The sequence below is a fragment of the Pseudomonas sp. SDO52101_S400 genome (assembly GCF_054071635.1).
Genome location: NZ_JBSVWF010000034.1, coordinates 1 through 57,671, shown reverse-complemented (window position 1 = coordinate 57,671; position 57,671 = coordinate 1). Strand labels below are relative to the sequence as shown.

Below are 57,671 nucleotides of genomic sequence, written 5' to 3'. Positions count from 1 at the left end.
ACACCAAGACGATCAAGCAATGCGGCAACCATGGGTCACTCCTCAAGCAAAAAACTGAATGTGTGCGGGCGCGTTTTCACGACCGGGCAGACCTTTAGTTGTAGCGTCAGGAAGGCTGTGCAACAAACGACCTTTACGCGAGATATCATTCCGTTTATTCATGCTGCGCAGAAAGACAAGAAAAGGAACGCCCATGCTGAACAAACGCCACTTGCCGTCGATCACCGCGCTGCAGTGCTTCGAGGCCGTGACCCGGCACCTGAGTTTCACCCGGGCCGCCGAGGAACTGAACCTGACCCAGAGCGCCGTCAGCAAGCAGGTGGCGCAGCTCGAAGAATTGCTGCAGCACTTGCTGTTCCGTCGGGTACGCCGCCGTTTGCAGATGACCCCGGCCGGCGATCTGTACCTGGTGGAAGTCAGAAAAATCCTGACCCAGGTCGAGATGTCGACCCATTACCTGCGTTCCTACGGCGGCGAGACCGAAGTCCTGCGCGTCTCCACGCCCTCGACCTTCGGTGCCCGCTGGCTGGTGCCGCGCCTCAAGGGCTGGCGTCTGCGCCATCCGTCGATTCATCTGGACCTGTGCAACGAACAGGAAGCCGATGACTTGCTGCAAGGGCGCAGCGACCTGGCGTTCTATTTCGGCCAGGGTTCACGCCCCGGCACCGAATGCCTGAAGTTGTTTGGCGAGGAACTGGTGCCGGTCTGCGCACCGAGCAGTCTGCCGGACACTCCGTTGACTGATCCAACGCAACTCACCGATCTGGTGCTGCTGCAGAATGCTTCGCGCCCGCAAGCGTGGCACGACTGGTTCGACAGCCAGGGCTACCAGACCGAGCACAGCTACCACGGCCCGCGTTTCGAAACCTTTTATATGTGCATTCGCGCCGCCCAAGTCGGCTGCGGCGTCGCGCTGTTGCCGAGGTTTCTGGTGGAAGAGGAATTGGCCGACGGCAAACTGGTCATTCCCTGGCAGCATGCAATGCCCAGCACCGATGCGTATTACCTGGCCTACCCGGAGCACGCGGCGGAAGTGCCCAAGGTGCGGGATTTCGTGAAGTGGATGCTGGAGCAGATCGACAGTCCTGATGCGGTCTGAGGCTCAGCGCCGGGATAAAAATCGCTGGCAATCCACACCCCGGATATGCGCCACTAGCGCCATTGATTGATACCGCGCCAACGCGCGGTCCGCCTGGAGACCCCGTTATGAGCGAGAGTGTGTTTGCCGATCGCATCGTGCAGAACCTGCTCGACACCGACTTCTACAAACTGACGATGATGCAGGCGGTGCTGCACAACTACCCCAACGTCGAAGTCGAATGGGAGTTTCGTTGCCGTAACAGTGAAGATCTGCGCCCGTATCTGGCGGAGATCCGCTTCCAGGTCGAGCGTCTGGCCGAGTTGAGCCTGAGCGCCGATCAGTTGAGCTTTCTTGAGCGCATCTCGTTCCTCAAGCCGGATTTCCTGCGATTCCTCGGCCTGTTCCGATTCAACCTGCGCTACTTGCACACCGGCATCGAGAACGGCGAGCTGTTCATCCGCCTGCGCGGGCCATGGTTGCATGTGATTCTGTTTGAAGTGCCGCTGCTGGCGATCGTCAGCGAAGTGCGCAACCGCTATCGCTACCGCGAAACCGTCCTGGAACAGGCCCGCGAACAGCTTTACCGCAAGTTCGACTGGCTGACCGCCAACGCCTCGGCCGAAGAACTGTCGCATTTGCAGGTTGCCGACTTCGGCACACGTCGACGGTTTTCCTACCGTGTGCAGGAAGAAGTGGTGAACGTGCTCAAGCATGATTTCCCCGGGCGCTTCGTCGGCACCAGCAACGTGCACCTTTCCCGGGAACTGGACATGAAACCGCTGGGCACCATGGCCCACGAGTGGATCATGGCCCACCAGCAACTCGGCCCACGGCTGATCGACAGCCAGATCGCCGCCCTCGATTGCTGGGTTCGCGAATACCGCGGCTTGCTGGGGATCGCCCTGACCGACTGCATCACCACCGACGCCTTCCTCGGCGATTTCGATCTGTTCTTCGCCAAGCTGTTCGATGGCCTGCGTCACGACTCCGGGGATCCGGTGCAGTGGGGCGAAAAATGCATCGCCCACTATCACAGGCTCGGCATCGACCCGATGAGCAAGACCCTGGTGTTCTCCGACAGCCTGACGCTGCCCAAGTCGCTTGAGATCTTCCGGGCGCTGCGCGGCCGGATCAATGTCAGCTTCGGTATCGGTACCAACCTGACCTGTGACATTCCGGGTGTCGAACCGATGAGCATCGTGCTTAAAATGACCGCCTGCAACGGCCAACCGGTGGCGAAGATCTCCGACGAGCCGGGCAAGACCCACTGCAAAGACCCGAATTTCGTCGCCTACTTGCGACACGTTTTCCAGGTTCCTGCCGTTTCCAGCCTTTCTAGCAAGGAGTGAATTCATGCAAGCCGTACAGCGTGAAATTGCTGAACAGCTCAACGTTCAGCCGCCGTTCGCCGATTACCAGGCCCTCGAAGCGGAAGTCGCCCGACGCATCACCTTCATCCAGGATTGCCTGACCAATTCCGGGCTCAAGACCCTGGTGCTGGGCATCAGCGGCGGCGTGGACTCGCTGACCGCCGGCCTGTTGGCCCAGCGCGCCATGCGTGAACTGCGCGAGCGCACCGGCGACAACGCCTACAAGTTCATCGCCGTGCGCCTGCCGTACGACGTGCAGTTTGATGAACACGACGCTCAGGCCTCGGTGGACTTCATCGCCCCGGACGAGCGCCACACCGTCAACATCGGCCCGGCGGTGAAATCCCTGGCCAGCGAAGTCGCAGCCTTCGAAGGCAAGCACGCGGTGTCGGTGGATTTCGTGCTCGGCAACACCAAGGCGCGGATGCGCATGGTCGCCCAGTACACCATCGCCGGTGCCGCACACGGGCTGGTGATCGGCACCGACCACGCGGCGGAAGCGGTGATGGGTTTCTTCACCAAATTCGGTGACGGCGCCTGCGACCTGGCGCCGCTCAGCGGACTGGTGAAAAACCAGGTCCGGGCCATCGCCCGCAGCTTCGGCGCACCGGAATCGCTGGTGGAAAAAGTGCCGACGGCGGACCTGGAAGACCTGTCGCCGGGCAAACCGGACGAGGCGTCCCACGGCGTCACCTACGCCGAGATCGACGCGTTCCTGCACGGCGAGCCGGTGCGTCAGGAAGCGTTCGACATCATCGTCAACACGTACAACAAGACCCATCACAAGCGGGTCATGCCGTTTGCGCCGTGATCAGTGAGTGAATGAAAAAGCCCGCTTAGGAGTGATCATCAGCGGGCTTTTCTTTGAGCAGAACTCAATGGCAGATTTAACGGGGCTTTGCTGGAACAACCCTGAACACGTGCGGGGACGAGATTCGACCACCAGCCGTTATCGCTCTGATGGTATGGACCTTTTCAGCCAGCCTCGAAATCTTTGCCGTGTAGATTCCATTCGGGTCGGCCTTGAATGGAACCAGTTCGCTATCGTAGTCGACTATCTTTCCTTCTTCCCCTCTGTTTGCCGTACCGACAACCGTTACCGAACTATCGGTCGTCTGCTCCTGATTACCGATCAACTTCCCGCTTTCTCCAAGGAGAAACTGGATGCTGAGCAGTACGGAGTTCTCAATTGCAACGATCCAGGGGCTGGATACAACACCATCGCTTCCTACCACTGTGAAGTGATGCTCCGCTACCGAAAGTCCGTTCAGCACAGCACTCCAGTGCGCATTTGCATCGATGTTCAGTGTGTCTACAAGAATTCCGTTATCCATAAGACTGACTGTTGTATTTGGCTCTCCCTGGCCTGCAAAGCTCAAATCGGCAAACGTAGTGCGTCCACCATTTTCGATGACGTCTCCGTTGGGATCGTTTATCCACAAAATCGCGGCTTGCAGGGGCCCGGCCATGTGAACGGTAAATGGATCAGACACTAGTCCATCGGTGGTTACCACGGTGTAGACATGCGGCCCGTTTGCCTGATTTTTAATGATCGAGCTGAAGTGGCCACGACTATCAACATTTACGGGAGGGTGTGCGGGTCTACCGTGATCCAAAAGCTGTGCCTGTTGATCAGGAGCAGCACTACCAACAAAAGACAAATCTGGATTTCTGCAGACACCGCCATCTTCAACGAGATTGCCGTCGCCATCGGTAACAGTTTCGATGACGGTTCCGCTTTTCGCAGCACTTCTCTGCAGCCCCTGAACCAATGTGCGTTGCTCGGGCAGTTTCTCTTGATCGGTCATACGAAAACTCCTTTTTCGGAAGGTAAGCGCACAGTCATCTGAACGCCTCCCCATCTGAGGCTTCTTCGAAATTCGCGTCTACTGTCAGAAATTACAGGTTCGGGGGCATTTCAGACCGACGGTTATCATCAGAAAAACGAGATAGCTGAGACATCCTTGATCAGCAGACAAAAAAACGCCGCTGCAATCACTTGCAGCGGCGTTTTTCGTGTTGCGTGTGAGCCGTGTTACTTCAGGGTCACTGTGCCTTTCATCATCGAGATGTGGCCCGGGAACGAGCAGAAGAAACCGTAATCAGTGCCGGCCGCCAGTTTCGATACGTCGATGGTCAGCGAGTCTTTCTCGCCGGCGCCGATGATCTTGGTGTGGGCGATGACGCGCTCGTCGCCGTCTTTCAGGTAGTTCTTGTCGATGCCGGCGGCCAGGCCGTCGGTGGCGATCGGCTGCATGTCAGCGGTCTTGCTGACCACAAGATTATGGCCCATGACGTTCTTCGGCAGGCTGCCGGAGTGGGTCAGTTCGACGGTGAAAGTCTTGCAGCTCTTGTCGATCACGATTTCCTTGGTGTTGAAGGACATCTGGTCGGTGGAGTCAATGGTGGTTTTGCACTCGGCAGCCATCAATTGGCTGCTGGCCAGCGCCAGCAGGGATACCGCAACAACTTTGGAAAACATGGTGAATCTCCAAGGCAGGGTTAACAAAAACACGAGTGGTGGAAAGACTGCCTGAAATCTTCGCAAGTTCCTATGACTTGAGTCAAAAATTGTATACAACTTTCAGGCTATGACACTCATCGAAACAATCTAACAGCCAGACGTTTGGCCGGGCCGTATCTTCAGGGCTCAACTCTCATCTGGAGCATCCATCATGTCCTTCAACAGTCTGTTGTGCAGCCTGCTCGCCGCCTACGCCTGTGGCGCCAGCGGCACCTATGAAACCCCGAAACGCGAAGTCTAGCCCTTGGATCAAGGCGTGCCAGCCATTACCCTGTGACCGATTGACCCAGGAGGAAGGCATGTCTCTCACATCCGTTTGTGTATTTTGCGGTGCCAACGCCGGCACCACCCCGGCGTACACCGAAGCCGCCATCGCCCTCGGCACAGCCATTGCCGAGCGCAAGCTGAAGCTGGTCTACGGCGGTGGCGCCGTGGGTTTGATGGGGATTGTCGCGGACGCCGCGCTGGCCGCCGGCGGCGAAGTGATCGGCATCATTCCGCAGAGCCTGATGGACAAGGAAATCGGTCACAAAAGCCTGACCCGTCTGGAAGTGGTCGACGGCATGCACGCGCGCAAGGCGCGGATGGCCGAACTCAGCGATGCGTTCATCGCCCTGCCCGGTGGCCTCGGCACCCTGGAAGAGCTGTTCGAAGTCTGGACCTGGGGCCAGCTCGGCTACCACGGCAAGCCGCTGGGCCTGCTCGAGGTGAACGGTTTCTACAGCAAACTCACTGCATTTCTCGATCACATCGTCGGCGAAGGCTTCGTTCGCGCACCGCACCGTGACATGCTGCAAGTGAGCGAATCGCCGCAAACGCTGCTCAATGCCCTCGATCAGTGGCAGCCTACCGTCACGCCAAAGTGGGTCGACCAAAAACCCGGTTAACCCCCGGGCACCGATACAGGGCAGAATACGCGCCGCTCAACCTCACCTTCGACCCAAGAGGATCGCCCATGGCCAAACCCAATTACTCCTTCGCCAAGCGTCAACGTGACCTGGCCAAGGAACAGAAGAAAGAGGAAAAGCTTCAGCGCAAGAAACAGATGGCTGAAGAAGCGGCACTGAACCCCGACGGTGAAGTGGCGACTGAAGACGATGCAATTGATGTTGATGTACCGAAAGATCAGGCGCCCGACGCCTGAGCAACACCGCAGGACCACTGAACACAACCCCTGTGGGAGCGAGCCTGCTCGCGATTACAATGGGTCAGTCGCATCCATTCAGATGTGACACCCTAATCGCCAGCAGGCTGGCTCCCACATTGCTTTTATTCCTCCAGTGGCATCACCGTGACCCGAACCTCGGGATCATGGCTCCCCCCTCCCAGAATCACCCCGCGCAACGGCGACACATCGGAAAAATCCCGGCCCCAGGCCAGGGTGATGTGCTCCAGTGCCGGTTGTACATTGTTGGTCGGATCGAAATCCACCCAGCCCAACACCGGGCAAAACACCGAAACCCAGGCATGGGACGCATCGGCGCCGATCAATCGCGGTTGCCCCGGTGGCGGTCGTGTCAGCAGATAGCCGCTGATGTAGCGCGCCGCCAATCCTCGGGAACGCACACAGGCCAGCATCAGGTGGGCGAAGTCCTGACAGACCCCGCGCCGCCGCTCCAGCACTTCGACCAATGGCGTCGCAACCTGAGTGGCTTCGGCATCGAAGGTGAATTCGTCGAAGATCTTTTCCATCAACGCCTGAACGCCCAGCAGCAGCGGTCGCCCGGGTGGAAAACAGCTTTCGGAGAACTCGACGAAGCTGCGCTTTAAATGAACATAAGGTGACTGAAACCGGTAACGGCAAGCCTCCAGCAGCTCAGCGGACAACGGCTGGCTGCTGTAGGTCAGCGCATTGCGGGTCTGCTCCCAGGCCGGGGACAGATTGAAATCCAGCGCCGGCCGCGCCAGCACCTCGACCGTCAGCCGTGCGTTGACCTGCAATTCATCGTGAGGCCGCTCGAACGCCAGGCGCGTCAGTGGATTGCCGAACACGTCCTGTTCGTCACGACGTGCGGTCGGCTCCGGACTGATCAGCAATTGCTGCTCGATGCAGCGCTGCCAGGCGCATTCACGAGGCCACAGGTGCGCCAGCTGCTGCGCCAGCGAGACCGGGCTGTCGTAGTGATAACAAGTGTCGTGAAGGATCTGGTAGTAAGCATTCATCAGACGGACACCGTGCGCTGGCTGACATCATCGACATGGGCGAAATGCCGCAGGGCCAGACGATCGGACACCTGGCCGCTGGCGTCAGCGATGTCTTGCAGCAGATCCGCCAGACCGTCGAGGGCCGCGCGTACGCTGGATTCGCCGAACAAGGGATTTTCCAGACACCCCAAATCGAAGCGTGCCAGACGCTCCACCAGTTGCGGCAATCCAGCCTCCCGGGGCGCATCGAAATCGTCGCTCAAACGCTTGAGCGTGCGCGTCACCAGTTTCAACTGGAACAGCACCGCATGGGGGTTCTGCTCGTCCAGTAACAACAGGTCGAGCACCGGAATCAACTGCGCCACCGCCAGATAGCGCGAGCGATAGGTGATGCTGCTGTTGCCCAGCTCCAGCAACCATTCAAGCCCGGCCTGATCGAACGCCCCGGCGCCGCGCAGGAAACCCGCGAGGCTGCTGCTGAGAAATTGCAGGCGCTCGATGCGCCGGCCAATCATCAGGAAACGCCAGCCTTCGTCGCGGGTCATGTCGTCGAGGGCAAACCCGGACAGCGCCGCCAGCGACATCACCAGCCGGTTGAGAAAATCCAGCAACTCGCCGAAGTCTGGCTCGTCGGTATCCAGTTCCGTCGCCTCGCGCTGCAACTCCACCAACGCCTGCCAGTTCTCCCGCGAGAGCTTGCCGCGCACCTGCGAGGCCGCCCACTGCAAGCGTTGCAGGTTGGAGCGCAGGCTGAACGACCAGTCCTCGCCGAGCAACGCTGCGAGCAGGCGCTCCGGCAGCTCGCCTTCGTCCGGCAGCAGCATCAGCCGTTCACCGAGCTCCACGGCAGCCTGCAAGGCTTGCGGATCATCACCGTCGACATAACGCGCCAGCATGATCCGCAACAGCCGTGCGCTGTCGTCGCAACGTTCACAGTAACGGCCGAACCAGAACAGGTTTTCCACCACCCGCGATGGCAGGTACGGATCGCGCCGCACCAGATCGTGCACGCCGATGTTGCGCTGGGCCTTCCACTGTTCACCGCTTGGCGGCCGCTCGCCCAGCACCCAGGTGTCCTTGCTTGCGCCACCGCGCTGCATCGACACCACTTCGGCATCGGCTTCGGCTGCAACCCGGGTCAGGCCGCCGGGCAGCACCCGATAACCGTCGCGACTGGCCACCGCATACATGCGCATACCGATGGCCCGTGGTTGCAACTGGCCGTCCTCCGGTTGCCAGATCGGCGCGTGGGACAATTGCGCGAGTTCTTGCGCCACATAGGCATAAGGTCGTGCCTGCATGCGCTCGGCGAGACTCTGGCGCTGTTTTTCGCTCAGATCTCGCCCGAAAACGGGAGCGAAGCTTTGGGACGGGAAGGCCGGTTTGATCAGCAACTCCGGCAGTTTTTCCAACGCCTGGGCCAGCACCGGTGCCTCCCCGCACCACCAGGTAGCGATGGAGGGCAGGATCAGTTCTTCGCCAAACAGGTACTGATTGATCTTCGGCAAAAAGCCCAACAGCCCCGGCGACTCCAGCACGCCGCTGCCCAGCGCGTTGGCCACCAGCACCCGCCCCTGACGCACCGCCTCAAGCAGTCCTGGAACGCCCAGCGCCGAATCCGTGCGCAGTTCCAGCGGATCGCAGAAGTCATCGTCGAGCCGACGCATGATCGCGTGAACCCGGCGCAAGCCACTGAGGGTTTTCAGGTAGACCGTGGCATCGCGCACCGTCAGGTCGCCGCCCTCCACCAGCGGATAGCCGAGCTGGCGGGCGAGATAGAGATGCTCGAAATAGCTTTCGTTGAAACGTCCCGGGGTCAGCAACACCACCAGTGGCGCGTCATCGTCGCTGGGTGCCTGACGGGCCAGGGTTTCCTGCAAGGTGCGGAAGAATCCGGCCAGGTGCTGCACCTTCAGGTCCCGGTACAACTCGGGAAAGGCCCGGGACACGATAGTGCGGTTTTCCAGCGCATACCCGGCACCGGACGGCGCCTGGGTTCGATCCGCCGTGACCCACCAGCGCCCGTCCGGCGTGCGCGCCAGATCCACGGCATACAGATGCAGAAAGGCCCCGTCCGGCGGCGCGATGCCCTGACAGGGCCAGAGGAAGTTGTTGTGGCCGAACACCAGCTCCGCCGGCAGCAAACCTTCGCGGATCAACTGCTGCGGGCCGTACAGGTCCGCCAGCACCGCATTGAGCAGGCGCGCACGCTGGGCGATTCCGGCCGACAGTTGTTGCCACTCGTCAGCGGCGATCACATGGGGCAGCAGGTCCAGTTCCCACGGACGATCGGCGCCCTTGGGGTCGGCATAGACGTTGTAGGTGACGCCGTTTTCCTGAATCTGCCGAGTCAGCAATGCCTGACGCTGCACCAGTTGCGCCGGGGTGCTGCGCTGCAATTGGTCGAACAGCCGCTGCCAGTGCGGACGCACCGCCCCACCGGCGTCGAGCAGTTCGTGGTAAGTGCCCGCCGTCAGCGGGTAGCGGTCAAGCAGGTCAGGCATGGAAAGCTCGGCAGCCAGCAAGGAACGGTCAGACTAACGCAGGCACATGACGCCCGGATATACGAAAAATCCGGGGGTCGTGTACGAATCAAAAGCGTCGTAAATCGAGTGTCATCGGGAACTCGTCGGAGATAGTCAGATTCGGTATCGGAAGTTTCCCCGGCGTGTGTCCGAGGCGAAAGAAACGCGCCATGCGCCGGCTCTCCGCTTCGTTGGCATTGACCGGCAGCGTCTCGTAATTGCGCCCGCCCGGATGCGCGACGTGGTACTGACAGCCGCCCAGCGAGCGCTGCATCCAGGTGTCGAGCAGGTCGAATACCAGCGGCGCATGCACCGGGATCGTCGGTTGCAGGCAGTTGGCCGGTTGCCACGCGCGAAAACGCACACCGGCGACAAACTCGCCGACCCGTCCGGTCGGTTGCAGCGGCACCGGGATACCGTTGCACGTCAGCAGGTAACGCTGCGGCGGCAAGCCAGTGAGCTTGACCTGCAAACGCTCCAGCGATGAATCGACGTAACGCACCGTACCGCCCGCCGCGCCCTCCTCGCCCAATACATGCCAGGGTTCAAGGGCCTGACGCAATTCCAGCTCGATGCCGTTGACGGCGTAATCGCCGACCTTGGGAAAACGAAACTCCAGATGCGCCGCAAACCATTCGGCGCGCAGCGGATAACCGGCATTGTCGAGTTCGACGATGACGTCGGCAAAGTCCTGCTCGATGAAGTGCGGTAGCAGAAAACGGTCATGCAACTCGGTGCCCCAGCGCGCCAGTTTCGGCGGTGCATAAGGCTCGCGCCAGAACCGCGCCACCAGCGCCCGCAGCAACAGCTGTTGGGCCAGGCTCATGCGTGCATGAGGTGGCATTTCGAACGCACGCAGCTCCAGCAGACCGAGACGCCCGGTGGCGCCATCCGGTGAATACAGCTTGTCGATGCAGAACTCAGCGCGGTGAGTATTGCCGGTGACGTCGATCAGCAGATTGCGCAGCAAGCGATCCACCAGCCATGGCGCGCACGCTTCTCCCGGCGCCGGAATCTGCGCGAAAGCGATTTCCAGCTCATACAGCGCATCGTTGCGCGCCTCATCGACTCGCGGCGCCTGAGAAGTCGGGCCGATGAACAGGCCGGAAAACAGGTAGGACAGCGACGGATGGTTGTGCCAGTAGCTGATCAGGCTGCGCAGCAGATCCGGGCGGCGCAGGAACGGCGAGTCGGCCGGCGTCGCCCCACCGAGCACAAAGTGGTTACCGCCGCCCGTGCCGGTGTGGCGTCCGTCGATCATGAATTTCTCGGTGGACAGTCTGGTCTGGCGCGCCTCCTCGTAAAGGAATTCCGTGCGTTCGACCAACTCGTCCCACGTCGCGGAGGGCTGGACGTTGACCTCGATCACGCCGGGATCCGGGGTGATTCGGAAGTTGCTCAGGCGCGGATCACTCGGCGGCTCATAACCTTCCAGCAGCACCGGACAGTGCAACTCCTCGGCAGTGGCTTCAATCGCGGCCACCAACTCCAGATAATCCTCGACCCGCTCCAGCGGCGGCATGAACAGATACAACCGTCCTTCCCGTGCCTCGGCGCAGAACGCGGTGCGGGTCAGCCAGTCGGCGGACTCGTCGATCTTCGGCACCCGTTCGTCCGCCGTGGCCGGCGCATCGTGTCGATTGAGTTGCGCGGTGTCGGGCAGTTCGGGGAAATCCTGATTCGGGTCGTTCGGATGAATGAACGGATACTCCGCCGCCTTCACCCAGGGCTGCGACCCCAATGGCAGGCGATAGCCGAGCGGCGAATCTCCCGGCACCAACCGGCAATGCTCGTCGCGCAGATACCAGCGCCCGCTCTGCCATTGATCGCCTTTGGCAGAACGCGCCAGCGGCAGCACCTGGCCGATGACCTTGTCCAGCCCCTGACTGAACACCTTGCGCAGCCGCGCACGTTCCAGCGGTTCTTCCAGACGCGAGTCTTCGGCGCTGACGTTGCCCGGCAATGCGCCCTCGCGCCAGAGGTAATAGAAATTGTCTTCGTAGGCCGGGAACACAAAGCGTGCCGGCAGTTTCAGGCGCTCGGCGACACTCGCCAGAAAACGGCCGGCCAGTTCACCCGTGGCGCCGTAGTCCTGCTGCTCGTCGGCGATCAGTGCGTCGTTGTGCCAGATCGGCACACCGTCGCGGCGCCAATAGCAGTTCAGCGACCAGCGCGGCAACTGTTCTCCCGGATACCACTTGCCTTGACCGAAATGCACCAGGCCTTTCGGTGCGTAGTGCCTGCGCATGCGCTGGAACAATTCGGCGGAGAGCCGGCGCTTGTCCGGGCCGAGCGCAGCGGTGTTCCATTCGGCGCCGTCGGGGTCATCGATGGACACGAAGGTTGGCTCACCGCCCATGGTCAAGCGCACATCGCCTTCCAGCAGGTCGGCATCGATCTGCCGGCCCAGCGCCTGGATCGCCAGCCATTGCTCATCGGTGTAGGGCTTGGTGACCCGAGGCGCTTCCCAGATCCGTTCCACCGACATTTCGTGGCTGAACTCGCATTCGCAAGGCTCCACCAGACCACTGATCGGCGCCGCCGAGGACGGATCGGGACTGCAGGCCAACGGAATATGCCCTTCCCCGGCAAACAGCCCCGATGTCGCATCGAGGCCGATCCAGCCGGCGCCGGGCAAGTACACCTCGCACCACGCATGCAGATCGGTGAAGTCCACTTCGGTGCCGGACGGGCCGTCGAGGCTTTTCACGTCGGCGGTCAGTTGAATCAGGTAACCGGAGACGAAACGCGCCGCCAACCCCAGGTTGCGCAGCAGTTGCACCAACAGCCATGCGGAATCGCGGCAGGAGCCGGAGGCGTGCTCCAGGGTGTGCTCCGGAGTCTGCACGCCCGGCTCCATGCGGATCAGGTAATTAATGTCCTCGCTCAGACGCTGGTTGAGCGCCACGAGGAAGTCCACCGCTGGCAGCGGCGTGCGATCAATGGCGTCCAGGTAGGCCTTGAATTTCGGCGTCAGCGGCAGGGTTTCGAGGTACGGCGCCAGCTCCTTGCGCTCATCGGCGGCGTAGGCGAAGGGGATTTTCTCGGCGTAGGGTTCAAGGAAAAAGTCGAACGGGTTGAACACTGCCATTTCGGCCAGCAGGTCGACCTCGATCCGCAGTTCGGCGGTTTTCTCGGGGAATACCAGCCGGGCGAGGTAATTGCCCTGAGGGTCCTGCTGCCAGTTGATGAAGTGCTGCTCGGGCGAGACTTTCAGCGCATACGAAAGAATCCGCGTGCGGCTGTGGGCAGCCGGGCGCAGACGCACGATCTGCGGGCCGAGTTCGACAGCGCGGTCGTAGCGGTAATGCGTGACGTGATGCAATGCGACATGAATCGACACGGCGTGCCTCCTGCGAGCCTAAGCGTATTCGAAAGCGCGCAAGACTTATGCCATGCAGAGGCTTGGGCGCTTTCCCGGAATGCTCAAGGCAGTACAGCACCAAAATCGGGCGATGCGGTGAAATGGTTTGGCACAGTTGCACGCAAATGTTGCGAAGAGCCCCTCACCCTAACCCTCCCGAAACGTCGGACCGCCCGTAGGGAGAGGGAACTGACCGAGGTGGATGTTGGAAGTACGCCGACTTGAAAGTCTTCAGTCGAACTCCGGTCTGGAAAAGTTCCCCGATCTGCTCCCTTCCCCCTCGCCCCCCTTGGGGGCGGTCCGACGTTTCGGGAGGGTTGGGGTGAGGGGGATGGATCTAGCAGACAACAAAAAATCCAGCCGCAGAAATGCAAAACGCCAACCCGAAGGTTGGCGTTCTGTTCAGTTCAAATGCGTTTTAGCGTGGGACGACCGGTTTGCGAGTCGGCTTCGGCCCCTTGCCTTTCGCCGCGTCCTTGCGCTCCTTGGCGGCCTGCTGGTTGCGGGCGAACGCCGCAGCCTTGGCCTGCTCACGTTTGTCCCAAGGATTGCCGCCGTCGCTGGCGCGGGGTGGCAGACCGGTGTGCTGGGTGAGGATCTTGGTGGTCTTCTCTTTCGCGACCTTGTGGCTGCCGGCTGGCGTCGAGTTCTTGCGACGGGCACTCTGGTAGCTGTCGGTGGCCGGCTGGTGCAGCGGGATCAGTTGATTCTTGCCCGGCCCGATCAGGTCGGCGCGGCCCATGCGGGTCAGCGCTTCACGCAGCATCGGCCAGCCCTTCGGGTCGTGATAACGCAGGAACGCCTTGTGCAGACGACGCTGCTCTTCGCTCTTGACGATGGTCACGCCGTCGCTCTTGTAGGTGACCTTGCGCAGCGGGTTCTTGCCCGAGTGGTACATCGCGGTGGCGGTGGCCATCGGCGAAGGATAGAAGGCCTGTACCTGGTCGGCACGGAAGCCGTTGCCCTTGAGCCACAGGGCGAGGTTCATCATGTCTTCGTCGGTGGTGCCCGGGTGTGCGGCGATGAAGTACGGAATCAGGTACTGCTCTTTCCCGGCTTCCTTGGTGTACTTCTCGAACATGCGCTTGAAGCGATCGTAGGTGCCGATTCCCGGCTTCATCATCTGGTTGAGCGGACCTTCCTCGGTGTGTTCCGGGGCGATCTTCAGGTAACCGCCGACGTGGTGGGTCACCAGCTCTTTGACGTACTCCGGCGACTCGACCGCCAGGTCGTAACGCAGGCCGGAGGCGATCAGGATCTTCTTCACACCCGGCAACGCACGAGCGCTGCGATACAACTGAATCAGCGACGAGTGGTCGGTGTTCAGGTTCGGACAGATGCCCGGGAACACGCAGGACGGCTTGCGGCACGCGGATTCGATTTCCGGGCTCTTGCAGGCGATGCGATACATGTTCGCGGTCGGGCCGCCGAGGTCGGAGATAACGCCGGTGAAACCCGGTACCTTGTCGCGGATCTCTTCGATTTCGCGAATGATCGACTCTTCGGAACGGTTCTGGATGATCCGGCCTTCGTGCTCGGTGATCGAGCAGAAGGTGCAGCCGCCGAAGCAGCCACGCATGATGTTCACCGAGAAACGGATCATGTCGTAGGCCGGGATCTTTTCCTTGCCGTACGCAGGGTGCGGAACACGTGCGTAAGGCATGCCGAACACGTAGTCCATTTCTTCAGTGGTCATCGGAATCGGCGGCGGGTTGAACCAGACGTCGATCTCGCCGTGCTTTTGCACCAGCGCGCGGGCGTTGCCCGGGTTGGTTTCCAGGTGCAGCACGCGGTTGGCGTGGGCGTACAGGACCGGGTCGTTACGCACCTTTTCCATCGACGGCAGGCGGATCACGGTCTTGTCGCGGGTCATCTTCGGGCTGGCCAGGATCTGTACGACCTTGGCTTCTTCCGGGTCTTCAACCGGCCCCTTTTCCTGCTCGATGGCGCAGGCCTGAGTGTCCTGGGTGTTGACGTACGGGTTGATGATCTTGTCGATCTTGCCCGGACGGTCGATGCGCGTGGAATCGACTTCGTACCAGCCCGCCGGCGTATCACGACGAATGAACGCGGTGCCGCGCACATCGGTGATGTCTTCGATCTTGTGACCGTAGGACAGACGCTGGGCGACTTCGACGATCGCGCGCTCGGCGTTGCCGTACAGCAGGATGTCGGCGCTGGCGTCGATCAGGATCGAGTTGCGCACACGATCCTGCCAGTAGTCGTAGTGGGCGATGCGGCGCAGGGAGGCTTCGATGCCGCCGAGCACGATCGGCACGTGCTTGTAGGCTTCCTTGCAGCGCTGGCTGTAGACCAGGCTCGCGCGATCCGGACGTTTGCCCGCCATGCCACCCGGGGTGTAGGCGTCGTCGGAACGGATTTTCTTGTCCGCGGTGTAGCGGTTGATCATCGAGTCCATGTTGCCGGCCGCGACGCCGAAAAACAGGTTCGGCTCGCCGAGCTTCATGAAGTCGTCTTTGGACTGCCAGTTCGGCTGCGCGATGATCCCGACGCGGAAGCCTTGCGACTCCAGCAGCCGGCCGATGATCGCCATGCCGAACGACGGGTGATCGACGTAGGCATCTCCCGTCACAATGATGATGTCGCAGGAATCCCAGCCAAGCTGATCCATCTCCTCCCTGCTCATGGGCAGGAACGGCGCTGGCCCGAAACATTCGGCCCAATATTTTGGATAGTCAAATAACGGCTTGGCTGCTTGCATGTCGATAACCGGTGTTGGCTTTCATTGAATTTCGCGGGCGCGGAATATAGCACAAATTTTGACCAATTCCGACGGCCGTGGTCGGTTTCTCCAATAGCCGCCCATCTGCTCTATTCCCGCTCCAGACGATGAGCGCCTCACCGGTTCACAGCACAAAACCGGCAACTACGCCAAACGCCGCTTCAAGCATTCAAGGATGAATACATATGCCCGTCAAACCACCCTCGAGGGGAAGCACCATCGCCGAAGTACATACCCCGCCCTCGCGCCCGGTCAACGACCACCCACCCCGGATCGACCCGCCTCAAGTGCCCTCCTTCAACCAATATCCCTCTCCCCGGCAGGGCCCCGGAAGGTTACCGGCCGCAGCAGACCTCGATGACATAACACCCGCGCCACCGCTGACCATCAGTGAAATCCCGGACTCCGCACTCCCTGCACACCCTCTCTCACCATCGATGACGAATTACCACATCACCTTCGGCGGAGCCTTGCCGAATGTCGACGCTCAGGGATTCATGCACTTGAAGGGGCGACTGCTCGTCAATACCGAGGATGGCCATGTCCTGCATGTCGGTCTGGATTCCGTAAGCGGACTGTACCGCGCCAGGTTGCCCGGCGAATTGCAACCCTCGGGACCGTTTCTACTGCAGGACCCTGAGACTTTGCGCTGGTTTTCGCTCGATGACGCTGACTCGATGGGTTTCCCGTTGCCACATCACCGCCTGGAAAGCTTCCGCACATCGCTGGATTTCTCCGCTGCAACGCCGGACCACGACGGGCTGCACAGTTTTGAAGGCCGGCGATACGCAGTCATTGAAGGTTACGCCTATCAGATCATGCGCGACGTTGACGCCTCATCTCCCGCACAGCACGTGTGGCGCATCGTCAATTCGAAGGACCCGGTTGCCCGCGACAGCGAGAACATCTATCAGGGAAGCCGCGCGGGTGAGTCGGTGAGCATCACTCGAAACGCTCAGGACCGGTGGGTTTCACCGGTCTTCGGACTGCAAGGCGGCATGCGCCGCACAGCATCGTCCCAAGACAAGGTGGCTTACCTGTTGCAACGGTACGAGCCCATCAAACAGGCCTTCGGGGCGCTGGAAACCTCCCAGATGCGCTTCGAACAACTCTGGAACTCCGCACAACATCTGCCAGAGGGCAGTCATGCCGAAAAAGCAGCGCTGATCGGACTTGAAGTGCACATCATTAGACACACCAGAATGCAGGCCGACTACGTCCAGTCACTCATCGACAACAAGGACTGGCTGATTTTGCTGAAGGCGGGCGGCGTTTATAAGTCCGAACTGCATACTCAGCAGCTGAACCGGATCGACTATCTGAACAAGCTGATCGCCATCATGGACCGACGGGTATACCCCACCCTGAAAACGATGACGGTCGAAGCATTGACGAGCAACCTCGCCCACCTGAACAAAAAGCTCAGGATCCTCGAAGACCGACAAGCGGTGATGGATCAGATCCAGAAAGCGTCCCGCAGTGCTGGGTCCGAAATCGAAGAGCTCAATCACGGCGTACCGGGTGTTGATCAGGTCAACTACAGCAAATACAACATCTGCCTGCGCCTGCTTTCCGATAACCCGCAAGAACCCCCGCTCTTCGGTATCCGCAGCTACATGGCCATCCACTTTTTCGTGGAAAACCTGCACAACGTCTCCGACCATTCTCAACCGGTTGCCCTGCGACTGGCGCTCGATGAAATCAGGCTTGAAAAAAGCCGGTTCGAGGAATTATCGATAGCGCCAGACGCTGCAAAGGCACCTCACCTGCGGGAAGCCTTGTCTTTGCTTGGCACATTCGAATCAAGGCTCGACACTCGGCTGAACGACATTTACGCCAGAATCGAGAACAACACCGAATGGCCCGCTCTCGATCAGGACATCGACCTGGATTTCTTGCCGCAGCAACCTGTCCCGGCAGCCAGTCCCTCCGCACCGCGAAAAATCTTCCGGACCCGACAGCACGGCACTTACCGAGTGCTGGTGGGAATCAAGGAAGTCGATGCGGACGGTAGCGTCACCGTTCAGGTTCCGGATCCGTTCAAACCGAATGATCCTCCTCAACGCTACGAAAAGAGACAGGGCGAATGGCGCCCCATGCGTCCCGCCCTGTCGGCAGAATCGAAACCACAGCTGTTCGGTCAAGCCACTCGACTGCTGGCCAACGTCGAGGGACAACTGGCCGAAGGTCGAGCAATGGAAAGCCGAAAGTCCAATCCGACCAGTATCCGGGAGTCACTTGACGAAGCTGCCGACGACCTCCACGGGTTGGCCAGGCGCCTGGAGACCATCGAAGGGATTACCGATGATACGCAGGCCGCAAGCCTCATCAACCGGTTGAAAGCCGCTGGCGACTCGCTCAGTGAGGCGGGACGAAACACCATGGTACGCATGTACAAGAACAAGGAAGTACTGGATGTCCTGCGACTTGACTACCTGCTCGATCATTCAGAACTCAACGTCTTCAAGACCGTTGACCGCAAGCAACTCGGCAAGGGCAAGGACAGATCATTTCTCGATGTCTATTCGATCAATGACCGTTCCGGCGATACCCCATTGTGGGAAGCCCATTTCCATTACGACCGCCAGGATCGCCAGCCACTGGATTACACGGTGAAGGGAGCCCACCTGAAAACCCTCGTCCAGGCCAGGATGGGCAGCGAGCATCAGCAACGCCAGGAGCAGGCAGGTCTTGCGCATCAAGCCATATGGCGAGAGCTCATCAGCCCGAAAGTGGCGCAGAAGCTCTTTGACTACGCATAGCGAGCGCTCAGGTCAGTCAGCCCTTACTCGTCATCGTCGAAGTTGTAGCTGCCCGGTGCAAGGTTTTCGAAGCGGGTGTATTTGCCGATGAAGGCCAGGCGGATGAAGCCGATCGGGCCGTTCCGCTGTTTGCCGATGATGATTTCGGCGATGCCCTTGTGTTCGGTTTCCGGGTGATACACCTCGTCCCGGTATACGAACATGATCACGTCGGCGTCCTGCTCGATCGCTCCGGATTCCCGCAAGTCGGAGTTCACCGGGCGCTTGTTGGGACGTTGTTCCAGGGAACGGTTGAGCTGGGACAGGGCAACCACCGGGCAGTTGAATTCCTTGGCCAGAGCTTTCAGGGATCGGGAGATCTCGGAAATCTCGTTGGTCCGGTTGTCACCACTGGAGCCAGGGATCTGCATCAACTGCAAGTAGTCGATCATGATCAGACCGATGTCGCCGTGCTCACGCACCAGTCGACGGGTCCGGGCACGCATTTCCGACGGGCTGATGCCGGCGGTGTCGTCGATGAACAGCTTGCGGTCGTTGAGCAGGTTGACCGCCGAAGTCAGGCGCGGCCAGTCGTCGTCTTCCAGTTGACCGGAACGCACCTTGGTCTGGTCGATACGGCCCAGGGACGAAAGCATACGCATGATCAGCGATTCGCCTGGCATCTCGAGGGAGTACACCAGAACCGCTTTGTCGCTGCGCAGAACGGCGTTTTCCACCAGGTTCATCGCGAAGGTGGTCTTACCCATCGAAGGACGACCGGCGACGATGATCAGGTCGGACGGTTGCAGGCCGCTGGTCTTCTCGTCGAGGTCGGTGTAGCCGGTGGACAGGCCGGTGATCGCGTCGGCGGTGTTGAACAGCGTGTCGATGCGGTCGATGGCCTTGGTCAGCAGATCGTTGACGCCTACCGGGCCGCCGGTTTTTGGCCGGGCCTCGGCGATCGCGAAGATCTGCCGCTCGGCTTCGTCGAGAATCTCTTCGGCCGTGCGGCCTTCAGGATTGAAAGCGGCGTCGGCGATCTCGTTGCTGATGCCGATCAATTGGCGCAACGTCGCACGTTGGCGGACGATTTGCGCATAGGCCTTGATGTTGGCGACGGACGGTGTGTTTTTCGCCAGTTCGACCAGATATCCAAGACCACCGACTTGCGAAGTCTGACCTTCCTTGTCCAGTTGCTCGGCCAGGGTCACGACGTCAATCGGCGAGTTCTGATCGGCGAGCTTGGCAATCGCACGGAAGATCAGACGGTGGTCATGCCGGTAGAAATCGCCGTCGGAGACTTGATCAAGCACGCGTTCCCAGGCGTTGTTGTCCAGCATCAGACCACCGAGAACGGCCTGTTCGGCCTCGATGGAATGCGGCGGCACCTTCAGGGATGCGGTTTGCAGATCGTATTGCTCGGGAGCGGAGATTTCGTTCATGGCCACTTTTTTATTCAGGAAAAGCAGGGATTACAGAAAGACAAAGGGCACGACCTGTAAACAGGATCGTGCCCGATGTTAACCGTCTGACGGACAAGCCGCCAGCCGATCAGGTGTTGCTTAAGCTGCTACCACGACAACGCGTACGGTGGCTTCAACTTCGGCGTGCAGGTGCACAGCCACGTCGAACTCACCCACGTTGCGGATGGTGCCGTTCGGCAGACGAACTTCGCTTTTCGCCACTTCAACGCCGGAGGCGGTCAGTGCGTCAGCGATGTCGTGAGTACCGATCGAACCGAACAGCTTGCCTTCGTCGCCAGCGGTGGCAGTGATGGTCACTTCCAGCTCGGCCAGTTGGGCAGCGCGGCTTTCAGCCGATGCTTTACGGTCTGCAGCAGCTTTTTCCAGCTCGGCACGACGCTCTTCGAACGCAGCAATGTTTGCTGGGGTCGCGGCGGTAGCCTTGCCGTAAGGCAGCAGGTAGTTACGACCGTAACCGGCCTTAACGTTCACTTTGTCACCCAGGTTGCCCAGGTTGGTGACTTTTTCCAGAAGGATCAGTTGCATGTGAAAATCCTCTTAACTTTTAACCTTCACCGTTCGCGCTATCGGTGTCTTTCGACACGTGACGACCGCGAAAATCAATCAGGCTGTCGACGATGGCCAAGACCACCAGTAACGGACCGAGCAAGTGCATGAAAGGCACGAGCGTGACGTATATCCCCACCAGCCAGAAACCGGCCAACCGCTTCTGCGCGACCAACCCGTGAACCAAGGCCAGACCAGCGAAGAACAGCGGCACGCTGCACAACGGCAACAGGACCAAGGCATGCAGACCGAAGAACGGTGCCACACACATGACGGCCAGAAGCGACAGCGCAACGCTTTTCGGCAGTCGGATGGCGCGAAACTCGCGACCGAAACCGCCGGGGTTATACAACAACGCCTGCCAGTAGCGCCCAAGAATCAGGCACAGCACGCTAAAAACCTGCAACGACACCGCTGTCGAAATGATCGACAGTGGGACCGCCAACGCAGTGAGAATTGCCTTCTGGTCTGCCGAGAACTTCTCGTAGACCTCACCCATCGCCAGCGGCAAGACTTGTTCAAACGTCTGCGCCAGAGTCTCGGTGAAGGAACTGAATACAGTCCCCAGGCTCACGGCAATCAACAATCCCACGGCCACGCTGACCAGCAGCGCGCGATTCCAGGTGTGGCCGGCGCGTAAAACCAGCGCCAGACTGCAGGATCCGAGCAACACAATCAGTGCCGTCGGATCTTTCAGGTAGTGCCAGCTCACTAACGCTGACAACACTCCCACACCCAGGACGCTCAAGGCGTCCGAACCGCGCCGCAGGAGCACAAGGCAACCTGCAGCAGCACTCAACCAGAACAACAGCGGCAATGCCGCAGATCCGGCCACGACCAGCGTGGCCTGCATACGCCCCCGCATGATGAATTCAGCTAAGGCACGCATGCATTCGATCCCTTACTTACTTGTCGACTACCTGGTCTCAGCGGCCGTGGCTGTCGGTGTAGGCCAGCAGGGCCAGGAAGCGGGCGCGCTTGATAGCGGTGGCCAGCTGACGCTGATAACGAGCTTTGGTACCGGTGATGCGGCTTGGAACGATTTTGCCGGTCTCGGATACGTAGGCTTTCAGAGTGTTGAGATCTTTGTAATCGATCTCCTTCACGTCTTCAGCGGTGAAGCGGCAGAATTTACGACGACGGAAGAAACGTGCCATTTGATAGGCTCCTTAAAAGGTCCGTGGATTACTCGTCAGCGTTATCGCTGTTGTCGCTGTCGCTATCGCTGTCATCGCCATCGGCGCTGCCATCGTGCTCAGGACGTTCGCGACGCTCACGGCGCTCACTGCGGTTTTCTTCAGCCTTGAGCATCTCGGACTGGCCGGTAACGGCTTCGTCGCGACGGATGACCAGGTTACGGATCACAGCATCGTTGTAGCGGAAGTTGTCTTCCAGCTCGGCCAGGGCCTTGCCGGTGCACTCAACGTTCAGCATCACGTAGTGAGCCTTGTGAACATTGTTGATTGCGTAGGCCAGTTGACGACGGCCCCAGTCTTCCAGACGGTGGATTTTGCCGCCGTCTTCTTCGATCAGCTTGGTGTAACGCTCAACCATGCCGCCGACTTGCTCGCTCTGGTCAGGGTGGACCAGAAAGATGATTTCGTAATGACGCATGAATGCTCCTTACGGGTTGTAGCCTGCCGCTCAAAAACGGTCAGACAAGGAGTGAATGACACTTATGGACTTGCCGGCGCGGGGCACATGCGTGCCTGCCGTCACAGCAAGGGGCGCAATTGTAGAGAAGGGACAGAAGAGGTGCAAGGCAATTGGTGATTATTTGAACAGTCACACTTTCTGCCACACCAGAAAACACTGTGGGAGCGAGCCTGCTCGCGATGGCGGCTTAACATCCAACAACGATGCTGAATGTAACTCCGCTTCGCGAGCAGGCTCGCTCCCACATTGGACGGCGTGAGGCTTAAGGCTTTTTAGCCGCAGCCTTGGCCTTGGCCCCGCGCTGGCGCTGGGCCTCGAACAGGCACACACCGGTCGCGACCGACACGTTGAGACTGCTGACGCTACCGGCCATCGGCAGGTTCACCAGGTAGTCGCAATGTTCGCGGGTCAGACGACGCATGCCTTTGCCTTCGGCACCCATGATCAGGATGGTCGGGCCGGTCAGGTCCTGGTCGTAGATGCTGACCTCGGCCTCACCCGCCGTGCCGACAACCCACAGACCACGCTGCTGGAGCTTTTCCAGGGTACGCGCAAGGTTGGTCACGGCCACCAGCGGAATCACTTCCGCCGCACCGCAAGCCACTTTACGTACGACAGGCGTCAGGGTGGCCGATTTGTCTTTCGGCACGATGACCGCCAGCGCACCGGCAGCATCCGCAGAACGCAGGCAGGCGCCGAGGTTGTGCGGATCGGTCACGCCGTCGAGCACCAGCAACAGCGGCGCGCCTTCGGTGCGATCGAGCAGTTCATCGAGCATCGCCTCACCCCAGACCTGGCTCGGACTGACGTCCGCCACCACGCCCTGGTGCACGCCTTCAACCCAGGCATCCATTTCGCGGCGTTCGGCCTGACCGACCTGGACCCGGTTTTCGTTGGCCAGTTCGATCAGTGTCTGCACCCGCGGATCGTTGCGGCTTTCAGCCAGCCAGATCTGCTTGACGCGTTTCGGGTGGTGACGCAGCAACGCTTCTACCGCGTGAACGCCGTAGATTTTTTCCAACTGACTCATGACTTCGCCTTCGGTTTACGTGCCCCGCCGCTTTTGGCTGGAGCGGAACCCGCTTTTGGCGGGCCCTTGCGGTGTTTGCTCGGTTTGGCTGGCTTGCCGCCGGAGGCCTTTTCAGGCGCCGACCGTCCGGCCTTTCCCCCGGACGCCGCTTTACCACCGTTTTTGGCGTCGGCCAGCAAGGCCTTCTTCATTTCACGACTTTTGCGCAGCTCGGCGTTTTTCGCCACGGCATCGCTCGGACGATAAGCCTCGGCCACCTTTTCCTTGGCCGGACGACGGCTGGCGGTTTTGGCCGGTGCCTTTTCTTCCGCGACCTTGGCCGCCGGAGCAGCGGTTTCGGTGCCACGCTTCTTGCGGCCGATCGGCGCGCTGATGGTTTTTTCGGCCATCTCGAAGTCGATCTTGCGCTCGTCGAGATCGACGCGCATGACCCGCACTTCAACAGTATCGCCAAGGCGGAAGCTGCGACCGGTGCGCTCGCCCGCCAGACGGTGATGCACAGGGTCGAAGTGGTAGTAATCGCCCGGCAGCGCCGTAACGTGCACCAGACCTTCGACGTAGATATCGGTCAGCTCGACGAACAGGCCGAAACCGGTCACCGCGGTGATCACGCCCGGGAACGATTCGCCCACGCGGTCTTTCATGAACTCGCACTTGAGCCAGTTCACCACGTCGCGAGTGGCCTCGTCGGCACGGCGCTCGCTCATCGAGCACTGTTCGCCGAGCTGCTCCAGCGCTGCTTCGTCGTACGGGTAGATGCGCGCCTTCGGAATGGTCATCGCACCGGCACGGCGAACGTGCGGGGTGTCCTGTTTCGAATGGATAACGCTGCGGATCGCCCGGTGCGTGAGCAAGTCCGGGTAACGACGGATCGGCGAAGTGAAGTGGGTATAGGCTTCGTAATTCAGACCGAAGTGGCCTTCATTCTGGGCGCTGTACACCGCCTGGCTCAGGGAGCGCAGCATCACGGTCTGGATCAGGTGGAAATCCGGACGGTCCTTGATGCTGGCCAACAGGGCCTGATAGTCCTTCGGTGATGGGCCATCCTTGCCTTTGTGCAGGGACAGACCAAGTTCGCCAAGGAACGCGCGCAGTTTTTCCAGACGCTCCGGTGGCGGGCCGTCGTGGACACGGTACAACGCAGGGATTTCGTGCTTTTTCAGGAATTCGGCGGTGGCCACGTTGGCCGCCAGCATGCACTCCTCGATCAGCTTGTGCGCGTCGTTACGGGTGGTCGGGCGGATTTCGGCAATCTTGCGCTCGGAACCGAAGATGATCCGGGTTTCCTGCGTTTCGAAATCGATCGCACCGCGTACGTGACGGGCAGCCAGCAATACCTTGTACAGCGCGTAGAGCTGCTTCAGGTGCGGCAGGACGTCGGTGTATTCACCACGAAGCTTGCGCCCTTCGGTAGCCTTCGGCGTTTCCAGCATCGCGCTGACCTTGTTGTAGGTCAGGCGGGCGTGGGAGTGGATCACCGCTTCATAGAAGCAGTAGTCGGTCATTTCGCCGGACTTGGAGATGGTCATCTCACAAACCATGGCCAGACGATCGACGTGCGGGTTCAGCGAGCACAGGCCGTTGGACAGCTGCTCCGGCAGCATCGGCACCACGCGCTCGGGGAAGTACACCGAGTTGCCGCGCACCTGGGCTTCGTTGTCCAGGGCCGAGCCGATCTTCACGTAGCTGGAAACGTCGGCAATCGCCACGTACAACTTCCAGCCGCCGGAGAACAGGCGCAGCTTGCCTGGCTTGGATTCGCAGTAGACCGCGTCATCGAAGTCACGGGCATCTTCGCCGTCGATGGTGACGAACGGCAGATGGCGCAGGTCGACGCGCTTCTCTTTGTCTTTCTCTTCGACTTCCGGCTTGAGCTTGCCGGCTTCCTTCAGAACGGCTTCAGGCCAGACGTGCGGAATGTCGTAGGTACGCAGGGCGACATCGATTTCCATGCCCGGCGCCATGTAGTTGCCGACGACTTCGACCACGTCGCCTTGCGGCTGGAAGCGCGGTGTCGGCCAGTGAGTGATTTTCACCTCGACGAACTGACCGATCTGGGCATTGGCGTTGCGGCCCGGCGTTACCAGCACTTCCTGCTGGATCTTCGGGTTGTCCGCGACGACGAAGCCGATACCGCCTTCTTCGAAGTAGCGGCCGACGATGCTTTCGTGGGCACGGGACACCACTTCGACGATCACGCCTTCGCGGCGACCGCGACGGTCCAGGCCGGAAACACGGGCCAGGGCACGGTCACCATCGAATACCAGACGCATCTGCGCCGGACTCATGAACAGGTCGTCGGAACCGTCATCCGGTACCAGGAAGCCGAAGCCGTCGCGGTGACCGCTGATGCGACCGAGGATCAGGTCGAGCTTGTCCACCGGCGCATAAGTGCCACGGCGGGTGTAGATCAGTTGAGCGTCGCGCTCCATGGCGCGCAGGCGGCGGCGCAGGGCTTCGATCTGGTCTTCTGTGGTCAGACCAAACTCTTCGACCAGTTGCTCGCGGGCAGCAGGCGAACCCCGGTCAGCAAGGTGCTGAAGGATCAGTTCGCGGCTGGGAATAGGGTTTTCATATTTTTCCGCTTCACGAGCGGCCTCGGGATCGAGGGACTGCCAATCGGCCATTAGAGAGTTTTCACCTTGTCTATATGCGGGTTAGTTTGGCATAGGCGCCATCAAACGGGAAATTTCCGACTCTATAAGGCGCGTCTTGAGCCTTGTATCGACGTCCGAAAGGCGTTTTGAACACCGCTGGTAAAAAAAACCATTTTTTTTGCTGGCAGGGGTTTACAGTTAAAAAGACGCTCCGTATAGTGCGCGCCATCGACGACGTACACACGTTGCCGAGATGCCCAGATGGTGAAATTGGTAGACACGCCAGCTTCAGGTGCTGGTGACCTTACGGTCGTGGAAGTTCGAGTCTTCTTCTGGGCACCAATTCAAATTCAAGGTTACGATCTTGAATCTCACAAAAACCCGCGAAAGCGGGTTTTTGCGTTTATGACCTACTGAAAGCTCAAGACGCTTTAACAGACCCATACCCTGCCCGCAAGGAGCATTTGAGAAACGATATCGTTTATCATTGTTGCAAGTTTTTGCAATGCGACAGTGAGGAACCCTGCGAATGATGTTTCGAAATACCCTGCGCCGCGGCTTGACCTTCACCCTGCTCGGCCTGGCACTCGCCACTCCCCTCACCCAGGCTGCCGATACGGTTTCCCTGACTCTCTACAACGGTCAACACAAGGAAGTCGGCGACGCGATCGCCAAGGCTTTCGAAGCCAAGACCGGCATTCACGTCAATGTGCGCAAGGGCAGCAGCAACCAGCTCGCCAGCCAGATCATCGAAGAAGGCGACCGCTCCCCCGCCGACGTCATCTACACCGAAGAATCCCCACCGCTGAACAACCTCGGCGAACAAGGCCTGCTGGCCAAGGCCGACGATGCAACCCTGGCTGTCCTGCCGAAAAAATACGTCGCCGGCAATGGCACCTGGATCGGCGTTACCGCCCGGGTTCGTGTAGTCGCCTTCAACCCGAAGCTGGTCGATGAAAAAGACCTGCCTAAATCGGTCCTGGATTTCGCCGATCCGCAATGGCAAGGCAAGGTCGGTTTCGTACCCACCAGCGGCGCCTTCCAGGAGCAGGCCGTCGCCATCATCAAAAAGCACGGTCGCGAAGCGGCGGAAGAATGGCTCACTGGCCTGCGCGCCTTCGGCAAGACCTACAGCAACAACATGGTCGCCCTAAAGGCTGTGGAAAACGGCGAAGTCGCCACCGTACTGGTGAACAACTACTACTGGTTCGCCCTGCAACGAGAGAAAGGCAAGCTTGACTCCAAACTGCATTACTTCACCGGCGGCGATGTTGGCGGCTTGATTACCGTCTCCAGTGCAGCCGTGCTGAAATCCAGCAAGCATCCAAAAGAAGCCCAGCAATTTCTCGCCTACATGGCCAGCGAAGAAGGCCAGCGTGTGATCACCCAGACGACTGCCGAGTATCCGCTGCATAAAGGCATGGAGTCGGATCGCGGCCTCAAGCCTTTCAGTGAACTGGAAGCACCGGACGTCACCCCGGCCGACCTCGGCAATGCCGAAGAAGCGCTGGATCTGGAACGCGAAGTTGGCCTGAACTGATGACAGCATCGTTATCCGCCCCCGCCGCTCGCGGGCTCTACGTGCCACGGCGCAAACGGCCGTCGATCTGGCTGGTGCTGCCGGTTTTGCTGCTGGTGGTGATGAGCCTGTTGCCGCTGGCCTATGTCGGGCTCAAAGCCTGGCAGGCCGGCTGGACCGAAGCGCTGCATTTGCTGTGGCGGCCGTATGTGTTCGGCCTGCTGCGCAACACGTTGGCGCTGATGGTTGGCGTAACCGTCACTTGCGGTGTAATCGGCCTGTCACTGGCGTGGTTGCTGGAACGCAGCAATCTGCCGGGCCGACGCCTGTGGGGCGTGATTCTGTGTTTGCCGTTCGCTGTACCGGCATTCGTCAGCAGCTTTACCTGGGTTTCTCTCAGCGCGCAGTTCGAAGGACTGGGTGGGGCGATCCTGGTGATGAGCCTGTCGAAATATCCACTGATTTTTCTGCCGGTAGCGGCCACGCTGCGTAATCTCGATCCATCCCTTGAAGAATCGGCCCGAACACTGGGACAGAATCGCTGGGGCGTGTTTTTCCGCGTCACCCTGCCCCTGCTCTGGCCTTCGTTGCTGGCCGGCTCATTGTTGATTGCGCTGCACATGCTGGTGGAATTCGGGGCGCTGTCGATCATCGGCCTGCAAACCTTCACTACCGCGATCTATCAGCAATTCGAACTGGAATTCAGCAATGCCAATGCGGCGATGCTGTCGGCGGTATTGCTGGCGCTGTGCCTGATGCTGTTGTGGCTGGAGCTGCGCGTTCGCGGCAAGGGCCGTCATGTGCGCACCGGCCAGGGCGCGGCACGTCGAGCTGAACAAGTACAACTCGGGCCTTGGGCGATCGCCGGTCAACTGTATTGCCTGATGCTGGTGATTGTCGGCAGCGGGATTCCACTGGGAATGCTGGCGTACTGGCTCGCCGTGGGATCGTCAGCGGCGTTCCCGGTTGCAGCGATCACCGAAGCGTTGCTGTCTTCATTGGCGCTGTCGCTGGGTGGCGCGGGATTGTGTCTGGTGCTGGCGGTGCCGGTCGGCTTGCTGGTCGTACGCTACAAAGGCCAACTGGCAATCTGGGCCGAGCGCCTGCCCTATCTGCTACACGCCCTGCCGGGGCTGGTGATCGCCCTGACGCTGGTGTATTTCGCCCTGCATTACGTACCTGCGCTGTACCAGACCTCCGCGCTGTTGCTGATCGCTTATGCGCTGCTGTTTCTGCCACTGGCTCAGGCACCGATCCGCACGGCACTGAACAAGGCGGCACCGCAACTGGAAGAGGCCGCCCGCACCCTGGGCGCTTCGTCGTTCACAGCGTTCTGTCGAGTGACCCTGCCGATCATCTTCCCGGCATTGGGCGCAGCCTTTGCGCTGGTGTTTCTGGATGCCATGAAGGAACTGACGGCGACGTTGCTGCTGAGTCCGACCGGTCTCAACACCTTGGCGACCGAAGTCTGGGCACACACCGCGAACGTCGAGTTTGCCGCGGCGGCACCTTATGCGGCGTTGTTGATTGTGGTGTCGGGATTGCCTGTCTACTTGCTGACGACGCGGATGTATTTGAGCCGATAAAAAAATCGCAGCCGAAGCTGCGATTTTTTTTGCCCGCTATTTCAGGCCCGGAACTGCCCCAGACTGGCTTTGAGCTGCGCCGCCAGACCATCCAGGACCTTGCCGCTGGCCGTGGTTTCAACCACCGCCTGAGCGGCTTTCTCGGCCTGGGCATGAATCGTCTCGACGCGCCCACGCACAGCCTGCGCACCCTGCGCCTGATGCGCCGCCGCCTGAGTCGCCAGGCCAATCGCCGCATGCACCTGCTCGACCGACGCCTGTACCGATTGCTGTAGCCGCGCACTTTCTCGCAGCACCAGCAAACCTTCGCTGGCCTGACGTCCGGCTTGCCCGATCGCCTCAACGGCCTCACGGGCGCCCTGCTGCAAGGCCACGATGTGTGCCTGAATGTCGCCGGTGGAGCTTTGGGTCTTGCTGGCCAGTGCCCGGACCTCATCCGCCACCACCGCAAAGCCTCGTCCGGTTTCACCGGCCCGAGCGGCTTCGATGGCGGCGTTGAGCGCCAGCAGGTTGGTCTGCTCGGCGATGCCGTGAATCACGGTCAGCACCACTTCGATCTGCTCGCTTTGCTGCGCAAGCCGTTCGATGACTTTGGCGCCGGTATCGACCTGCCCCGCCAGCGCCTCGATCAGGCTGCCGACCTTGGCCGAAGTGCGCGTGTTCTCGTCGGTAGCCTGACGAATATCCACCACCTGCTTCAAAGCGGCCTGCATCGCATGGCTTTCCGACTGCGCTTCATCGGCCATTTGCGACAGCGCCCGCAGACTTTCGGCCACTTCATCGCGCTGCATCCCGGCCGCCGCGTCGGCACCGGCATTGCGCAAGGTCATCGCGCCAATCTCTACGCCAGTACGCTGAGCCACATCCCCGGCCTCGCGCACGATCGGCTGCAACTTGTCCACAAAGCGATTGACCGCCGAAGCCATGTCGCCGATTTCGTCCTTGCTGTTGATCTGCACACGCTTGGTCAAGTCGCCCTCGCCCGCTGCGAGATCATCCATGGCGGCGTTGAGCATCTTCAAACGGTTGACCACACGGTGGCCGAGCACCACGGCCAGCAGCAACAGTACGCCGGCACCGACCAGCGCCAGACCCATGCCAATACGCCAGCGCAGCGTGGCAGCGGCGTCCTGTACGGTGCTGGTCGTGTTGGCTTTCATCTCGGCAGCGGTGGACTGCGCTGACTGCAGGCGCGCACGCATGGCCGTGGCGCTGTCGGCAGCGGCACCCTTGAGGCTGTCGCCGACCAGTTGATCGCTGCTGGCAATCAGCGCCGAGAAGCGCTGATCCAGCGCAGCCAGATCGGCATCCACCGAGGCCGTCGACACACCCATCAGCACCTTGCCGATTTCCACGCCGTTGGGGTTGATCGAGGCTTCGAGGTAGTAGACCGAGGGATCGTTCTTCGCCGCATCCAGCACTTTATCCAGCGCCCGCTCACCCTGGCCTTTTTCCAAAAGGGCCTTGTTGATCGGGTTTTCGCGGTTGAGGTAACGAGTCAGATGCTGGCCGGTGGCATCGTCGTAAACCACGAACAGCACGTTGGGATTGCGCTGAGCCCGGCGGGCGAATTCGGACAGGGTCGGCACGTCGCTGTCCCACATGGCACGAGGCGCTACGGAGGCGAGCAACTGGGCCATGTCGTTGGCCGAGTCCTTCAGGTCTTTTTCCAGGGTCGCACGCAGTTGTGCCTGCTCGTCCTTCAGACGCGAGGACAGGCCGGCAGTCAGCCGCTGACGAGTATTGGTGGATAACGTATCGAGACTCGACGTGACTTCGCGCCCGGCCTGCTCCAGTTCACCGGACAGCTTCTGGCTGTCGACGCCCAGGCGAGCACCGAGATCGGCTTCCAGCGCGGTGACGGTGCTCCGCGTCAGGGCGACGGCCACCAACACTTGCACCAAAAGGGCGATACCAAGGGTAACGAATACGGGCCGCAACAAACGGCTTTGTAACAGTGAGAGAACGGCCGACACTGTGAATCCCTCTACTTCTGACGCCATTAATTTGATGGCACTCTTGTAGACAGATTCACAGCAAAGGTCATGCCGTCCAACAGGCATAAACGACAAAGGCCCCGATGAAGGGGCCTTTGTGTTTTTACATCAACGACTTATCAAGCGAACGGATGACGCAGAACGATGGTTTCGTTGCGGTCCGGGCCCGTCGAAATAATGTCGATCGGCGCGCCGATCAACTCTTCAACACGTTTGATGTAGGCACGAGCGTTAGCTGGCAGCTCTTCCAGGGTCTTGGCACCCACGGTCGATTCGGTCCAGCCTGGCACTTCTTCGTACACAGGCTGAAGGCCTACGTAGCTGTCAGCGTCAGTCGGAGCAACGGCGTTGCCTTGTGCATCTTTGTAGCCGGTGCAGATGTTGATGGTTTCCAGGCCGTCGAGTACGTCCAGCTTGGTCAGGCAGATGCCCGAGATGCTGTTCACATCGATAGCGCGACGCAGGATAACGGCGTCGAACCAGCCGCAACGACGGGCACGGCCGGTGGTTGCACCGAACTCGTGACCTTGTTTGGCCAGGTGCGCGCCCACTTCGTCGAACAGCTCAGTCGGGAAAGGACCCGAACCCACGCGAGTGGTGTAAGCCTTGGTGATGCCCAGGATGTAGTCCAGGAACATCGGACCAACGCCCGAACCGGTCGCCACGCCGCCGGCGGTGGTGTTGGAGCTGGTCACGTACGGGTAGGTACCGTGGTCGATGTCGAGCAGCGAACCCTGGGCACCTTCGAACATGATGTCTTTGCCGGCGCGACGCAGGTCGTGCAGCTCGGCAGTGACGTCCAGCATCAGCGGCTTCAGCAGCTCAGCGTATTCCTTGCACTCGGCCAGAGTCTTTTCGAACTCGATGGCAGGTTCTTTGTAGTAACCGACCAGCATGAAGTTGTGGTAGTCCACCAGCTCACGCAGCTTGTCTTCAAAGCGCGGCATGTTGAGCAGGTCGCCAACGCGCAGGCCACGACGTGCAACCTTGTCTTCGTACGCCGGGCCGATGCCGCGACCGGTCGTACCGATCTTCAGCTCGCCACGGGCCTTTTCACGGGCCTGGTCCAGCGCCACGTGGAAGGACAGGATCAGCGGGCAGGACGGGCTGATACGCAGGCGCTCGCGCACCGGTACGCCTTTCTCTTCCAGCTTGGTGATCTCGCGCAGCAGGGCGTCAGGTGCAACCACCACGCCGTTGCCGATCAGGCACTGCACGCCTTCGCGCAGCACGCCCGACGGGATCAGGTGCAGGACGGTTTTTTCACCGTCGATCACCAGAGTGTGGCCAGCGTTGTGGCCACCTTGGTAGCGCACTACGGCGGCAGCATGTTCGGTCAGCAGATCAACGATCTTGCCTTTGCCCTCATCACCCCATTGGGTGCCCAGGACTACGACATTCTTACCCATAACACTTGTCCTCATTCGCGCAAACTTGGTGCCGGCGGTGGCCGGCAGGAAAACTCAAGAAGCCAGTGGCGATACTTGCCAAAGCCCGTTCTGCTGGATCAATTGCCGGTCGCAGTCCGCATCACGGGCGGCGGCCAAAGGTTGTCCAGGCAATGCCTGAACGACACGCTGACCCTCACTGCGCAACTGGCAAACCTGCTGCCAGAGTGCCGCATCCGTACTGTCAGGCATCCAGATACCGCCAGACGGTAGCTCGATCTCAGCACGCCCCAGGGTCACCAGGGTTTTCAAATCGGTGGAAAAACCGGTTGCCGGACGGGCGCGACCGAAGTCGGCGCCGATGTCGTCGTAACGACCGCCCTGAGCGATGGACTGGCCCACGCCCGGCACGAACACCGCGAACACCACGCCGGTGTGGTAGTGGTAGCCGCGCAGCTCGCCCAGATCGAAGTACAGCGGCAGCTCCGGGAAGCGCGCCGACAGTCGCTCGGCGATCGCCAGCAAGTCTTCCAGTGCCGCCAGCACCGGCGCCGGCGCATTGGCCAGACGCTCGCGGGCAGCGCTCAATACTTCACGGCCGCCACACAGGTCGACCAGCGCACGCAGCATGCCGGACAGATCGGCAGGCAGGCCTTCGGTCAAGGTAATGACCTCGTCGATGGCCTTGCGTTGCAACGCATCGAACAGCTGCTGCTCGACTTCACCCGACAGACCGGCCGCCCGGGCCAGACCGCGGTAGATACCGACATGCCCCAGATCCATGTGAACATCCGGCACATCGGCCAGTTGCAGCATGGCCAGCATCAGGCTGATGACTTCAACGTCACTGCTCGGGCTCGCATCGCCGTACAACTCGGCACCCAACTGGATCGGGCTGCGCGAGGACGACAAGGCACGCGGCTGGGCATGCAGCACGCTGCCGGCGTAGCACAGACGGCTCGGGCCTTCACGACGCAGGGTGTGCGCATCGATGCGCGCCACTTGCGGCGTGATGTCGGCACGGAAACCCATCTGCCGGCCCGATTGCGGGTCGATGACCTTGAAGGTACGCAGATCCAGGTCCTGGCCCGCGCCGGTCAGCAGGGATTCCAGGTACTCGATATGGGGAGTCACGACAAACTCGTAACCCCAGCTCTGGAACAGATCCAACACCTGACGACGCGCGACTTCAATGCGCGCCGCTTCCGGTGGCAGTACTTCTTCGATGCCATCTGGCAGCAGCCAGCGGTCTACCGTTGCCATTACGCCATTCCCCTTAGATCCGGGCGGCCAGCCCGAGGGCGAGCCTTGAGTGAAGCAGAAAATGACCGGCCCGTTCAAAACGCACGCGCATGAACGACGCGGCGAAAGGCCTGTTACCGGCTTCGCCCATCACTTTCCTCGAAAAACTTTCGGGCCATTCAACCCGATCTTCTGCAACAAAAACAGCAATCAAACGTGCAGACGCAAAAAAGCCGGGAATTTCCCGGCTGCCGCATCATACACACGTTTTCCCAAAGGATCACCCCGCCCGAGGTTTTAGCCGCCGGGCGGAATGATTCAGGTCAACGTCGTATCAAGGCTTGGACTTTTCCAGATAACGGAAGAAGTCACTGCTTGGGTCGAGGACCATGACGTCGGATTTGTTCGCGAAGCTTTCACGGTAGGCACGCAGGCTACGGTAGAAACCGTAGAACTCCTGATCCTGGCCGTAGGCCTTGGAGTAGATCGCAGCGGCCTGGGCGTCACCGTCACCGCGAATCTCTTCGGATTCACGATAGGCTTCAGCCAGCAGCACGCGGCGTTGACGATCAGCGTCGGCACGGATGCCTTCGGCCAGCTCGTTACCCTTGGCGCGGTGCTCGCGGGCTTCACGCTCACGCTCGGTGCTCATACGTTCGAACACACTGCGGTTCACTTCCTTCGGCAGATCGATGGCCTTGACCCGGACATCGACCACTTCGATACCCAGCTCTTTTTCCGCCATCTTGTTCAGCGACGCCGTGATATCCGCCATCAGCGCATCGCGCTCACCGGACACCACTTCGTGCAGGGTACGTTTACCGAACTGGTCACGCAGGCCCGATTCCAGACGACGGGACAGACGCTCGTCGGCGATCTGCTTGAGGCCGGAAGTCGCAGTGTAGAAGCGCTCGGCATCTTTCACGCGCCACTTGGCGTAGGCATCGACCATCACGGCTTTCTTTTCCAGCGTCAGGAAGCGTTGTGTCGGTGCATCCAGCGTCATCAGACGTGCGTCGAATTTACGCACCTGGTTAACGTAAGGCACTTTCACATGCAGACCCGGCTGAACATCAGCCTGAACCACACGCCCGAACTGCAGCAGCACCGCACGCTCGGTCTGAGCCACGATGTAGAAGCAGTTCCAGCCAACCAGTACCACGACAACGCCAACGATCAGGGCGATCAGCGATTTATTGCTCATCAGCGGGTCTCCCTTGTACGCGACTGCGGCAGGTCAGTGACATGCGGCGTGACGTCCGTGTTGTTGCTGGCGGCAGCCGAACCGGTAACCGGCGCATTGCTGCCCGAACTGTTCTGAATCATCTTGTCCAGCGGCAGATAAAGCAGGTTGCTCTGGCCGTTCTTGTTGCCGGTCACGAGAACCTTGCTGGTGCTGCTGAAGACTTCCTGCATGGTGTCCAGGTACAGACGCTGACGAGTGACCTCGGGCGCCTTGCGATACTCGGCAACCAGCTTGGTGAAGCGATCAGCCTCACCCTTGGCGCGCGAGACCGTTTCGTCACGGTAGCCATTGGCATCTTCGAGAATGCGCTGGGCCTGACCACGGGCTTCCGGCACCACGCCGTTGGCGTAGGTTTCAGCCTGGTTGCGCGAACGCTGCTCGTCTTCACGGGCGCGGATCACGTCATCGAAGGCTTCCTGCACTTCGCGCGGTGCAGCTGCGCTCTGTACGTTGACCTGAGTGACGGTGATACCGGTGCGATAGGTATCGAGGAAGCGTTGCAGACGCTCCTTGATTTCGCTGGCCATCAGCTCACGACCTTCGGTCAGCACCTGGTCCATCGCGGTAGAGCCCACCACATGGCGCAGCGCACTGTCGGTCGCATGTTGCAGGCTGATTTCCGGCTGGTCGACGTTCAGCACGAAGTCCTGCAGGTTGCTGATCTTGTACTGCACGGTCAGCGGCACTTCGACGATGTTCTCGTCTTCGGTCAGCATCTGGCCCTGCTTGGTGTAGGCACGCTCACGCGTGACGTTTTCCATGTACTTCTTGTCGATCGGCGGGAAGTAGATGTTCAGGCCCGGGCCGACGGTTTCGTAGTACTTGCCGAAGCGCAGCACCACGGCCTGCTCCTGCTCATCGACTACATACACCGCGCTGTACAGCCACACGGCCGCCAGCACGACGAGGCCAATGCCGAGCAGGCCGCCGAAGCCGCCACTCTTGCCCGAACCGCCACCGTCATCACCACCACGTTTCTTTCCACCACCGAACAACCCGTTCAGGCTTTCCTGCAGCTTTCGGAAGGCCTCGTCGAGATCTGGTGGCCCCTTGCGGTCGCCGTTATTGCGGCGCTTGCCACCCCAAGGATCCTGATTGTTCGAGTTGCCACCCGGCTCATTCCAAGCCATAGCGCTCTCCATCTGATAAAGCAAAGACGCACCCACGGCGCGCCGACCAATGCTACAGAATGCCTGCCGTTGCGGCACAACCGCTTTTTCAGGCTTTTATTGCAAAGTGTGTTGCTCGATGAACTCCGTCGGCACAACGCCTTCACGACTGACCAGTCGATTGAGCTCCGAGCGTGGCAATCGAATGGCCAGCAAGCTGACACCTTCTTCGTCGTATTCTTCTTTCTGTACCGCGCCCAGTTCGAAGAACTGTGCGCGCAGACGCGCAAACCGCTGGGGCAGACGCAAGGTTCCGACAAACAAATCACTGCCCAGCAATTCGGCAATGGCTTGCTCAAGCAACTCCAGACCAGTGCCATCACGCGCCGACAACCAGACCCGTTGAGGCTTGCCGTTCTCGTCGCGCTGGATTTGTGGCTCAACGCCTTCAAGCAAATCGAGTTTGTTATAGACCTCGAGGATCGGCAAGTCCTGGGCACCAATCTCGCCCAGCACCACCATCACCTGCTCGATCTGCAACATGCGATCCGGTTCGGCCGCATCGATCACGTGCAACAGCAGGTCGGAATTGCTCGACTCTTCGAGCGTAGACCGAAATGCCTCGACCAGCTTGTGCGGCAAATGACGAATGAAACCCACGGTGTCGGCCAGGACAATCGGCCCCAGGTCGTCCAGCTCCAGACGGCGCAGGGTCGGGTCCAGCGTGGCAAACAACTGGTCAGCCGCGTACACCTCGGATTTCGTCACGTTATTGAAGAGCGTGGATTTACCGGCGTTGGTGTAGCCCACCAGAGACACGGTAGGAATATCCGCACGGGAACGGCCGCGGCGCGACTGTTCGCGCTGACTGCGCACTTTTTCCAGCCGCCCCTTGATCTGGCGCAGACGAACCCGCAGCAGTCGTCGGTCGGTTTCGAGCTGGGTTTCACCCGGACCGCGCATGCCGATACCGCCACCCTGACGCTCAAGGTGAGTCCAGCCGCGAACCAGCCTGGTGCTCATGTGGTCAAGCTGGGCCAGTTCTACCTGGAGCTTGCCCTCATGGGTACGGGCGCGTTGGGCGAAAATATCGAGAATCAGACCGGTACGGTCGATCACGCGACACTCGAAAACACGTTCGAGGTTACGTTCCTGACTGGGCGTGAGGACGTGATTGAAGATCACCAGATCGGCTTCTTCAGCGTGGACCAGGTCGCGCAGTTCCTCGACCTTGCCGCTGCCGATCAGGTATTTGGCGGTTGGCCGATGACGCGGTACGTTAAAAAACGCAACGGTCTCGGCGCCTGCCGAATTTGCCAGTTCCTGAAACTCCTGCGGATCTTCGCGCGCCTCAGGGTCCTGTCCATCCAAGTGAACGAGGATGACTCGCTCACCACCACCGTGGCGCTCAAAGAACAAAGGAGACTCCTATCAGGCGTTACCTGGCTCAGCGTCACCTGCTTCGGATTCGGTTGCGCTTGGCAGACGAATTGGACGAACCGGCACGACTGTAGAGATAGCGTGTTTGTAAACCATCTGGCTGACGGTGTTTTTCAGCAGGATAACGAACTGGTCGAAAGACTCGATCGTGCCTTGCAGTTTGATACCGTTGACCAGGTAGATGGAAACCCCAACTTTCTCTTTACGTAAAGTATTCAAGTAAGGGTCTTGTAGCGAATGCCCTTTTGACATGTGCCGCACTCCTTTAAGGATTCAATATAAAAAATAGGTAATCAGATGGCTTTTGCCGCCACACCCCCAAGGATAGACGGCAATTGCAAGGACTCAGCTCAATATGGAGATGGTCCCAAGGTATTTCAAGGCGCGTGGCAGATTGTCGCAATCCAGACTGTCGAGCCAGTGTAAATCGTCCCAGCTGCGCAGCCAGGTAAACTGGCGTTTGGCCAATTGGCGCGTGGCAATGATGCCCCGCTCCTGCATTTCGGCCGACGTCAGCTTGCCATCCAGGTAATCCCAGACTTGGCGATAGCCTACCGCACGTATAGACGGCAACCCTACATGCAGGTCACTTCTATTACGCAGGGCTACGACCTCGTCGATGAACCCCTGTTCCAGCATATTTGTGAATCTTTGTTTAATGCGGTCGTGCAGTACCTGACGATTTGCCGGAGCAATGGCCAAGTTCGCGACAGTATAGGGCAATTGTTGCAGTCCCGATGCCGCAGCTTGGGTACTTTGTTCAGATTGTTTCAGCCGCAGTTCAGTCATGCTCTGACCGCTGACCCGATAAACTTCCAGCGCCCGACTCAGGCGTTGCGGATCGTTCGGGTGAATACGCGCCGCCGACTCCGGATCGATTGCCGCCAATTGATCGTGCAGGGCTTGCCAACCAAGGCGTGCAGCCTCTTCCTCGATCTGCGCGCGCACTTCGGGATCCGCCGCCGGCATATCCGCCAGACCTTCGACCAAAGCCTTGTAATAGAGCATCGTGCCGCCGACCAGCAGCGGAATTTTTCCGCGTGCAGTGATTTCGGCCATTGCCTGTAAAGCATCGCGGCGGAAATCGGCAGCCGAATAACTCTCGGCCGGGTCGAGAATGTCGATCAGCCGATGAGGATGCTCGGCGAGCAGCTCTTTGGAAGGCTTGGCCGTACCGATGTCCATACCGCGATAGACCAGCGCCGAATCGACGCTGATCAACTCGCACGGCAGCACCTTGGTCAGCTCGATGGCCAGGTCGGTCTTGCCCGCAGCGGTCGGGCCCATCAGGAAAATCGCTGGAGGAAGCTGGCTCATCAACGACCGCGCAGGAACAGTTTGTCCAGATCGTCCAGGCCCAGTTGGGTCCAGGTCGGTCGGCCATGGTTGCATTGACCGCTGCGCTCGGTGTTTTCCATGTCGCGCAGCAGACCGTTCATTTCCGGCAAAGCCAGGCGGCGGTTGGCGCGGATCGCGCCGTGGCAGGCCATGGTGCCGAGCAGTTCATTCAGATGCGCCTGGATGCGGTCGCTAGTGCCGTACTCCATCAAGTCCGACAGGACATCGCCCACCAGACGGTTGGCTTCGGCCTGCTTGAGCAGAGCCGGAATCTGCCGGATCGCCAGGGTTTCCGGGCCGAGGCGCTGCAACTCGAAACCGAGACGCTGGAACCACGCCGCATGTTCTTCAGCGCAATCGGCCTCGCGCTGGCTGACCGCTAGGGATTCCGGCACCAGCAACGGCTGGCCGCTCAGGCCTTCGCTGGCCATGGCGATCTTCAGGCGCTCATACATGATCCGCTCGTGAGCGGCGTGCATGTCCACCAAAACCAGGCCCTGGGCGTTCTCGGACAGAATATAAATGCCCTTGAGCTGCGCCAGCGCGTAGCCCAGCGGCGGAATATCTTCCTGACCGGCCGGCAGCGCGTTGGCATTCGCTTCAGGCAGCGGCGCAAAAAACTCGCGGTACGCAGCCTGGGCCTCGGCAGCCGGCACGGCGGATTGCGGGCGCGGCGTGTATTGATACTGATAAGCGCCGCCAGTGCTGGCGCCCGACGAGGTATTGAACGCCGGCTGCGCCTGCGGTTGCTCCAGCAGCGCATTCGCGGCCAGTCGCATTTCGCCCTGCGGCCCGAACTCGCCGGCTTCGAGGCCGGTTGGCCGCACGATCGCGGTAGTGACCGAACCGGCCAACTGATCTTCCGGCCGCACATCACCCAGGGCACGGTGCAAGGTGCCATAGAGGAAGTCATGCACCATGCGCCCGTCACGGAAACGCACTTCGTGTTTGGTCGGGTGCACGTTGACGTCGACCGCTGCCGGATCGACCTCGAAAAACAGCGCGAACGTCGGATGCCGGCCATTGAACAACACATCGCGATAAGCCTGACGTACCGCGTGGGCGACCAGTTTGTCGCGCACCGCGCGGCCGTTGACGAAGAAGTACTGCAAATCCGCCTGACTGCGGTTGAACGTCGGCAGACCGACCCACCCCCACAGGTGCAGGCCGTTACGCTCGATCTCGATCGGTAATGCCTGCTCAAGGAAGCCAGAACCGCAGATCGCCGCCACACGCCGCGCGCGGGCCGCATCATCGTGAGCCTCATGCAGGCTGAGGATGGTCTTGCCGTTGTGGCGCAAATGGAACGCCACGTCGAATCGCGCCAGCGCCAGACGCTTGATCACTTCTTGCAGGTGATCGAATTCGGTTTTTTCGGTCTTGAGGAATTTGCGCCGAGCCGGGGTGTTGAAAAACAGGTCACGGACTTCCACCGAGGTGCCGACCGGATGGGCCGCCGGCTGCACACGGGGCGCCATGTCGCGGCCTTCGGTCTCGACCTGCCAGGCCTGATCGGCGTCGCGGGTACGGGACGTCAGGGTAAGGCGCGCCACGGAGCTGATCGACGCCAGTGCCTCCCCCCGGAAACCCAGGCTCATCACCTGTTCGAGGTCTTCAAGATTACGGATCTTGCTGGTGGCGTGACGGGCCAGAGCCAGCGGCAGGTCATCGGCGGAGATGCCGCTGCCATCGTCGCGCACCCGCAGCAGTTTGACGCCGCCCTGCTCCACATCGACGTCGATGCGCTTGGCGCCGGAATCGAGGCTGTTTTCCAGCAACTCCTTGATCACCGAGGCCGGGCGCTCAACCACCTCGCCGGCGGCGATCTGGTTCGCAAGCCGTGGGCTGAGCAGTTCGATGCGGGCCGCGTTCAGGACCTGGTTCATTCTTTGGACGCCAGTTCGGTGCCAGGAATAGTCAAGTGCTGACCAACCTTCAGCTCATCGCTGCTCAGATTGTTGGCACTGCGCAGGGTGGCTGCCGACACCTGATAACGCACGGCGATCATCGCCAGGGTTTCGCCGGGGCTGACCCGGTGATCACGCGGGCCCTGGGCGATCTTGCCCGAATCACGCAGCCAGGCAATGTAAGTGCCCGGTGGCGGGTTCTGCTGGAAGAACTGACGCACGCCGCTGCTGATCGAACGCGCCAGCGCCTGCTGGTGGCTCGAAGCCGAGAGCTTGTTCGCTTCGTTGGCGTTGGAGATGAAGCCGGTTTCCACCAGGATCGACGGGATGTCCGGCGACTTCAGCACCATGAATCCGGCCTGTTCCACGCGCTGTTTGTGCAGCGGCGTGACCCGACCAATATTGGTCAGGACTTTCTGGCCGACGTTGAGGCTGGAGGTCAGCGAGGCGGTCATCGACAGGTCGAGCAGAACGCCGGCGAGCATCCGGTCCTTGTCGTCGAGGCTGACGTTGCCGGCACCGCCGATCAGGTCGGAACGGTTTTCGCTGTCGGCCAGCCAACGGGCGGTTTCCGAAGTGGCGCCACGATCAGACAGGGCAAACACCGAAGCCCCGAACGCCGCCGCAGATGGCGCCGCGTCGGCGTGGATCGAGACGAACAGGTCGGCGCCTTTCTTGCGGGCGATTTCGGTACGGCCGCGCAGCGGGATGAAGTAGTCGCCGGTACGGGTCAGTTCGGCGCGGAAGCCTTTCATGCCGTTGACCTGACGTTGCAATTCACGGGCGATCTGCAGCACCACGTCTTTCTCGCGCTGACCGCGTGAGCCGGACGCACCCGGGTCTTCGCCGCCGTGGCCGGCGTCAATCACCACAATGATGTCGCGCTTGCCGGCCGGGGCCGGCGGCAACTTGATGGCAGGTTCCGAAGGAGTCACCGGCACGGCGGGTACCGTCGCCACTTGTGGCGTTGGCGCAGGTGGCGGCGCGGCATCGGCCGGGTTGTCGAACAGGTCGACCACCAGACGGTTGCCGTATTGCGCGTTAGGCGCCAGCGAGAAGCTTTTCGGGGTGACGGCCTTTTTCAGATCGATGACCACCCGCAGGTCGGTCGGCGTGCGCTGGGCCGAACGCATCGCGGTGATCGGCGTGTTGGCGGTCGAGACTTTCAACGGTGCACTCAGGGTGGCGCCATTGATGTCGATCACCAGCCGATCCGGTGCGGTCAGGGTGAAGACGCTGTGCTGCACCGGGCCGCTCAAGTCGAAGACCAGACGCGTGTTGTCCGGCGCCCGCCACAGGCGCACGCTGTTGACCTTTGTCTCGGCCACAGCGTTGACGGTTACTGCCATCAACATCAGTCCAACGGCAGCCACCAACGCGCGAAAGCGCATACCTAACCCCATCATTTAATTGGTTTCCAATGCCAAAGCGGCACACCAGGCCTCGCCACGCGAGCCCTGGGACAAAATAGTCAGCGAACGCCCGCTGTCTTGCGGGCTAATGGTAATGGTCAGGTCAGGCTTTGGCAAAAAGCCTGCACCTTTATCGGGCCACTCGATCAGGCACAGGGCGTCGTCTTCGAAATAGTCGCGAATGCCCAGAAACTCCAGCTCTTCCGGATCGACCAGACGATACAGATCAAAGTGGAAGGCGCGGATGTCACCGATCTCGTAGGGCTCGACCAACGTGAAGGTCGGACTTTTCACCGCGCCGACGTGCCCCAGCCCGCGGATGATGCCCCGGGACAGCGTGGTTTTGCCCATGCCGAGGTTGCCTTCAAGGAAGATCAGGCCATGCCCCCCGGTCACGCGGGCGATCCGTGCGCCAAAGTCGCTCATCGCCTGTTCATCGGCCAGGTACAGGGTTACTTCAGACACGGTGCATGCTCCTCCAACAACTGACGAATGGCTGGAATCAGATCACTGGCCGCCAGCCCACGGCCGAATTTACCTTGTTGCGCCCCGGCGTTGGCGTGCAGCCAGACCGCCAGGCACGCCGCGTCGAACGCGTCCATACCCTGCGCCAGCAACGCGCCGACCAGACCGGCCAGCACGTCGCCCAGACCAGCAGTGGCCATGGCCGGATGGCCTTGATGACACAACGCCAGACGCCCGTCGGGATGAGCGATCAGACTGCCCGCCCCCTTGAGCACCACCACCGCTGTATATTTTTTGCTCAACGCCAGCGCCGCCGCCGGACGATCGGCCTGCACCTCGGCAGTGCTGATCCCCAGCAACCGCGCCGCTTCCCCCGGATGCGGCGTGATCACGCAATCCTTGGGCAAACTGACGAAACCGCCGGCCAACAGATTCAGCGCATCGGCATCCCACACCTGTGGCAGCGAGGCATTGGCAGCAGCCGACAACAGCGCCCGTCCCCAACTGGCCTGACCCAGCCCGGGCCCGACCACCAGCACCGACACCTTTTCCAGCAGCCCCATCAGTTGATTGGCCGAAGAAGTACCCAGCACCATGGCTTCCGGCACCCGGCTCAACGCCGCCGGAACATGTTCCGGGCGGGTGGCCAGCGACACCATCCCGGCCCCACTGCGCAACGCGCTTTCGGTGCTGAGCAGGATTGCCCCGCCAAAGCCGTGATCGCCACCGATCAGCAGGACATGACCGAAACGCCCCTTGTGCGCAGCCGGCAATCTAGCAGGCAGGCGCGGCAGATTACCGGCATTGAGCCGGCGGGCGGCGACGGCAATGTCACTGTAGGTTTCGGCAGGCGCTTGCAGATCGTTAAACAGCAGTTCGCCGACGTAGTCCGCCGCATCCCCGGTAAACAGGCCGAGTTTCAGCCCGATGAAAGTCACAGTAAGGTCGGTGCACACCGCGCGGCCCAGCACATGGCCGGTATCGGCGCACAAACCGGAAGGGATATCGACCGCCACCACCGACAGGCCGCTGGCATTGATGGCTGCGATGGCAGACGTATACGGCTCACGTACTTCACCGCTCAGACCGGTGCCAAGCAGCGCGTCGACAAGAATTCCGCGCAATTCACTGGAAGCAGTCCACGCAGCAATCGCAACGCCTTCGGCGACAGCTTCGGCATGCGCCAGGGCCGCATCGCCCTGCAAACGCTGCGGATTGCCGACGGCCAGCACCTGCACCGTCCAACCCGCACGACGGGCCAGCGCAGCCACCAGATAACCGTCACCGGCGTTGTTGCCGTGCCCGGCCAGCACGGTCAATTCGTTCGCCGTGGGCCATTGCCGCACCAGTGCGCGCCAGGTGGCATGGGCGGCACGCTGCATCAATTCGAAGCCCGGCGTGCCGGTGGCAATCAGCCGTGCGTCGAGTGCCCGCACCTGCGCGGCGCGGTACAGCGCGTCGGGTAATTGATCTTTAGTGTGCGGCATGCGTCTTCGGGCTCCGATGTCTGGCAGAATTATACGCACCTCAGCTCCGGTTTCTCTCGCCTCATGTCCGCCATCACCACAGATCTTCCCGCCCTCGCCCAATCCATCAAGGACTGGGGCCGCGAGCTGGGCTTCCAGCAAGTCGGCATCAGCGGTCTGGACCTGGCCGAGCACGAGCAGCACCTGCAACGCTGGCTGGAGGCCGGCTACCACGGCGAAATGGATTACATGGGCGCCCACGGCAGCAAACGCTCGCACCCCGAAGAGCTGGTGCCGGGTACCTTGCGCGTGGTGTCCCTGCGCATGGACTACCTGCCGGGCGACACGCAAATGGCGCAATTGCTGGCCAAACCGGAAAAAGCCTACATCTCGCGTTATGCCCTGGGCCGCGACTATCACAAGTTGATCCGCAAGCGCGTGCAGCAACTGGCGGACAAGATCCAATCCGAAATCGGCCCGTTCGGCTTCCGCGCCTTCGTCGACAGCGCCCCGGTGCTGGAAAAAGCCATCGCCGAACAGGCCGGCCTGGGCTGGATCGGTAAAAACACCCTGGTCCTGAACCGCAAGGCCGGCAGTTATTTCTTTCTCAGCGAACTGTTCGTCGATCTGCCGTTGCCAGTGGATGAACCCCACAGCACCGAACATTGCGGGCGCTGCACCGCGTGTCTCGACATCTGCCCGACCAACGCCTTCGTCGGCCCTTATGTGCTGGATGCGCGACGCTGCATTTCCTACCTGACCATCGAGCTGAAGAACGCCATCCCCGAAGATCTGCGACCGTTGATCGGCAACCGGGTGTTCGGCTGCGACGATTGCCAGATCTGCTGCCCGTGGAACCGCTTCGCCCGCCCGTCCGGGGAAAGCGACTTCAAGCCACGGCACAATCTGGACAACGCCGAACTGGCGGAGCTGTTTCTGTGGGATGAAGACAAATTTCTCAGCAGCACCGAGGGTTCGCCACTGCGCCGCGCCGGTTATGAGCGCTGGCTGCGCAATCTGGCGGTGGGATTGGGCAATGCGCCATCGACCATTCCGGTGCTGGAAGCACTCAAGGCGCGGCGCGAATACCCGTCAGAGCTGGTGCGGGAACATGTGGAATGGGCGTTGAAACAGCACGCCGACCGCCTTAATAGCGTAGCGACTGAAGCTTAGCGAATCTCAAGTCAGCTTCCTCCATTTGGCACTGCGCCCGTTGCCCGTAGACTCAATCAGCCCCTCTGCCTTGAGCGTGCGCAGTACCATTCGAACCGTATCACGACTGATTCCAGGACAAGACTGTTCAATATCCGAGATGGAAAAAAGCAAATTGCGCTTCAGCACCTCGTTTCTCACCCGATCACTTTTACTGCCTCGACGATTATCGATCGTCCCCACACGCTCCTCAAACTCTTTGTACGCTCGAAGCATCGCGCCCCAAAAATAATCAAGCCATGGCTGAACATCATGTAAATCCTCATGCCAGCCTTTCGAGCTCAGCTCAAGCGTCTCGTAGTAACTCTCTTTTGACTCCTCAAACACCCGTTCAAGACTGATAAAGCGCCCGACTTGATAATCAAACTGATAAAGCAACATTAGAGTCAGCAGACGCGCAACTCGCCCGTTACCATCTGAAAAGGGGTGTATGCACAGGAAGTCGAGAACGACGAGCGGAACCAATACCAAGGGATCCGCCAGATTCTGGTCCACCGCTCGTCGGTACTGCGTAACCATCTCAGTAACTGCGATAGGAGTCAGATGAGCCGCTATCGGCCGAAAGCGAACGCGCGTGCTGCCATCCAGATGGCGCTCGACAATGTCGTTGTTCGTTGCTTTCCAACGACCGCCGTCCTGCGGGAGATACCGATAGAGGACAGTATGTAGCTGCCGCAAGACGCCTTCGGAAAAGGACATCGCCTCACCAGACTCATGAATGAGCGAAAGTGCGTCCCGATATCCGGCAATCTCCTGCTCAGATCTACTCTTGGGCTCCGAACTCCCACTGATCAAGGATTTCAACCTGGCAGGAGCTACGGTCACGCCCTCCAACCGGTTGGACGACTCCGTGGACTCAATCACTGCAAGCTCTTTCAGGTCATGGAGAATTTGAGGTGACTGAGCGACAAACAGCTGCTGCTTACCTCGATACTCTCCAAGGGCCCGCATGGTGCTGATCTGTAATCCATTGAAGCGCAGGGCAGTGAGAAAATCAGAAGTAAGCGACCGCATGCCATGTTCCTTCAAATGGGGTAATCAACCATTAAATGGGGTAATTAAAGCGTCAACTACCCTATTTAATGTTCTTTTTACCCCATTCAGCGCCAGTCGCCCATCAACCATCCTCAACAGGATGTTTCACATCGTGAGAATCAATGCTCGTCGTTATAGACGAACTTCGGCATTTCCCAATGGAAGCGAATCGCCAACAACCGCAATAGAAAGCCGCCGAACAGCGTGATCAGGATCGCCTGTTCGCTCGGCACGTTCAGGAACAGGCACAGCATGTAGCACCACGCCGCGGCGAACGAGACGCTGGCGTAGAGCTCGCGGCGGAAGATCAGCGGGATGTCGTTGCAGAAGATGTCGCGCAGGATGCCGCCGAACACCCCGGTGATTACGCCGCTGACCGAAGCCACCAGCATGCCGTGGCCCATTTCCAGGGCGGTCATGCAACCGATCAGGGTGAACGCCACCAGACCGACCGCATCGAGCACCAGAAACAGCGAGCGCAGATGACGCATCCAGCGGGCCGTGAACACGGTGACCATCGCCGCGACCGTGGTCAGCACCAGGTATTCCGGGTGTTTGACCCAGGTCAGCGGGTAGTGCCCGAGCAGCACGTCGCGCACCGAACCGCCGCCCAATGCCGTGACGCAGGCGATCAACACCACGCCGAACCAGTCCATGCCGCGACGGCCCGCAGAGAGGGCGCCGGTCATGGCTTCGGCAGTAATGGCGACGAGGTAGAGCATCAGCAACATGGTGGCGATCCTGGCAGGAAGGCGCGCAGTCTACTCACTTCGCCGGGGCACCAAAAGAGGGCGCCTCGGCGTGGGTCGCCGATCTCAGAACTTGATGAAATGCTTGCGGTAGTGCTGCAGCTCGGCGATGGACTCACGGATGTCATCCAGTGCCAGGTGAGTGCTGCCCTTCTTGAAGCTGTCGCGCACGTCCGGCGCCCAGCGCGCGGCCAGTTCCTTGAGCGTGGAGACGTCGAGGTTGCGGTAGTGGAAATAGCTTTCCAGGGACTTCATGTGGGTATAAAGGAAGCGGCGATCCTGGCAGATGCTGTTGCCACAGATCGGCGACTTGCCCTTCGGCACCCACTGCTCGAGGAAGGCGATGGTTTCGGCTTCGGCCTCGGCCATGCTCACGCGGCTGTCGCGCACGCGCTGGGTCAGGCCGGAGTTGCCGTGGGTGCGGGTGTTCCACTCATCCATGCGAGCGAGCACTTCGTCGCTGTGGTGGATGGCGATCACCGGGCCTTCGGCCAAGGTATTGAGGTCACTGTCGGTAACGATGGTGGCCATTTCGATGATGACGTCATTTTCCGGATCCAGACCGGTCATTTCCAGGTCGATCCAGATCAGGTTCTGCGGGTTCTGCATATTTCGGCTCCTAGGCAATGCTGCGCAGTTTAGCCTAGGGCGATGCCCGGGCGTGCTAAACTCGCGGCCGTTTTACCTAATCGCTGCATTCTTCAGACGGAACACCCATGGCCAAACGCCAACTCAATCGTCGTCAAAACTGGCGCATCGAAAAGATTCAGGGCGAGCGCGCCGCCCGCGCCGCCAAACGCGAGTCCTCGGCTGTCGAGGCACTCGAAGGTGGCGATCTGGGCCCGGAACAGCGCGGCCTGGTGATCGCCCACTTCGGTGTACAGGTCGAGGTCGAGGCCGTTGACGGCGAACTGGCCGGCCAGGTCTTCCGCTGCCACTTGCGGGCCAACCTGCCTGCGCTGGTGACCGGTGATCAAGTGGTCTGGCGCGCCGGCAACCAGGGCATCGGCGTCATCGTCGCGCAACTGCCGCGCACCACCGAGCTGTGCCGTCCGGACAGCCGTGGCCAGCTCAAACCGGTGGCCGCCAACGTTGACATGATCGTCATTGTCTTCGCCCCGCTGCCCGAGCCCCATGCCAACCTGATCGACCGTTATCTGGTCGCGGCCGAGCACGCCGGCATCCGTCCGTTGCTGCTGCTGAACAAGTTCGACCTGATCGACGAACAGAACGCCCCGGCGCTGAACGCGTTGCTGGCGGTCTATCGCACGCTGGGTTATCCGGTGCTGGAAGTGTCGGCGCACCACGGCAACGGCATGGAGCAATTGCAGAAGCAGCTCGACGGGCGCATCAGCGTATTCGTCGGCCAGTCCGGTGTCGGCAAGTCATCCTTGGTCAACAGTCTGCTGCCAGAGGTGGAAACCCGCGTCGGCCCGCTGTCCGAACTGTCCGGCCAGGGCACTCACACCACGACCACCGCGCGCCTGTTCCACTTCCCCGGTGGCGGTGAGCTGATCGATTCCCCGGGTATCCGCGAGTTCGGTCTGGGACACGTCAGCCGCGCCGACGTCGAAGCCGGTTTCATCGAGTTCGATGACCTGCTCGGCACCTGCCGCTTCCGCGACTGCAAGCACGACCGCGAACCGGGATGCGCACTGCTCAAGGCGCTGGAAGATGGCCGCGTGCAACAGCAGCGGATGAACAGCTACCGCTCGATCATCGCCAGTCTGCCGGAAAACGGTTACTGAAAAACATCGTCAGCAACGCTGACTTTGAGAACGCCCAGCAAACAAAAGCCGCAGGTGACTGCGGCTTTTGTTTGTCGATTCGGTCATTCCACCGAACACCTGAAAATCAGTCAGCCGGTAGCTTAGGCGCCTGCTTGGCGATGCTCCTTTCCTGTGATTTAACCCGACGTTCAAGCTTGCGAATATCCTCTTCCGCAGGGAGTTCCTCGGGTTTGATACCGCGCTGGTTCAGCATGTCGCGCACGCTCAAATTGTTCTGGACATGCTCGCTCGCAATGGCCGACTCACCCTTTAAATCAACCTGAAGCACATTGTGATTGGTCATCTCAGTGGCAAGATTTTTCGCAGCAATAGTCAATGTGGGCAGAAAATCAGCAAGTGGCCGACTCTTGATGATGCCGTAGCGATCTTTCATCGCTTGAGTCGTTCTCCCACCGAAAAGTGCTGCGTCTCCCCGGGAGCGGATGCGAGCAAAACCCTCATCATCCACGCCACGTTCGTAAATATTCTGCGACAGTTCTTTTTCCGACTCGCGCAAGCGATCACGAGCATCAAAGCGGGCCTGCAGGCGCATCCGGTCTTCAATCAACTCTTGCTTGCGCGTTTGTAGCGCGAAATAGCTCTGAGCAAAGGCAATGGGCTGTTTACGCGGATCGCCATTCTGCGCAATCAAGTAACAGGCATAGCGCGTAAGCATGAAATCGTCGGTAGCTCGTTGCCCACCTTTGCCAATCTCGATCATTTTCGTAACGCCACGAAAATGATCGAGAGCATCCACGCCTGTGGCTTCACACGAGGCTATTGCTCGCTGGAGAACGGTGAGAAAGTTTTCCCAACGTGCATAACCAAAAGGCTCCTGCAGTTCGCGAGCGAACCAGAACTCGATACCCTCGCCAGGTACCCGTTGCGCTAATTCGTCAAATTGCTGCTGCAGCAAAAAGATTGTCTGATTTTCCATCGTCACGACTCCTTGTGGTTCAGAAGGATTTGTATTCATTGCTGGCCATTTAGAGCAAAACACCCGTGTGCAAGCTGATAGGGGATTATCCGTGAGAGGCTGATCAAAAGTGTGCCCAGTCGTCGCACAGGGCACAAAAAAGCCGCGATCATCTCGCGGCTTTTTTATGGATCACTGCTTCGGCGCGGGGGCCGGTGCAGGTGTGGGTGCAGCGGGCGCCGGGGATGGCGCCGCACTACCTGGCGCGGCCGGCTTCGGTGCCGCGTCGTCAAACAGGTTCAGCCGCTCGCGCAGTTCGTGCGCAGGCACTGGCTGCTGATCCGCCGGCAAGGCGTTCGGGTCGACCGGTTTGGCCGGATCCGCGCCGTTCTGCCCTTCGGCCGGTTTCGCAGGTTCAGCGCCTTGCGAACCTTCGATGGCGGCCTGGGCCTTCTTGGTCAGCACCACGATGTCGATGCGGCGGTTGACCGGGTTGAACGGGTTCTCCTTGTCGAACAGTGCCGACGAGGCGTAACCCACCACCCGCGCCACTTGCCCGTCCGGATAGCTGCCCGCCACCAGTGCACGCCGGGCGGCGTTGGCACGGTTGGCCGAGAGTTCCCAGTTACCGAAGTCACCGGTGCCGGTGTACGGCTTGGCATCGGTGTGGCCGCTGATGCTGATCTTGTTCGGCACCGCTTTGATGGTGTCGGCCATGGCCAGCAGGATGTCTTCGAAGTACGGCTTCAGGCGTGCAGAGCCGGAGTCGAACATCGGCCGGTTCTCGGCGTCCATGATCTGGATGCGCAAGCCGTTCGGCGTGATCTCGAACAGGATCTGATCCTTGAATTTCTGCAGCTGCGGGTTCTCGTCGACCTTGTTCTGCAGTTCTTGCAGCAACAGTTCCAGACGTTCCTTCTCGACCTGCTCGGCCATGCCTTCAACCTGCTCGGTGTCGACCGTGACCTTGTCCGGTTGCGGCTGCGACTTCACTTCGGGGTTGAGGGTGTTTTCCGGTGCGAGGGTCGGCGTACCGCCCAGATCGATGATGTACGGCGTGCCGCTCTCGGAGAAACCGACCGGGTCCTTGAAGTAACCGGCGATGGCGATCTTCTGTTCCGGGGTCGCGGTGGACAACAGCCACAACACCAGGAAGAACGCCATCATCGCCGTCGCGAAGTCGGCGAAGGCAATCTTCCACGCCCCGCCGTGATGCCCGCCGGCGATGCGCTTGACGCGCTTGATGATTATCGGCTGGTTATTTTCCATGACTTAACGACCGCGAACGGCTTGTTCCAGCTCGGCAAAGCTTGGACGGTGAGCCGGGTACAGAACCTTGCGACCGAACTCGACAGCCAGCGACGGCGGCATGCCGGACGCCGAAGCCACCAGCGAAGCCTTGATAGCTTCGTAAACGTTCAGCTCTTCCTTGGCATCGTGCGCCAGGGAGTGTGCCAGCGGGCCGAAGAAACCGTAGGCCGCGAGAATACCGAAGAAGGTACCCACAAGTGCCGCACCGACGTGCAGACCGATGGACTTCTGATCGCCTTCACCCAGCGAGGCCATGGTCACCACGATACCCAGTACCGCCGCGACGATACCGAAACCCGGCATGGCGTCGGCGATGCCGTTCACCGCGTGAGACGGATGCTCGAGGTCTTCCTTGAGGCTGTACAGCTCCATGTCGAACAGACCTTCCAGTTCGTGAGGAGCCATGTTGCCGGAGGACATGATGCGCAGGTAATCACAGATGAACGCGGTCATGCGTTCGTCTTTCAGCACTGCCGGGTACTTGGCGAAGATCGGGCTCGCAGCGGCATCTTCGATGTCGCCCTCGATGGCCATCATGCCTTCGCGGCGGCTCTTGTTGAGGATCTCGTAGATCAGGCCCAGCACTTCCAGATAGAACGTGTGGCTGAAACGCGAGCTGAACATGCTCAGGGATTTCTTGAGCACGTGCATCGTCATGTAACCGGGGTTGGCCTGGAGGAATGCTCCGAGTGCCGCACCGCCGATGATCATCACCTCGAAGGGCTGGATCAGTGCGGCAATCTTGCCGTGGGAGAGCACGTATCCGCCGAGCACGCTCGCGAATACGACGATGATGCCGATAATTTTAGCCATAGGTAGAAAGTACTTATTTAAGTCGGGTTCAAGGTCATATTCGGAAGTTAAAAAATCTCTTCTTCTACTTATCGGCAAAACTGCGCCAGACTATAGCCAGTTCAGGCGAAAAGCCAATTTAGCCCATGCCGGGCGCGTCTACAGTCAGTGAAGATCTCGTCCAGACATGGCTAATGAAACGAACGTCCCACACGTAAAACCCACCACACTCGACGGCTGGGTGAAGCTGCTCGACAGCGTGCGCCTGCCGGTGCCGCAAGAAGCCCACGATCGTGTCTGCCGTGCCATCCGCGACAATCGCAGCTCAATGCGCGACATTGCCGACCTGATGCAGGACAGCCCGGCGCTAGCGCTGAGCATCATTCGTGAAGCCAACCGCCACACTCAGGGCAGCATGACCACGCCTGCGGAGAACCTCGAGGTCGCGATCAATCGCCTCGGCCTCGCCCGCACCGAAGAACTGCTGGCACGTCTGCCTGCCGAGCCGCAGGCGCAAATCCCCCAGGCCTTGCGCCAGTTGCAGATGATCAGCCAGCACGCCACGCAACAGGCCAACGGCTTTTTTGCCAGTCGCCTGGCGCGGCTGTGGCAAGACATCCATTGGGGCAGTCTGCTGTTTTTATCGCCGCTGTGGCCGTTGGCGCTGACCTTTCCCAAACTGCTCGAAGAGTGGGAAGTCCGGGTGATCCACAAGGGCGAGTCGGCCCGCGACGTCGAAAAGCAATTGTTCGGCGTACGCCTGCTGAAAATCGGTGAAGCGCTGGTCGAAGTCTGGCGCCTGCCGATCTGGGTGCAGCAGGGTTATCGATTGCTGCTCACCGAACAGCGCGAACTGGTCAAGGTCCTGCGCATCGCCCGCGATGTGGATCATCCATTGCGCCAACAGAATCGCCTCGATGATGACCCGACCCTGCGCCACTGGCTCAACCAGCCGGCCAACACCGTGCTGCTGGCCAACGGCCTGGCGCTGTCGGCACAACAGGCCTGGGACAGTCCGCACAGCGAGCGCTGGCAGTACCTGACCAGCCTCTATCTGCAAATCTCGATGGACGAAGTGCAACAACAGTTGCACCAGCAGGCCGCCAACAGCGCGCGACGGCATTCGATGCCGGATCTGTGGCACCCGGCGGTTTCCCTGCTGTGGCCGTGGGGCACCCGCCGCCTGCCCGCCGGCATGTTGCCGGCCGCCGCACCCAATACCGAAGACCTGGCCAAGTGGCGCCGGCAATGCGCCGAACTGCTGGCCGAGCCGAGTCGCTTCACCAATGCCATGCACTTGACCATCGCCGCCCGCGACACACTGGTGGCCAGCGGCATGCGCCGGGTGATGATCCTGATGGCCGACCGGACGCAGTCCAGTCTGCGCGTGCATCAGATTTCCGGCCTGCCGAAGGAAGCCGCCGCGCTCAACTTCGTCGTCAGTCAAAGCACCGTGCTGCAACGCTTGCTCGCGCAACAGGCACAAGTGCGCATCACCCCGGACAACAACGCCCAGTTTTCCGCCCTGCTGCCGCCCTCGCTGCGCACGCTGTTCCGGGGCGAACACCTGTTCCTGCGCTCGCTGGTCAATAACGGTCGGGTGATCATGATCGTGGTCGCCGATCAGGGCGGCGGGCCGTTCGCCGACATCACCGTGCAAGCCTTCGGCAAAACCGCGCAGTGCATCGAGAAAGCCCTGCACAGCTTTAGCCAGCGCGGCCAATGACAGCTACAATCCTTCCCCTTTGTGCTCTGGAGACCTCACATGTCTGACTTCTCTGGCCTGGCGCTGGTGATCGAGCCGAGCGACCTGCTCCCGCGCCTCGACGCCCGCAACCTGATTCTGGTGGATCTGACCAGCGCCGCCCGCTATGCCGAGGGTCATATTCCCGGCGCACGCTTTGTCGATCCGAAGCGCACCCAGCTGGGCCAGGCACCGGCTCCGGGCCTGCTGCCGACAAAAGAAAAACTCGAAGAGCTGTTCGGGGAACTGGGACATCACAAGGACGCGGTCTACGTGGTCTATGACGACGAAGGCGGCGGCTGGGCCGGGCGTTTCATCTGGCTGCTCGACGTGATCGGTCACCACAAGTACCACTACCTCGACGGCGGCTTGCCGGCGTGGCTGGCGGAAGGTTCGCCGATGTCGATCCAGATCCCTCCTGTCGTCGGCGGTCCGGTAGCCCTGACCCTGCACAACGAACCGACCGCCACCCGCGAATACCTGCAAAGCCGCCTCGGTGCCGCTGACCTGGCGATCTGGGACGCTCGCGGGCCACTGGAGTATTCCGGCGAGAAAGTCTTGGCAGCCAAGGGTGGGCACATCCCCGGAGCGGTCAACTTCGAATGGACGGCAGGCATGGATCAGGCGCGTCAGTTGCGTATCCGCACCGACATGCCGCAGATCCTCGAAAGCCTCGGGATCACCAAAGACAAAGAAATCATTACCCACTGCCAGACCCATCACCGGTCAGGTTTCACTTATCTGGTGGCCAAGTCCCTCGGTTATCCGCGGGTCAAGGGCTACGCCGGTTCCTGGGGCGAATGGGGCAACCACCCCGACACCCCCGTCGAGCTTTAAGGATTTTTAAGGACAGTCATGAAAGAGCGTTTGTTTATCATCAGCCAGTACCTGCTGCCTCACCATTTGCTGTCGCGCCTGGCCGGCTGCATTGCCGAGTGCCGCGTGCGCTGGTTCAAGAATGCCTTTACCACCTGGTTCGCCAAGCGTTATCAGGTGGACATGTCGCAGGCGCTGGTTGAGGACGTGACCGCTTACGAGCACTTCAACGCCTTCTTCACCCGCGCCTTGAAAGACGGCGCACGTCCTCTGGACCAGACCCCGGGCGCGATCCTCAGCCCGGCCGACGGTGCGATCAGCCAGCTCGGCCCGATCGAACACGGTCGCATCTTCCAGGCCAAGGGCCACAGCTTCAGCGTGCTGGAACTGTTGGGTGGCGACGCGGCCAATGCTGCGCCGTTCATGGGCGGCGAATTCGCTACCGTTTACCTGTCGCCGAAGGATTACCACCGCGTGCACATGCCGCTGGCCGGCACCCTGCGCGAGATGGTCTACATCCCGGGCCGGATCTTCTCGGTCAACAAGACCACCGCGGAAAACGTCCCTGAGCTGTTCGCGCGCAACGAGCGCGTAGCGTGCATCTTCGACACCGAGCGTGGGCCGATGGCCGTGGTGCTGGTGGGCGCGATGATCGTGGCGTCGATCGAAACCGTGTGGGCCGGCCTGGTCACGCCGCCGAAGCGTGAGCTGAAAACCTTCCGCTACGACGAAGCCGCCCGTGCGCCGATTCATCTGGAAAAAGGTGCGGAACTGGGGCGCTTCAAGCTGGGTTCGACCGCGATCGTGCTGTTCGGGCCAGATCAGGTGAAGTGGGTTGAAGAACTGAAAGCCGGCTCGCCGGTACAGATGGGCCAGGCCCTGGCATTGCCGAACGCCTGAACCTGTTGATCCGCCCTTTCGCACGTCTGCGAAAGGGCGGACACGACCTGGGTGGCGCCGTTACTCTATCTGCCCACGGAAGCCGATTGGCCCTTCGTTGGCGTAGGTGTTGGTGCCGCTGAGGTTTTTCCCGCCGTCACTCGATGTGACGCTCAACGCGATAACGTTCTGGTTATCCCGACCGCCGATCACCCATTTGCCACCTGGATGCCACGGGGCATCGTTGCCACCCCACTGGTTCTCGACGTTGTACTGGTTCTGGCCAGTGCGCTGAGCCTTGAAGCCAATAGGGCCTTCGCCGGCGTAAGTCATGGTGCCGGTGAAGCTTTTGCCGCCATCGCCAGACTTGATCTCGATCGCGACGACTTTCTGGTTGTCCCGCGCGCCCAGTACCCAGGTTCCACCCGGATGCCAAGGTGCCGAACTACCGCCCCATTGATTTGCCACTGCGTATTTAGACATGAACCTCATCTCCTTGAAGTTTTCAGAGACCTGCCCGTCGTAAGCGGCAGACCGTGCAACCGTGCGTTTCCGATCGCACGCCTGAGAGCCTAGTAGCGCCTGCCGAAATGGCACCCAGCCAGCAGACCAACGGTAAAAAAGCCTGACAAACGCCTGCGAAACGGACCACAACTGCTAGAGTTTTTGGCATTGCCCTATTCGCCGCCGGAGCTGGTCATGGCATGAGTGATCCTCGATCCCAACCACAACTGAGCGTCCCGATCCCGAGCCAATTGCGCCTGTCCTTCTGCGAAGCGACCCCGCGCGACCTCAAGCGCTGGATCGCCGGCCTGCCCAAGGCCAACATCGGCGAAACCGCGCGCCAGCTCTATCAGGGGCTCGGCGAACTCAATCAACTGCTGACCCCCAGCGACAATCGCCTGCACCTGCTGGAGCTGATGCGGCCCGAGGTGTACTTCGTCTGCCAGCACCTTGAGCGACACTTTCTGCATCAGGCGATCATGCTCGATGAGCGTTCACGCAAGATCAGCAACCTCTGTCAGGCCCTGCAAAGCCAGCTGGCCATCGGCTACAAACAGATCGTTCTGCGCATCGCCCCCAAATACTCGAAAGACAGGGCCGCCCTGCTGAGCGAAGCGCTGCAACGCGCCGTTCATGCACTGAAAGGACAACTGGTGCGCGCCACGCAGTTGTACAGCCCGGCGCCGGAACAGTTGTGGTTTGAACTGCACCAGTTGTTTCGCTGCGCCTGCGACTTGCAGTTGCAACACCGTCGGGTCCGTGACGATCTGGCCAGCCTCGCCAGTGAGCTGAGCGTCGAACAGACCTATATCGCCACCCTGTTGCTGGGCAGCGCGCGCTGCAATCAATTGCGTCAGAACCCGATCGCCCAACTCGCGCAGGTGCTTGAACCCTGGAGCGCCTGGCTCAAACTGCATCCCGGCGCATCGGGTGAAGGGCTGTTCGCCATTTCTCCGGAGATCGACGCCGGTCCCCGCTATCGCAGCAAATTTCGCAGCGAACAACAGCCGGGGCTGCTCGGTTTCGACCCGCAAGCGCTGGTCGATGCTATCGAAGCCCACCTGCTGCACCAAGATGCGTCCAAACCACTGCCGGTACCGGCTGGCCTGACGCTCGACACTCTCCAGCATCTGCACGCGACCTGGGGCGAAGCCGCCGAACGCAGCTTCCAGCGCACCGTCGGCCAGGGCAACCTGACCGTGTGTGTCGGCATGAGCGCCCTGCACTTCTATCTGGGTGGCGAACGTACTTTCAGTGAATTGCTCAAGCATCCCGGTTCACGCGCCGCAAACTTCAGCCGTGCGGTGGCTCAGGGTGAAAAGGACAGCTGGAGTCAGGCATTCGATGCGGCCCCGCAGAGCAAGGCAGACGAATTCCTGCCTTACGAAGAAATCCGCTACGAACCACTGGCCGACGACGAAGGCGACGCTGAAAGCCCACCGCACTATCCGACTTACGCGTTGCCGGTCATAAACCACAGCCCTGGCGGTTATTGCCTGGCGTGGCCAAAAGAGGTGCCCGCCGAATTGCAGACCGGGGAAATGGTCGGGATTCAGGACGCCACGAATCAAGGCTGGAGCATTGCTGTGGTGCGCTGGATCCGCCAGGTGCGCGGCGCCGGGACACAAATGGGCATCGAGCTGGTGGCGCCCTACGCCCAGCCCTGCGGCTTGCAACTGGTGCGCACGCGGGACGATCACAGCCATTACTTGCGAGGTTTGTTGTTGCCGGAAATCAGCGCCATCGACTTGCCCGCGACGCTATTGGCGCCACGACTGCCGTTTCAGGAAGGCAATAAAGTGCTGATCAACACCCAGGGCGAAGAGCATCGCGCCGGGCTGGATCGGCGAGTGGCAAGCACACACAGTTTCAATCAGTTTGCCTATCGCTCGCTGGAAGCCGCGCAGAATGGCGGGAGCGAGGAGGATTTCGACTCGTTGTGGAAATCCCTTTGAGTGGCATCGGATAATCCGGGGTGCCTCCTTCGCGAGCAAGCCCGCTCCCACATTTGAAATGCATTCCA

47 protein-coding genes and 1 tRNA gene (1 of these 48 running past the window's edge) are annotated in these 57,671 nt (G+C 60.5%); 15 read left to right on the top strand and 33 right to left on the bottom strand.

The window, feature by feature from the left end:
* Positions 1-32, bottom strand: partial view of an L-piperidine-6-carboxylate dehydrogenase gene (gene amaB, locus ACW9HX_RS18030; RefSeq protein ID WP_096819801.1) — the 5' end (the start) only. It extends 1,459 nt beyond the left edge of the window; 32 of the gene's 1,491 nt are visible here — the first part of the coding sequence; its start codon is at positions 30-32; its stop codon lies off the left edge, out of view.
* Between the two features lie 161 nt (positions 33-193).
* Between amaB and ACW9HX_RS18025 the strand changes: the two genes are divergently transcribed.
* The 3 genes from ACW9HX_RS18025 (at position 194) to nadE (ending at position 3,262) form a co-directional block, all read left to right on the top strand.
* The gene (locus ACW9HX_RS18025; protein ID WP_007950669.1) at positions 194-1,099 is read left to right on the top strand and encodes a LysR family transcriptional regulator; all 906 of its coding nucleotides are present in this window, start codon (positions 194-196) and stop codon (positions 1,097-1,099) included.
* 107 nt (positions 1,100-1,206) lie between these two features.
* Entirely contained in the window at positions 1,207-2,430 is a 1,224-nt protein-coding gene (gene pncB, locus ACW9HX_RS18020; protein WP_457381631.1) for a nicotinate phosphoribosyltransferase, read from the top strand.
* 4 nt (positions 2,431-2,434) lie between these two features.
* Positions 2,435-3,262: an ammonia-dependent NAD(+) synthetase gene (nadE, locus tag ACW9HX_RS18015; RefSeq protein ID WP_457381630.1), complete on the top strand. Its 828-nt coding sequence runs from the start codon at positions 2,435-2,437 to the stop codon at positions 3,260-3,262.
* Between the two features lie 76 nt (positions 3,263-3,338).
* Here nadE and ACW9HX_RS18010 read toward each other — a convergent pair whose 3' ends face one another.
* Both ACW9HX_RS18010 and azu read right to left on the bottom strand, forming a co-directional pair.
* Positions 3,339-4,259, bottom strand: coding sequence for a hypothetical protein (locus tag ACW9HX_RS18010; RefSeq protein ID WP_457381629.1), 921 nt, complete (start codon positions 4,257-4,259; stop codon positions 3,339-3,341).
* A gap of 227 nt (positions 4,260-4,486) precedes the next feature.
* Positions 4,487-4,933, bottom strand: coding sequence for an azurin (gene azu, locus ACW9HX_RS18005; RefSeq protein ID WP_457381628.1), 447 nt, complete (start codon positions 4,931-4,933; stop codon positions 4,487-4,489).
* Positions 4,934-5,274: 341 nt separating this feature from the next.
* Between azu and ACW9HX_RS18000 the strand changes: the two genes are divergently transcribed.
* Entirely contained in the window at positions 5,275-5,862 is a 588-nt protein-coding gene (locus tag ACW9HX_RS18000; protein WP_457381627.1) for an LOG family protein, read from the top strand.
* Positions 5,863-5,930: 68 nt separating this feature from the next.
* Positions 5,931-6,119: a hypothetical protein gene (locus tag ACW9HX_RS17995; protein ID WP_457381626.1), complete on the top strand. Its 189-nt coding sequence runs from the start codon at positions 5,931-5,933 to the stop codon at positions 6,117-6,119.
* A 125-nt stretch (positions 6,120-6,244) separates the two neighbouring features.
* Here the strand turns inward: ACW9HX_RS17995 and ACW9HX_RS17990 are convergent, their stop codons facing one another.
* The 4 genes from ACW9HX_RS17990 to ACW9HX_RS17975 all read right to left on the bottom strand — a co-directional run bounded on the left by ACW9HX_RS17990 (position 6,245) and on the right by ACW9HX_RS17975 (position 15,731).
* Positions 6,245-7,138 carry a transglutaminase family protein gene (locus ACW9HX_RS17990; RefSeq protein ID WP_457381625.1) on the bottom strand — a complete coding sequence of 298 codons (894 nt, stop codon included), beginning with the start codon at positions 7,136-7,138 and terminating at the stop codon, positions 6,245-6,247.
* On the bottom strand, positions 7,138-9,624 hold the full coding sequence (locus ACW9HX_RS17985; protein WP_457381624.1) for a circularly permuted type 2 ATP-grasp protein: 2,487 nt from the start codon (positions 9,622-9,624) through the stop codon (positions 7,138-7,140). Before ACW9HX_RS17985 ends, ACW9HX_RS17990 begins: the two co-directional genes overlap by 1 nt.
* A gap of 88 nt (positions 9,625-9,712) precedes the next feature.
* Positions 9,713-12,988 carry a transglutaminase family protein gene (locus tag ACW9HX_RS17980; protein ID WP_457381623.1) on the bottom strand — a complete coding sequence of 1,092 codons (3,276 nt, stop codon included), beginning with the start codon at positions 12,986-12,988 and terminating at the stop codon, positions 9,713-9,715.
* A 439-nt stretch (positions 12,989-13,427) separates the two neighbouring features.
* The gene (locus tag ACW9HX_RS17975) at positions 13,428-15,731 is read right to left on the bottom strand and encodes a YgiQ family radical SAM protein (RefSeq protein WP_457381622.1); all 2,304 of its coding nucleotides are present in this window, start codon (positions 15,729-15,731) and stop codon (positions 13,428-13,430) included.
* Between the two features lie 206 nt (positions 15,732-15,937).
* On the opposite strand from ACW9HX_RS17975, the gene ACW9HX_RS17970 reads away from it, so the two are divergent.
* Positions 15,938-18,514, top strand: a complete 2,577-nt coding sequence (locus ACW9HX_RS17970) for a hypothetical protein (protein WP_457381621.1) — start codon at positions 15,938-15,940, stop codon at positions 18,512-18,514.
* 23 nt (positions 18,515-18,537) lie between these two features.
* Here the strand turns inward: ACW9HX_RS17970 and dnaB are convergent, their stop codons facing one another.
* From dnaB to rnr, 7 genes are all read right to left on the bottom strand, one after another.
* Positions 18,538-19,935, bottom strand: coding sequence for a replicative DNA helicase (gene dnaB, locus ACW9HX_RS17965; RefSeq protein ID WP_457381620.1), 1,398 nt, complete (start codon positions 19,933-19,935; stop codon positions 18,538-18,540).
* 120 nt (positions 19,936-20,055) lie between these two features.
* Entirely contained in the window at positions 20,056-20,502 is a 447-nt protein-coding gene (rplI, locus tag ACW9HX_RS17960; protein ID WP_008078307.1) for a 50S ribosomal protein L9, read from the bottom strand.
* Between the two features lie 19 nt (positions 20,503-20,521).
* The gene (locus ACW9HX_RS17955) at positions 20,522-21,412 is read right to left on the bottom strand and encodes a hypothetical protein (protein WP_457381619.1); all 891 of its coding nucleotides are present in this window, start codon (positions 21,410-21,412) and stop codon (positions 20,522-20,524) included.
* Between the two features lie 37 nt (positions 21,413-21,449).
* Positions 21,450-21,680 carry a 30S ribosomal protein S18 gene (rpsR, locus tag ACW9HX_RS17950; protein WP_002551829.1) on the bottom strand — a complete coding sequence of 77 codons (231 nt, stop codon included), beginning with the start codon at positions 21,678-21,680 and terminating at the stop codon, positions 21,450-21,452.
* A gap of 28 nt (positions 21,681-21,708) precedes the next feature.
* On the bottom strand, positions 21,709-22,137 hold the full coding sequence (gene rpsF / locus ACW9HX_RS17945) for a 30S ribosomal protein S6 (protein WP_007950702.1): 429 nt from the start codon (positions 22,135-22,137) through the stop codon (positions 21,709-21,711).
* Positions 22,138-22,441: 304 nt separating this feature from the next.
* Complete coding sequence (gene rlmB, locus ACW9HX_RS17940) at positions 22,442-23,209, bottom strand: 23S rRNA (guanosine(2251)-2'-O)-methyltransferase RlmB (RefSeq protein ID WP_169428618.1); 768 nt, start codon at positions 23,207-23,209, stop codon at positions 22,442-22,444.
* Complete coding sequence (gene rnr / locus ACW9HX_RS17935) at positions 23,206-25,836, bottom strand: ribonuclease R (protein ID WP_457381618.1); 2,631 nt, start codon at positions 25,834-25,836, stop codon at positions 23,206-23,208. Before rnr ends, rlmB begins: the two co-directional genes overlap by 4 nt.
* A gap of 225 nt (positions 25,837-26,061) precedes the next feature.
* Between rnr and ACW9HX_RS17930 the strand changes: the two genes are divergently transcribed.
* The 3 genes from ACW9HX_RS17930 to ACW9HX_RS17920 all read left to right on the top strand — a co-directional run bounded on the left by ACW9HX_RS17930 (position 26,062) and on the right by ACW9HX_RS17920 (position 28,911).
* A tRNA-Leu gene (locus ACW9HX_RS17930) sits at positions 26,062-26,148 on the top strand.
* A gap of 187 nt (positions 26,149-26,335) precedes the next feature.
* The gene (locus ACW9HX_RS17925) at positions 26,336-27,346 is read left to right on the top strand and encodes an iron ABC transporter substrate-binding protein (RefSeq protein ID WP_457381617.1); all 1,011 of its coding nucleotides are present in this window, start codon (positions 26,336-26,338) and stop codon (positions 27,344-27,346) included.
* Complete coding sequence (locus ACW9HX_RS17920; protein ID WP_457381616.1) at positions 27,346-28,911, top strand: ABC transporter permease; 1,566 nt, start codon at positions 27,346-27,348, stop codon at positions 28,909-28,911. The genes ACW9HX_RS17925 and ACW9HX_RS17920 overlap by 1 nt, the downstream gene beginning before the upstream one ends.
* Positions 28,912-28,952: 41 nt before the next feature.
* Here ACW9HX_RS17920 and ACW9HX_RS17915 read toward each other — a convergent pair whose 3' ends face one another.
* The 12 genes from ACW9HX_RS17915 to ACW9HX_RS17860 all read right to left on the bottom strand — a co-directional run bounded on the left by ACW9HX_RS17915 (position 28,953) and on the right by ACW9HX_RS17860 (position 43,942).
* Positions 28,953-30,887: a methyl-accepting chemotaxis protein gene (locus tag ACW9HX_RS17915; protein ID WP_457381615.1), complete on the bottom strand. Its 1,935-nt coding sequence runs from the start codon at positions 30,885-30,887 to the stop codon at positions 28,953-28,955.
* A 140-nt stretch (positions 30,888-31,027) separates the two neighbouring features.
* On the bottom strand, positions 31,028-32,317 hold the full coding sequence (locus ACW9HX_RS17910; RefSeq protein ID WP_085711159.1) for an adenylosuccinate synthase: 1,290 nt from the start codon (positions 32,315-32,317) through the stop codon (positions 31,028-31,030).
* Positions 32,318-32,371: 54 nt separating this feature from the next.
* Positions 32,372-33,559 (bottom strand): ATP phosphoribosyltransferase regulatory subunit, encoded by a 1,188-nt coding sequence (locus ACW9HX_RS17905; RefSeq protein WP_007915833.1) that lies wholly within the window; start codon positions 33,557-33,559, stop codon positions 32,372-32,374.
* 313 nt (positions 33,560-33,872) lie between these two features.
* The gene (gene hflC, locus ACW9HX_RS17900) at positions 33,873-34,742 is read right to left on the bottom strand and encodes a protease modulator HflC (RefSeq protein ID WP_027611416.1); all 870 of its coding nucleotides are present in this window, start codon (positions 34,740-34,742) and stop codon (positions 33,873-33,875) included.
* Positions 34,742-35,914 (bottom strand): FtsH protease activity modulator HflK, encoded by a 1,173-nt coding sequence (gene hflK / locus ACW9HX_RS17895; protein ID WP_457381614.1) that lies wholly within the window; start codon positions 35,912-35,914, stop codon positions 34,742-34,744. The genes hflC and hflK overlap by 1 nt, the downstream gene beginning before the upstream one ends.
* Positions 35,915-36,010: 96 nt before the next feature.
* Positions 36,011-37,312, bottom strand: coding sequence for a ribosome rescue GTPase HflX (gene hflX / locus ACW9HX_RS17890; protein ID WP_169428609.1), 1,302 nt, complete (start codon positions 37,310-37,312; stop codon positions 36,011-36,013).
* A 12-nt stretch (positions 37,313-37,324) separates the two neighbouring features.
* The gene (gene hfq / locus ACW9HX_RS17885; protein ID WP_007902656.1) at positions 37,325-37,585 is read right to left on the bottom strand and encodes an RNA chaperone Hfq; all 261 of its coding nucleotides are present in this window, start codon (positions 37,583-37,585) and stop codon (positions 37,325-37,327) included.
* Between the two features lie 93 nt (positions 37,586-37,678).
* The gene (gene miaA, locus ACW9HX_RS17880; protein ID WP_457381613.1) at positions 37,679-38,650 is read right to left on the bottom strand and encodes a tRNA (adenosine(37)-N6)-dimethylallyltransferase MiaA; all 972 of its coding nucleotides are present in this window, start codon (positions 38,648-38,650) and stop codon (positions 37,679-37,681) included.
* Positions 38,650-40,557 (bottom strand): DNA mismatch repair endonuclease MutL, encoded by a 1,908-nt coding sequence (mutL, locus tag ACW9HX_RS17875; protein ID WP_457381612.1) that lies wholly within the window; start codon positions 40,555-40,557, stop codon positions 38,650-38,652. The genes miaA and mutL overlap by 1 nt, the downstream gene beginning before the upstream one ends.
* Positions 40,554-41,933, bottom strand: a complete 1,380-nt coding sequence (locus ACW9HX_RS17870) for an N-acetylmuramoyl-L-alanine amidase (RefSeq protein WP_457381640.1) — start codon at positions 41,931-41,933, stop codon at positions 40,554-40,556. The genes mutL and ACW9HX_RS17870 overlap by 4 nt, the downstream gene beginning before the upstream one ends.
* A gap of 51 nt (positions 41,934-41,984) precedes the next feature.
* Positions 41,985-42,455, bottom strand: a complete 471-nt coding sequence (gene tsaE / locus ACW9HX_RS17865; RefSeq protein WP_096819821.1) for a tRNA (adenosine(37)-N6)-threonylcarbamoyltransferase complex ATPase subunit type 1 TsaE — start codon at positions 42,453-42,455, stop codon at positions 41,985-41,987.
* Positions 42,443-43,942, bottom strand: a complete 1,500-nt coding sequence (locus ACW9HX_RS17860) for an NAD(P)H-hydrate dehydratase (protein WP_457381611.1) — start codon at positions 43,940-43,942, stop codon at positions 42,443-42,445. The genes tsaE and ACW9HX_RS17860 overlap by 13 nt, the downstream gene beginning before the upstream one ends.
* Before the next feature lie 63 nt (positions 43,943-44,005).
* On the opposite strand from ACW9HX_RS17860, the gene queG reads away from it, so the two are divergent.
* The gene (gene queG, locus ACW9HX_RS17855; protein WP_457381610.1) at positions 44,006-45,094 is read left to right on the top strand and encodes a tRNA epoxyqueuosine(34) reductase QueG; all 1,089 of its coding nucleotides are present in this window, start codon (positions 44,006-44,008) and stop codon (positions 45,092-45,094) included.
* Between the two features lie 6 nt (positions 45,095-45,100).
* Here queG and ACW9HX_RS17850 read toward each other — a convergent pair whose 3' ends face one another.
* The 3 genes from ACW9HX_RS17850 to orn all read right to left on the bottom strand — a co-directional run bounded on the left by ACW9HX_RS17850 (position 45,101) and on the right by orn (position 47,526).
* Entirely contained in the window at positions 45,101-46,147 is a 1,047-nt protein-coding gene (locus tag ACW9HX_RS17850) for a Fic family protein (protein ID WP_457381609.1), read from the bottom strand.
* A 140-nt stretch (positions 46,148-46,287) separates the two neighbouring features.
* The gene (locus ACW9HX_RS17845) at positions 46,288-46,899 is read right to left on the bottom strand and encodes a trimeric intracellular cation channel family protein (RefSeq protein WP_457381608.1); all 612 of its coding nucleotides are present in this window, start codon (positions 46,897-46,899) and stop codon (positions 46,288-46,290) included.
* Between the two features lie 84 nt (positions 46,900-46,983).
* Positions 46,984-47,526, bottom strand: coding sequence for an oligoribonuclease (gene orn, locus ACW9HX_RS17840; protein WP_096819824.1), 543 nt, complete (start codon positions 47,524-47,526; stop codon positions 46,984-46,986).
* Between the two features lie 107 nt (positions 47,527-47,633).
* On the opposite strand from orn, the gene rsgA reads away from it, so the two are divergent.
* The gene (rsgA, locus tag ACW9HX_RS17835) at positions 47,634-48,665 is read left to right on the top strand and encodes a small ribosomal subunit biogenesis GTPase RsgA (protein ID WP_457381607.1); all 1,032 of its coding nucleotides are present in this window, start codon (positions 47,634-47,636) and stop codon (positions 48,663-48,665) included.
* 106 nt (positions 48,666-48,771) lie between these two features.
* On the opposite strand, the gene dinD is transcribed toward rsgA, so the two are convergent.
* From dinD to motA, 3 genes are all read right to left on the bottom strand, one after another.
* On the bottom strand, positions 48,772-49,623 hold the full coding sequence (dinD, locus tag ACW9HX_RS17830; protein WP_457381606.1) for a DNA damage-inducible protein D: 852 nt from the start codon (positions 49,621-49,623) through the stop codon (positions 48,772-48,774).
* Between the two features lie 171 nt (positions 49,624-49,794).
* A complete protein-coding gene (gene motB, locus ACW9HX_RS17825) occupies positions 49,795-50,871 on the bottom strand; it encodes a flagellar motor protein MotB (RefSeq protein ID WP_457381605.1) in 1,077 nt (358 codons plus the stop codon).
* A 3-nt stretch (positions 50,872-50,874) separates the two neighbouring features.
* A complete protein-coding gene (gene motA, locus ACW9HX_RS17820; RefSeq protein ID WP_007952169.1) occupies positions 50,875-51,726 on the bottom strand; it encodes a flagellar motor stator protein MotA in 852 nt (283 codons plus the stop codon).
* A gap of 166 nt (positions 51,727-51,892) precedes the next feature.
* On the opposite strand from motA, the gene ACW9HX_RS17815 reads away from it, so the two are divergent.
* From ACW9HX_RS17815 to asd, 3 genes are read left to right on the top strand one after another with little or no spacing between them, the layout of a single operon-like run.
* The gene (locus tag ACW9HX_RS17815; protein WP_457381604.1) at positions 51,893-53,431 is read left to right on the top strand and encodes an HDOD domain-containing protein; all 1,539 of its coding nucleotides are present in this window, start codon (positions 51,893-51,895) and stop codon (positions 53,429-53,431) included.
* Positions 53,432-53,470: 39 nt separating this feature from the next.
* Positions 53,471-54,286, top strand: a complete 816-nt coding sequence (locus ACW9HX_RS17810; protein ID WP_457381603.1) for a rhodanese-like domain-containing protein — start codon at positions 53,471-53,473, stop codon at positions 54,284-54,286.
* Between the two features lie 18 nt (positions 54,287-54,304).
* Entirely contained in the window at positions 54,305-55,165 is an 861-nt protein-coding gene (asd, locus tag ACW9HX_RS17805; protein ID WP_457381602.1) for an archaetidylserine decarboxylase, read from the top strand.
* Between the two features lie 60 nt (positions 55,166-55,225).
* Here asd and ACW9HX_RS17800 read toward each other — a convergent pair whose 3' ends face one another.
* Positions 55,226-55,627, bottom strand: coding sequence for a lectin OAA family protein (locus ACW9HX_RS17800; protein WP_457381601.1), 402 nt, complete (start codon positions 55,625-55,627; stop codon positions 55,226-55,228).
* Between the two features lie 221 nt (positions 55,628-55,848).
* Between ACW9HX_RS17800 and ACW9HX_RS17795 the strand changes: the two genes are divergently transcribed.
* Positions 55,849-57,603, top strand: a complete 1,755-nt coding sequence (locus ACW9HX_RS17795) for a molecular chaperone (RefSeq protein WP_457381600.1) — start codon at positions 55,849-55,851, stop codon at positions 57,601-57,603.
* Positions 57,604-57,671: the final 68 nt, after the last annotated feature.

Excerpts from the sequence above, each read along its gene's own strand:
- ACW9HX_RS18025 (WP_007950669.1), top strand. The coding sequence starts at position 194 with ATGCTGAACAAACGCCACTTGCCGTCGATCACCGCGCTGCAGTGCTTC.
- pncB (WP_457381631.1), top strand. The coding sequence starts at position 1,207 with ATGAGCGAGAGTGTGTTTGCCGATCGCATCGTGCAGAACCTGCTCGAC.
- nadE (WP_457381630.1), top strand. The coding sequence starts at position 2,435 with ATGCAAGCCGTACAGCGTGAAATTGCTGAACAGCTCAACGTTCAGCCG.
- ACW9HX_RS18010 (WP_457381629.1), bottom strand. The coding sequence starts at position 4,259 with ATGACCGATCAAGAGAAACTGCCCGAGCAACGCACATTGGTTCAGGGG.
- azu (WP_457381628.1), bottom strand. The coding sequence starts at position 4,933 with ATGTTTTCCAAAGTTGTTGCGGTATCCCTGCTGGCGCTGGCCAGCAGC.
- ACW9HX_RS18000 (WP_457381627.1), top strand. The coding sequence starts at position 5,275 with ATGTCTCTCACATCCGTTTGTGTATTTTGCGGTGCCAACGCCGGCACC.
- ACW9HX_RS17995 (WP_457381626.1), top strand. The coding sequence starts at position 5,931 with ATGGCCAAACCCAATTACTCCTTCGCCAAGCGTCAACGTGACCTGGCC.
- ACW9HX_RS17990 (WP_457381625.1), bottom strand. The coding sequence starts at position 7,138 with ATGAATGCTTACTACCAGATCCTTCACGACACTTGTTATCACTACGAC.
- ACW9HX_RS17985 (WP_457381624.1), bottom strand. The coding sequence starts at position 9,624 with ATGCCTGACCTGCTTGACCGCTACCCGCTGACGGCGGGCACTTACCAC.
- ACW9HX_RS17975 (WP_457381622.1), bottom strand. The coding sequence starts at position 15,731 with ATGCAAGCAGCCAAGCCGTTATTTGACTATCCAAAATATTGGGCCGAA.
- ACW9HX_RS17970 (WP_457381621.1), top strand. The coding sequence starts at position 15,938 with ATGCCCGTCAAACCACCCTCGAGGGGAAGCACCATCGCCGAAGTACAT.
- dnaB (WP_457381620.1), bottom strand. The coding sequence starts at position 19,935 with ATGAACGAAATCTCCGCTCCCGAGCAATACGATCTGCAAACCGCATCC.
- rplI (WP_008078307.1), bottom strand. The coding sequence starts at position 20,502 with ATGCAACTGATCCTTCTGGAAAAAGTCACCAACCTGGGCAACCTGGGT.
- ACW9HX_RS17955 (WP_457381619.1), bottom strand. The coding sequence starts at position 21,412 with ATGCGTGCCTTAGCTGAATTCATCATGCGGGGGCGTATGCAGGCCACG.
- rpsR (WP_002551829.1), bottom strand. The coding sequence starts at position 21,680 with ATGGCACGTTTCTTCCGTCGTCGTAAATTCTGCCGCTTCACCGCTGAA.
- rpsF (WP_007950702.1), bottom strand. The coding sequence starts at position 22,137 with ATGCGTCATTACGAAATCATCTTTCTGGTCCACCCTGACCAGAGCGAG.
- rlmB (WP_169428618.1), bottom strand. The coding sequence starts at position 23,209 with ATGAGTCAGTTGGAAAAAATCTACGGCGTTCACGCGGTAGAAGCGTTG.
- rnr (WP_457381618.1), bottom strand. The coding sequence starts at position 25,836 with ATGGCCGATTGGCAGTCCCTCGATCCCGAGGCCGCTCGTGAAGCGGAA.
- ACW9HX_RS17925 (WP_457381617.1), top strand. The coding sequence starts at position 26,336 with ATGATGTTTCGAAATACCCTGCGCCGCGGCTTGACCTTCACCCTGCTC.
- ACW9HX_RS17920 (WP_457381616.1), top strand. The coding sequence starts at position 27,346 with ATGACAGCATCGTTATCCGCCCCCGCCGCTCGCGGGCTCTACGTGCCA.
- ACW9HX_RS17910 (WP_085711159.1), bottom strand. The coding sequence starts at position 32,317 with ATGGGTAAGAATGTCGTAGTCCTGGGCACCCAATGGGGTGATGAGGGC.
- ACW9HX_RS17905 (WP_007915833.1), bottom strand. The coding sequence starts at position 33,559 with ATGGCAACGGTAGACCGCTGGCTGCTGCCAGATGGCATCGAAGAAGTA.
- hflC (WP_027611416.1), bottom strand. The coding sequence starts at position 34,742 with ATGAGCAATAAATCGCTGATCGCCCTGATCGTTGGCGTTGTCGTGGTA.
- hflK (WP_457381614.1), bottom strand. The coding sequence starts at position 35,914 with ATGGCTTGGAATGAGCCGGGTGGCAACTCGAACAATCAGGATCCTTGG.
- hfq (WP_007902656.1), bottom strand. The coding sequence starts at position 37,585 with ATGTCAAAAGGGCATTCGCTACAAGACCCTTACTTGAATACTTTACGT.
- miaA (WP_457381613.1), bottom strand. The coding sequence starts at position 38,650 with ATGAGCCAGCTTCCTCCAGCGATTTTCCTGATGGGCCCGACCGCTGCG.
- mutL (WP_457381612.1), bottom strand. The coding sequence starts at position 40,557 with ATGAACCAGGTCCTGAACGCGGCCCGCATCGAACTGCTCAGCCCACGG.
- ACW9HX_RS17870 (WP_457381640.1), bottom strand. The coding sequence starts at position 41,933 with ATGTTGATGGCAGTAACCGTCAACGCTGTGGCCGAGACAAAGGTCAAC.
- ACW9HX_RS17860 (WP_457381611.1), bottom strand. The coding sequence starts at position 43,942 with ATGCCGCACACTAAAGATCAATTACCCGACGCGCTGTACCGCGCCGCG.
- queG (WP_457381610.1), top strand. The coding sequence starts at position 44,006 with ATGTCCGCCATCACCACAGATCTTCCCGCCCTCGCCCAATCCATCAAG.
- ACW9HX_RS17850 (WP_457381609.1), bottom strand. The coding sequence starts at position 46,147 with ATGCGGTCGCTTACTTCTGATTTTCTCACTGCCCTGCGCTTCAATGGA.
- ACW9HX_RS17845 (WP_457381608.1), bottom strand. The coding sequence starts at position 46,899 with ATGTTGCTGATGCTCTACCTCGTCGCCATTACTGCCGAAGCCATGACC.
- orn (WP_096819824.1), bottom strand. The coding sequence starts at position 47,526 with ATGCAGAACCCGCAGAACCTGATCTGGATCGACCTGGAAATGACCGGT.
- rsgA (WP_457381607.1), top strand. The coding sequence starts at position 47,634 with ATGGCCAAACGCCAACTCAATCGTCGTCAAAACTGGCGCATCGAAAAG.
- dinD (WP_457381606.1), bottom strand. The coding sequence starts at position 49,623 with ATGGAAAATCAGACAATCTTTTTGCTGCAGCAGCAATTTGACGAATTA.
- motB (WP_457381605.1), bottom strand. The coding sequence starts at position 50,871 with ATGGAAAATAACCAGCCGATAATCATCAAGCGCGTCAAGCGCATCGCC.
- motA (WP_007952169.1), bottom strand. The coding sequence starts at position 51,726 with ATGGCTAAAATTATCGGCATCATCGTCGTATTCGCGAGCGTGCTCGGC.
- ACW9HX_RS17815 (WP_457381604.1), top strand. The coding sequence starts at position 51,893 with ATGGCTAATGAAACGAACGTCCCACACGTAAAACCCACCACACTCGAC.
- ACW9HX_RS17810 (WP_457381603.1), top strand. The coding sequence starts at position 53,471 with ATGTCTGACTTCTCTGGCCTGGCGCTGGTGATCGAGCCGAGCGACCTG.
- asd (WP_457381602.1), top strand. The coding sequence starts at position 54,305 with ATGAAAGAGCGTTTGTTTATCATCAGCCAGTACCTGCTGCCTCACCAT.
- ACW9HX_RS17800 (WP_457381601.1), bottom strand. The coding sequence starts at position 55,627 with ATGTCTAAATACGCAGTGGCAAATCAATGGGGCGGTAGTTCGGCACCT.
- ACW9HX_RS17795 (WP_457381600.1), top strand. The coding sequence starts at position 55,849 with ATGAGTGATCCTCGATCCCAACCACAACTGAGCGTCCCGATCCCGAGC.